Here is a 54,051-nt window from a genome sequence, read left to right on the forward strand (position 1 = left end):
CGTGAAAGTCACATGATCCACCAACCACGGCGGAACCAATCCTAACGCGAGAGAAAACAGCTCTTCAGGGACCATCAGCTAACTCCAATTCAGGGCACGACCGCTCCACAGCATTCTACCCCCTACCCACTCAATCTGACGAAGAGCCATTTAGATCCGCTGCAACAGGAGAAAAGGCGTCCTAACCGTGAAGAACCACTATACAACTAACTTGACAGATGCTGCCATGAAGGGTTTGCTTAGATAATGACTTTATCGGACAAGGAAAAACTCTGGAAGACTGGAAAGGTGTTTGGCGAAAATTGCCAACACTTCGGGTTTGGGACGACGCTTGGTAGGTCGGGCATCGGTGCCCTAACCAAAAACGGTCCAGTCGGTCCAGATTGCCAAGGGCCGTCGCCAGACACCAACCCCAATAACCGCTTTGCGGCGTGCTTCCCAATGGCTTCAAAAATCTGTGCGGAGTGCCAAGAATGTTGATTCATGCCCTTACTGAAATGCAATTCTATCCATCAACCCGTTGGCAGACTCCACCAGCATTTCATACAGCCATAGCATCGGCGCCCGCATCCTTTCGGCAGGGTGCGATTCTGCAATTTGAGGATGCTGATCATTTACCGTTGGGTAAAATGTCGCATGTAGCGCTGAAACAAGCTGTGGCCGTTGCCCTAAAAAACGGTTTTCGCAATCCGTGGCCGTACACATGGGTGCAGGTATCCAAGACAGACCCGGAAAACGCCACGGTGTGGACTTTAGTCGGCACCAAACTGATAGCCGTCCTGCACACGCCTGTAAACACTGGGGTGCTCCATTCCACCCCGGACGGTTCCTGGCCCGTGTACGAACGCGTGCCGGTAACTACGATGAAGGGCACATTTCCTGCTCCGCTGACACCCTATCAGCAGCGGTTATATCGCGCGGCCAAAAGCGCGGGTTTTGCACTGAAGGGTACCAATATCGATCATTGGCATGGTGCACTGGTCCAGTGGCGTCCCTATGATGACCCTGGTATCAAATGGGTAAGCTACTTCGACAGGGGCCGTGCCCTGCATTATTTCCCGCGCACAGGATACGGCTGGCCGCAAAGTGCGGGCTGCGTGGAAATGCCGGATAAAGCGGCTCATCAAACATTTAGTACTATCCACTATGGTTCAGTCGTTACGGTGAGCAAAGGGTTGCGGCAGGCTGAGCAAGTTCCGGGTTCCAACCTATCGAAAAAAGTGCACAAAAAGTGGCCGGCCTGAGATCATGAGGGACTGATGGAGAAATGTGTCGCGTGCAAGAACGGATTCACACGAGGGTCCTGTCTATGTGCCGTTTTGAGAAGTTCACTCGTATCGTCCAGGGTAGCGCTCGGCCTCTGGGCTTAACGTAGAAGTGGGCGGTTTATCAGCATCATTTTTTGCCATATTTCAGCATCATGTTTTTACCACGCGACTTCGTTGAGAATGAATATTCAACCGACTGATAGATTGAATCAATTTACGGAATAGGGGTCCGGTCATGGGTAAACCATTTTAACGCTGTTTTCTGCTAAAACTGATAAATCTCAGACACTGTTTGACAACATCACGGAGCGCACAATTAATTTTCACATCGGCAAGGCCATGGCCAAGCTAAATGCCGTCAACAAGACCGCTGCCGTTCTTCGAGCGGCCATGCTGGGTCTCCTGTAATTCTACTTGACTTGACCAACTATACCGTCTCATGGCTTCCTCACTCATGGTTTTTCCTACGCTGGTTCTCTACCACCTGGAGGCAATATTGGAAGATTCCGCCTAATATTGGAATTTCCCAGTATCCTTACTTCTGGAATCATGCATTAGTTGAGTTATTTCAGCACCAAACGAAACGGCTATGTGAAAAACGTCGGAAAGCCCCATTGCAATCAATCACACTGAAAGCGCAAAAAAACTGCATTTAATACAGAATAAGAACATAAAACGCAAAAAAACAGCAAAAAAGACGGTATAATATTGGAAAGACAGGAACGCATAACAAAAAGGTGAGCCATGCAAGAAATCCTCCAGTATTACCGCAGGAATACGACTGAATACGTACCACAAAACATCGCGACCACCCCGGAAATTAACGCACTCATTGAGAGAGATGCGGTTGTTGCCGTAGGAGTGTCAGGCGGCAAGGACTCACAAGCCTGCGCAATCGCCGTCAGCCGTTACCTGGATACCATCGGGCACCAAGGACCCAGAGTCCTCATCCATGCCGATCTCGGCCGCGTCGAATGGAAAGATAGCTTACCCACATGCGAACGCCTTGCAGAACAGCTCGGATGGGAACTCATGGTTGTGCGCCGGAAAGCGGGTGACATGATGGATCGCTGGCTGGGCCGCTGGCGAAATAACGTGACACGTTACGAAAACCTGGAGTGCGTCAAACTCATCCTGCCTTGGAGCACGCCCTCCATGCGATTCTGCACGTCAGAATTGAAAGTGGCCGTTATTACCTCAGCGCTGAAAAAACGGTTCCCAGGGCGGGACATCATTAACGCCGCCGGAATCCGCCGGGAAGAAAGCGCACAGCGCCGCAAAATGCCGGTATCGACCAGTCAGCCGAAACTGGAAAGGAAAGGGTACGCGGGCCTGAACTGGAACCCGATCATCGAATGGAATCTGGAAGACGTGATTACGGCCATCAAATCCGCAAGACTCGAACTGCACGAAGGTTATACCCGTTACCAGATGAGCCGGATCAGTTGCGCCTACTGCATCATGTCCTCAGAAGAAGACCTGCAATCATCCACTGCCTGCCCGGACAACGTGGCCATTTATCGGGAAATGGTGGATCTGGAAATCACGTCCACCTACGCTTTCCAAGGTTCGCGCTGGCTGGCAGACGTGGCCCCGCAGTTGCTCAGTGCAAAAACCCGGTCAGACGCAAAGGAAGCAAAGGAGAAAGCAGTAATACGCCAGCGCCTTGAGTCGGAAATACCGGATAGCTTAATGTATGTGAAGGGCTGGCCAACATCTGTTCCAGACCATCACGAGGCCAATATATTGGCGCGAATCCGCCGCGAGATAGCCAACCTGATCCAAATGGATGCACAATATCTGACCGCTGATGCTGTCCAGACGCGCTATCAGGAACTTATCGCGCAAAACAGCGCCAAAAACTGCAGGAAAAAGGAATCCCATGTATCCAAAGTTGAGCCTCTCGCGTTCTCGTGGTGAAACAAAACCACAAGAGCAATCCCCCGAACTGAAACCTTTGGTCATCATTACCGTCGGCGTCACCGCAGCAGGAAAAACAACCTGGGCAAAGAACCTGCAAAACGAACACCCGAATCTGAATGTCGCCATCATACCGACAGCGGAGATCAGCAGCAGAGATCAACAAGCGTGGATCAGGAAGCTCCAGGCAGCAGCAACCAGCAAGAACGTCATCATTCTGGACGGGAGCAATCTGGATGACACGCAGCTGCGCCACGATCTGGACACATTGAAAACGCTGGGTCTGACGGATATTGCCATCGAATATTTTGAACCGGATAGCCTTTTCGTGCTCCTGAGTAGAAACAAAGGCATGGGCGGCGAGAAAATACGGACGGAACTACAAAAAATAAGAAACCGTGAGCACTATCTGGAAATAGCGGAATCATACGACTGAACAGGAATAAAATTGAAGGGATTTAAAATAGCAATAAGTGCAAACGAAGCATTGTTCGACTTTGATTCAACGTGGAAAAGGGTGGCCGAAGAATATCTGGAAAGAGAACTGCAAATCAAAAGCCATCACTACAATCTTATGGCACGTTACCAGATGACCGACGCCGAGTATCACAGTTGTTGGCAGATTTTCAATGAACGTGATGCTTGGCGGGATTGCCCCGTTTTTCCAGAGGCTCTCGAACAGGTGTTGCAGTGGCAGCGGGACGGCCATGCGCTGGCCGTGATTTCAACAGACAACCAGCACACCCACGAACTAAGACGTGCCGCGATGGACGCTCTGGGCCTCGATAACATCACACTCATCACGGTCGGCGCCAGAGGCAGTAAATTCAAGATACTCAAGACCATAAAGCCAAAGGTTTATGTAGACGAGATCTGGAAGCATTGCCGGGAAGCGGTCGATGCAGGGGTCCCTCATGTGTTCCGTGTTGCGGGCGGCCACGACGGAGGTGAGGGCACAATGCAAGATATTCAGATCATACGGAATATCCGGGAGATTGAAAATGACGCATGTTTTACTGATTGATGGCAATAATATTGGCTACGCCTCCATGTATGTGCCCGCCCTCGCGCAATTACGTCACAATGGTCAGCAAACAGGCGGCATCATGGGCTTGGTCCAGTCTGTAATCCGGATCACGGCCATGTTTCCCGAAGCCATACCGGTAGTGCTCTGGGATGGACACGCCGCCTGGCGCAAGGAAATCTGTCCGGAATACAAAGACAATCGCAAATCTACCCCCGAAAAGGTGGCCGTTGCCGAGAGCTGGCATCAACAGCAACCTTGGGCCGCAACGCTCCTCGTGATGATGGGTGTCACCCAGATCAGATCTGCAGACGATGAGGCTGATGATCTCGCTGGCCAGATATGCACCAGACTCGGGGACCATCAAAATATAGAAAATATAACCATGATTTCAGGGGATACAGACTGGTGGCAAGCCCTTTCTGAAAGAGTCAGCTGGTTTACCCCTATCACCGATAAGGCCATGACACTGGACGCGCTCAAAACAGAGGCAGCAAAAGATGGCCCTTTTGAGGATCCAGACGAGTACCTGTTAGCGAAGTGTGTGGCTGGCGACCCCTCAGACAACATTCCCGGCGTTGCCGGCGTAGGCATCAAGACCGCCGTAAAGCTGCTACGGCAACACGGCGACCTGCAAGGCATCGCCCGCGCTGTAGAGACAGGAATAGCGAAAGACAAGAAATCTGCAGCCATTCGGGAGTCCATGGAGTTGATTGAGCGCAATCGCAAGATCATGGATTGGCGCAGGGCTCCGGCGATCAACCCCTACCAGGTGGGGCTCATACGCGAAAACGCGGACCCGGAAGGTTGCATCAAACTATGCCAGCACCTGGGGCTCACCCGACTCGAAAAACGCCTGTCTTCAGAAGGCGAATGGGCGGGGATTATTGCAAAGCAGTCAGAATCCGCTTTAGCAAATACCATTGAGGTTTGTGAAATAAGAAACTATTAAAAATAAAAAGTCAGGAACAACGATTTAATCCACAAAAAGAAAGAGCCATACACAGTTTCGAGATTACAATCCCTTGTGATATAAAAAAACGTAGGACGAAACTACGCAACTGGAAAAAAGGAGAAAAAATGGCAGGACTAAGTGCAGAATTGTTGGACAAGGTAAAAGAGTGCCTGGATGATTCTGAACAAACCGCACAGGAAATAGCCGAGAAAAGCGGGCTGAGCGTACAGGTAGTCAGGCAGGCCGTTTCGATTTTAAACGCCAAGGGTTACGCAATGACAATCTCAGGGAAACCTATGAGATACCGCCGAACAACGCCCATCAACCATGAAAGGCAGATAAGGGAAGATTATCAAGGTGGCCCACAGCCTTACTTGAGGCCGGGAAGCTACACACCACCGGAGCAGAGAGTTTACAACTACAATCGACGGAAAGACTAAGGAGTAAAATCATGCAGGCAATAACACGTTGTAAAAATGAAGAAAAAATGAAGGCTGATATGAAGGATAGGAAAGAATATTATGAAAGCTGCAAAGATTGGGCTGCTGGGATGATGGCAAAAGAAGGATTCTCAAAAGAGGATTGCAAGAATGAACTGCTTTCACTCGCTGAAACTGAAAAAGAAAAAGCTTATAATAGCCCATATGAATCAAAAGAAATGACGGCATTGGTTGGATTTGTGGCAATACTTGTTGCTTTAGCCCTTGGAATTTTTGCAAAAAGAATACCAAATAACGATATAATATGGTATGTTTTAATATGCATTGGATCACCTCTTTTAGTTCTATTTGTTTGGTTGAGAATATATTTACCAATAGAAATTAAGAAAAAAATTGATACAAAGGAAAGAATATTTAATTTAGAAAAAGCAGCAGAGTACATTGAAAAAAACATACCTTAATTTTTAGCGCACAAGACAGGTAACCATTCAGGCGCGGCATCTTCGTCGCGCCACAAGAATTATTTAAGCAATAAAAAAACAAGTTCCGCTTCCGCCACATGGTAAAATAGGTTTCTCAGTACAACAGCAGGAGAAAAACTTACCATGATCAACCACCCCTACTCAGTAAAAAACATCAAAAGAGTCCGTGGCACCGAAGGATATGGATTCACGGCTACATTGTATTTCGGGAATAAACGGTTAGGAACCGTGATGGACCACGCCAACGGCGCACCCCTGTTTTTTGAAGTGGAAAGAGAAGCAAAACAGGCGTTGGAACTTTACGCCAAGGGCTTGCCCGACAAGATATGTGATTTCAACGATCCGCAAACGGGACAGCCAGCCGTTGTGAAGTACACCGCCGAGCTACTTGTTGACCAGTTGGTGAATCAGGCACAATCGCTGAAGCAGGTCAAAAACATCCTGAAAAAAGGCAGTACGATAGCCATTATCGACAACCGAAAAGTATATAAAATCGAATACATGGGTCCGGTTGGCTTGAAAATCATAGCGAATTACAAAAAAGAGAACCCAGAAGCCATTGTCCTGAATGGGCTTTCCGATGAAGAAATTATGGCGACCATGGAAGCGCATGGATGCGTATAACCTATATCATCAGGGAGCTTCCGGCCTCAAATATTAGGTAAAATCCACTGAATATCATGGAAAGATCATTTTTTATGATATATTATTCACCGTGTTCATAAGGGCACTTTCACATAAGAGGACCTAGCAAATGAAGAAAACTGCATTATTTTCAATCGCTGCGCTACTCGCTGGATTTTCGGGCGTAGCTTTCGCCAACACCGCTATCATGAACGCCAACAATGAAATGGGCATCGCCGCCACCGGAACCTTGATGAATTACCAAGAGCACGTCACTCCGGGGCCAGCCGATACCGAGTCAGGCTGGATGCCGGGATTTGGCGTCAAGTATTCCCTGATGCAGAACATCATGGGTGTGAACAATGCTTACGTGGCCATCCACTTTAATCGTTCTTCTGGAGGCATCAACTATAAAGGCGCACTTCAGACTGCTCATGGCGATATTCCTACCAAGACCACGGACGATGCCACCATCTATGACGTGACCGGACGGGTCGGTATGGGCATGTCCTTATCCAGCAACATGATGCTGACGCCTTTTGTTGTGGGTGGTTATCAGCACTGGAATCGCAACCTTCAAGGCCCAGGTGCCTATACGGAAGACTACGGTGCGGGCCTGGTCGGGTTGGGCGCCAAGTTTCAGTATGCGCCGACGGCCAATCTGGTTATTTCCGCAACACCTGAATTTATGGCCGTAGTGGGCGGTAGCGCACAGCCGCATATCTCCGGGGTCAGTTCAGCCAAGTTCGGGACCAGCGGCGAAGAAAAGCTGAGCGTCGGCGCCGATTATCGGGTCAGTGGCCATGTCCACCTGTATGGCGGGCTCAGTTACACACATTTTAACTACACGGGCGGCCCCCTCTTCGCGGATGGTCAGCACATCGGTTACGAGCCACTCAGCTCGACCAACCTTTTCGGCATGCAACTGGGCGTAGCGTATAACTTCTAAAAACGCCCAATAACGATTGTTTGCGGCAGCTTGAACACCAGCACGTTTGTGTTGGTGTTTTTTTGCGGCACAATACCCGCAGATGCCATTGAAATAAACGCATAGGTCAGTTAATATCAGGGCTCTTACCACCCAGTTTTCATATGAAAACAGACCGCTATATGGGTAATAGCGACGCAAAACACAGTCAAACATCCATCAGGATGCCATAAGACTGTTGAATCGATTGTGGTAAATCCTCATCTGAGGCACGACCACGCCATCTTCTCAAGCGCAAACCTCCAGACAGTTACCGCCCGGACAGGCCGTAACCACTCTTTCTATGCGCTCAAAACAAAAGGAGTGTTTATGAAATTCAAAAAAGCATTACACGAAATCATGTTCATACTGCCGATTGTCGGATCTCCCTACATCGGCGTACTGGCACTTCGCGCAGCGGGCGTACCTGAATCGTTCTGCGACCAATATCCCTACACCGTAGGATCAGTAGGCGTCGCGGCTGCTCTTCTCATTCTCACGGGGGTAACCATTTTTACCCGCCTAAAATCAAGGAGCTTCAAATGAAAGACTACATGATTGCAGCCAGCATTTTACTGGGCGCCGCCCTCTTGGTCCTGATTTCCGCCGCAACCGGCGGGATCATTTTGCACCAGGCAGGCGTCAGCCTGGCAACCTGCTACAGCAACCCTTTCACTGCACTTGCGGTCGGTTTTCCCATTGTCCTCGCAACCTGCGCGGCATTGACCGTGACCGCATTTTTTAGCAACCGCCATGTAGCGGTTTTTCTGAAGAAAATCTATGCCGGAATCCCGGTATGACCATGCCATTTTTACGCGAATTTTCGTGTAAAATGTACTTTGAAACCCACGTAAAAGGAGTCACAAAATGTCAGTAAACAGAGTAATCGTTCTCGGCCACCTGGGCCGGGACCCGGAGATGCGCTACCAACCCAGTGGCGCGGCTATCGCCAATTTCAGCATCGCCACCACGGAAACCTTCAAGGACCGTGAAGGCAACAAACAGGAGCGGACCGAATGGCACCGCATCGTCCTGTTTGGGCGTACCGCTGAAATCGCCGGAGAATACTTGCGCAAGGGTAGCATGGCCTATGTGGAAGGCCGGCTGCAAACCCGTAAATGGGAAGACAAGGACGGTCAGGATCGCTACACGACCGAAATCATCGGTGACCGCATGCAACTGATCGGATCACGCAATAGCGGCTCTGATCGAGGCGACCGGGAAAACAGTGGTGAAGATAATCGTAGTCACCAACGGGCGCCCTCATCGGCCTCGCATCAAAATAACCGCAATGGGGGTGCTGGACCAGCATCAACACCACAGCCTAAAATGGAAGATTTCGACGACGATGATATTCCATTTGCCAGTTATTTCCCATTAGAAACAACGACTATTGATGTCTTAACGCCTCGCCTTAAGAAAGTTAAATTCTAAGGCGGACATCATAACGGCGGGGCATTGTGCACCGCCTTTTTAATAAGGAGTAAAAGATGAAAAACATCAAAATGATGCCCACTTCTCAAATGGCGCTTTACTGGGCAGCGCACTACAAAATCGCCGCCCAGAATCGGGCATTCATGGAAATGGTCACCGACCCGGTAAATCCGATAACAGATCACGATCTGGAAGCCCTCATCGCTAAACGTCCGGAGGTATATGGGCGTTTTTCCAACTTCATCGGAAAGTTGGGAGGGACCCTCCAATGACTCGTGAAGAACTGGAAAAACAGCGCAGCCGCGTTGTGACCGCCACCATCAACAATCTCTTTCTGGAGTTTGTTGAAGACGGTCTGACTCGGGAAGAGCTGGAGGAAAACATCCGAAAGAACCCTAGAACATGGGGGCGATTCTCGGAGTTCATGGACCAGCTACCCTCCAAACATCACTAATCTCAAACAGCCGCTTCCATAGCGGCTTTTTCATAAGGAGTTATCATGAATTTTCAAAGCATGAGCGATGCCGAGCTACTGGAAACCATTAGCCCGGAGATCGTCAGCAGCACCAATCTTGCGGAATTATTTGGTTACTGCCCGCATTACCAGACCGAAATTGACGGCGTAAGCGATCAGATTGGCGAATATGTCATTCATCCCAAGATTGCCGCCATTCGTGAACTGATGAAGCGCGTGCTCAGCAGCTCCATAAATTTGGGGCTCAAACTCGACAGCGCAAAAGCAGTGAAAGAACTTTTAATCCACCACCTGGGTGGGAAAGAGCGAGAGCACTTCGTCTGCCTGTGGCTGGATAACCATCACAACCTCATCAAAATGGATGTTCCGTTCAAGGGTACCTTGACTACATGCACCGTACACATCCGGGAAATCGCCAAAGACGCCCTGAAATACAACGCAGCAGCGGTCATTTTTGGGCATTCGCACCCTTCTTCATGCCCAGAACCATCAGGTACTGACGTGAAGCTGACCAAACGGATCCGGGAAGCACTCAGTCCCTTTGACGTGCGCGTCCTGGATCACATTGTTGTGGGCGGTAACAAAGCTTGTTCAATGGCCGAAAATGGCCTCATATAAAGGAGAACCTCATGAAATTACTAATACACATGGACGGCGGATTGATTCAAGGAATCTTTGCCGATGAAGCATCTGACGTCGAAGTCATCGTCGCAGATTACGACGTAACAGGAACCCAACAAACCATTCATACCGATCCCGATGGCGATCAGGTAGTCCTCTGGAAAGAGGAACCCGTTATCGGGACAACCTACGCCGAGCAAATGTTCAAGCTCTTTGAATCGGTGAAATGAATCTCTGAGCAATCAGCCAAAGCCGCCATCTGGCGGCTCCATGAAAAAGGAGTAAATACATGGCAAAAGTCATGACATTCAAGGTTCTTTATACGGACCAGGAAACAGAAAACAGAATCATCCGGGAGCTGAAAAGCATCGAGGATATTTTGGATCTCACTGTAGAGGGCATCAACATGACCAATTCGTCATTGGATGACTCTATAGCCAACGAAACCTACCAGAAAGGTGATGCTTTTCACTTTTGGGTAATTTGTGACAACAACCAGGAACGATACTGGTCCGACAAATACGGATGGACGGACATCAGCCGGGCAACACGCTACGCATCAACGGGTGCTCCGCATACCGGACAGCCGTTCATCACCTCACCAAATGCCTGCTACATGCTGGACCCAGCGCGGTTCTAGCAACAATCAAGGTCGTGCATGGTGCGCGGCCTCTTCAAAAAGGAGCAAAAAACAATGGATGCAGTTAACGTCATCCGTTCCGCTCAGATCGAGGGGAACAAAATCTTTATCACCGAACAACTCGGTCGCGATCTGTATAACCAGGTCGCCAGATTGCTGGCAAAGTACAATGCGAAATGGGACCGCCGCGCAAAAGCGCACGTCATTCCAGCAGAGTACCTGCAGGAGTTTCGTGCAGCCATAACCAATGGCTTCACGGAAAGAAAGCAGAGCGTCCAGCAGCAGATCGGGTTCTTCCAAACATCGGAGCGCCTGGCCGACGAGCTCTGTCTCGAAGGCAATGGAGTTCTCGGATGTCGGGTTCTCGAACCCAACGGGGGACATGGCCGAATCATTCAGGCCGCGTTAAACCGATGCGCTGCCGAAGTAGTAACGGTAGAGATTTATCCACCCAATGTAGACGTGCTCAGGGACGTTTTCCTGGGCAACGAGGATGTCACCATTTGTCCGGGTGATTTTCTGGAAAAGAATCTGGATGACCTGGGCGGGGAGCTGTTCGACGTGGTACTCGCCAATCCACCTTTTGCCAAAGGGCAGGATGTGGACCACATCATGCACGCGGTCCAATTTGTCAAAAAGGGCGGGCACATCAGTGCAATCATGGGCGCTGGCGTCCAACACAACACCACTAAAAAGTTCCGTCAGTTCAGAGACTTTGTGGCGACACAAAAGGGCTTTATCGAGCCTCTGCCTTCCCAATCATTCAAAGCTGAAGGAACCATGATAGAGACGGTACAGGTGTATTTACCGCTCTGATCCATCCCGGGTGGGCAACCACCCTTTCACACAAGGAGCAAAACTATGAACATCATGAACATGGTGAATGATTTGGTAATCATCGACGTATGCTTGCCAGACTATTTTCAGGGTAGCTCAGATCCATTCTTAGCGATACCTTTGTCACCCAATATGACGCAAGAGGATCTGAAGACCGCCGTGCGCAATGCGGTACAGGACGATGCGTTTGAAGATTTTGGGTGGCCTGATATGGACTATGAAGAACTGATCCAGATGATCAACAAACGTCTGTCAAAATACCTGCTGACCCGATCACGCGACATTCCCGAAGATACGGATAACGTTGATTCTGTATATGCTTATATAAGAATGGTTTTTCAAGGGACGGTCACAGACGATTTTTGAATAAACATCCATCAGGGCGGGCAACCACCCTTTCAACTCAAGGAGTACCCATGAATACAGAAGATATTTTTGCCGAGATTGAGAAAGCCAACCGGGCTTACCGGAGTGGCGAACCGATCATCGACGATCACGAATACGACCAAAAAATCGAGGCGCTGCGGGAAACCCATCCCGATCACCCGTTTCTGAACCAGGTCGAACCGGAACCGGAAGACCTTTTCCCAGGCGAAAAGGTTCGCCACGTAACACCCATGCTTTCTACCAAAAAGTCTTACAGCGTGGGCGAGGTGGCGAGCTACATCGACAACGTGCTGAAAGCGGCGCTGGATCTGGGAATCAGCCCCAATGAAGTACTGTTCAAGGCAACACCCAAGCTGGACGGTCTATCCGGCCGCTACGACGGTGCTGGGCACCTCTACACACGAGGAAACGGCACAGAAGGTCAGGATATTTCCAATGCACTGGCCAAGGGGCTTGCCATCGACGGTGAGGAGATCTCCGGAGATGGTGAAATCGTGGTAGACGAGCAGTTTTTTAAAGAAAATCTGTACGGCAAAACCTTTAATGGCCGCGTACTCAAACACCCGCGCAATTTCATGGTGGGTTTCATCCGTGCCGATGTTCTGGGAGAGCATCATCATCTGGCAGTCGCCGCTAAAGCAGCCCGATTTGTCCCCTATACGGAGATTGACCGGGTAACGGGCGACAGCACATTCATCCTCGAACATCTGGAAGACATTTCAGAAAATTTGAGAAAAATGTGTGCTTATCGGACAGATGGCATAGTCATCGAAGCGATGGACCCGCGCATCAAGGCATTGATGGGAGCAACGGATAGCCATCATCGCTGGCAAATCGCCTATAAGCAGAAAGGCGAGACGGCCAACGTCGTCGTCAATGAGGTTACCTGGCAGGTGGGCCGTACTGGCCGTGTTACACCGGTGATAGAAATAGATCCGGTGGAACTCTCTGGCGCCTTAATTCGACGTGTGACGGCACACAATGTAGCTATCGTCCGGGAAAAAGGTATCGGTTCTGGCGCCAAAATACGCATCATCCGGTCCGGTGAAGTCATTCCGGCCATAGATGCAGTCATTGAGCCGGCAGCAATGATCGACATTCCCACTCGCTGCCCCTGCTGCAACGGGCCACTCGAAGAGGGGCCTGTAACGCTCGTTTGTACGGCAGGGGTGAAATGCCCCGCTCAGGTGGCAGGGGCCATGGAGCATTTTTGCCAGACCATGGAAATCGAGGGTTTCGGGCCAAAAGTGGTTGAAAAACTGGTAGCCAACGATGGTATCCGGTATTTCAGCGATGTTTTTGCATTGGGTCTGGAAGAATTGATTGTCCTGGGCATTAGCCCCGGTGTAGCCAAGAATCTGGCAAAAGCAGTCATCAACCGCTTGGAAACGCCGATCGATGACTGGCGCGTACTGGCGGCATTCGGCTTCCGCAATCTCGGTCGCGGAGACTCAAAAAAACTGTTACGGCATACCAAAATAGGTGGGCTGAATTTCATCACGCCAGAATTCCTCATTGGCATTGATGATTTTGGTCCGCTCACCTCTGGCCAGATTGCCGAAGATATCCGGTCAAATCTGCAGGAAATCAATCGAGTGGTGGGATACCTGAAGATAGTGCACACCATGGACCAGGCAGGCCAAAAGCCATTGCAGGGTGAAAAAATGGTGTTTACCGGAACCTTCCAATCGGCAGACCGGAAAAATCTGGAAAAGGCAGCAGAGGATCTCGGAGCCAAAGTGCAATCTGGCGTCAATTCCGGAACCACATTACTGGTTATCGGGGACAAGCCCGGGGCCAAGAAAACGGCTGCGGCCGCCTCTTTAGGCACCAGAACGATGGACGAGCCTACCTACCTGAAATGGGTCGAAGAACAGGTTTAACGCCTGTATTCACTGATTTTCAGGAATCACCGCGATCTGGGGTATCCCCAAGAGTACCTGCTCCAGATCGCAAAACTATACACGACCATTGCAGTTAAAAAGGAAATGTCATGCAAAGCACAAAACTGGGATTTATTATTTCACTGACCGCCGAAAAGGATCAGGCGGCGGAATGGAAAGCGGCTTGCGAGGCTGCCAAGGCACAATGTCAGGACGTGACAGACCTGCAGAAAGCCATCCCCATCCTGCTGGAGATTCGCTTACGCTCCGATCAGATTCCCTGGCGGGCGGCCTGCGATGAAATGATTCAGGGCATCCAGGGGGAAGAATTTTTCACTAACCCGCGTTATCAGGCCATTCTTTCAGTCTGATATTCACCCATCCGACAGGAGGCCTCACGGCCTCCTTTTTTTGTGCCGATTTGTGTATTGCACAATACACAAATAGCAGCCATTCCTGCTAAAAGACCCGCCACACAGCAAAGAATTTGCTTAGAAAAATGGAAAAGATTAGAATAAAACCTCTTACCACCCGTCATCAAATGATGAAAACCGCAGCCTGGGTTTCTGCGACGCAATAACTAGCTCAAGCTAGTCCATCCCCATGGGGCATATTCACTGTCCCAGAAGGGAGCAGCTGCATGCCCCTTTTTCAAAAGGAGTAAGCATGAAAGAAAAGGCAAGACAATTTCTCGCCCTGAACGCCCACTTGGCCAACATCACAACCGGGTTTTCGTTCTCCTGCATTAGCAGTGAACAACCTATCGGCTTGCTTGGCCCCGTGGACTACAAACCATTCTCCGGCACCGTTTTCGCTTGCAATGCGGATTTTGTAGGCGTTCTGCGCGAGCACGAGGAGCACCTGGTAGCCATTGACCGCAACTGCCTGCCCAACAAGGGAGAAAAAATCCTCCCTGGGATGAGTATCTCGGTGACTCCATATTGTCGCCATACGTTTGACGGGCGGCGTCTGGATGAAGTCGAGGAAAAACTCTACAAGCATGACATCATCGTGACCCAAACCATTTTGATCCCGAAGGTCAGAATACCCATTCCGGAGGGGTACAAAGACCATTACGACCTCGCCGAGATGGTAGAGCAACTCGAAAACCTAAGCACAAGAGGAACACGTCATACGTGCACTCAGATGCTGGCGGACGCAGGCTTGGCCAACCCCAAAGCGCCGGAAATCATTGATGGCCCGGAAGGTTGCGAAGGACTCTGCATCCGCTTTAATGTCCACAACCAAAAAGCGCACGGGTTTTTTGAGATCAATCTTAACTATGCGCAAGATCTTTATTACGCAAGACTGGTTTCCGAAGAGGGCAAAGTCTTAGCCGAATCCGAAGAATTTTATCTCGATCAAATGCCGGAAATTATTGAGGACATGGTGGATGATGGAAGCTGGGCTATCGCTCAGGTGGAAATCCTCAACCGCGCCGCGTAATCACCCGTAATCACTGACAACAATGCCGCTAACGCAGCATTTTTTACAAGGAGATCATTATGTTTTTTTCAAAGAAAATCGGGAAAACCAAAAAAGAGATGCTGGCCTTCCTGATGGACCACTTTTTTTACAATGGGCAGTTTGCTCATAACGTAAAACTTCACCGTCTTGGGCTCACCAACGAGCAAGAGTCGAAAGCCTTTGAAATGCTCAATGTGCCCGGGTTCGTCGAACAGACATCCGAAGATCTAATCTGTGATTTTTCCGAAGATCATTCTGATTACACACTGGAATTTGACGGTCGGTCGGGAGGCCAATTAGTCCTCGCTCAGAGGGCTCTGGTCTCCACCGAGTATAAGTCATGGTGCCGGAGTTGCGGGCAACGTAACTACACAACAGCTATCGGAGAAGGTTTGAGCGAAGCGGAATCCATCATCGCCAGGAATGTACTTGGTAACGGCAGGAGCTGGTTTGCAAAAACCTATCTCGATCAGCCCGAAATCAAGGAAATACCTCTGTCGGACGCCGACAAGCTGAAACTGATCGAAAAATACAAGGGCATGGAGTGGGCGACATTCGGCAATAAATGTGGTCGCTGCGGCACTTCAGGAGAACGTGGGCGGGTGAATTACCTGTCCGAACCACTCCGCGAAGTAACCAGCAAGTTGATCGTTGATCGCTCGGAATTTACCCACATGGATAAGGCCCAGTTGCACCGATGGGCCATGCTGGTCAGTGATTTTGACCAGTGTTGCGATGGCATCCGCGAGAACCTCATCGACCGCATCGACAACTGCCAGGTCGTTGAACACACGCGCCAGGTGACGCAAACCTATCAGACGATAGAGTGCGCCAACCATCACGACGCTTAACAAACATCTGGCAGCGCATTGCTGCCTTTTCACAAAACCACAAAGCACGCGAAGTATGGGCGTGCTTTTTCACATTCAGGAGCATGAAAAATGTCAGTCACATATACCTGCAAGAGAATGGTCAACGCCTTTATGGGGTTGGATCATGAGCCGGTTTACCTGCTCTCGGAGACTACATACGAGAGCAATGTCTATCCACATACCCGACACACCAGTTTCTGCGGGATCGGCAAACTCCCCGCCATCATGGAGCGTATCTTCCATGATGCCGCTTGCACGGAAGGAGGGAGTTTGAACTCTCCAGACAGGGGAATGACCCCAGAACGCTACATCAAGTCGTATCTGAACGCCTTGAAAAAGCCGTTCGCATACGATGGTAACGCAGCTCTGGATTTAAGCGGTTGCTGGTATGCCAAGGAGCGCTTGGCGGCATTACAAGCGGATCTTGAGCAGGCAGGGCAGAAGGTGGCAACCGTGGCCAATTCCCTGCCTCTCGTCGAGAAACATCGTGCATCGTTCACGCTTCCATCAGCTTTCGGAGATGATGGTCTTGTGAGCTTTTTTGAGCCGGCAAGCAGTGAGCTGGCCTACCATCCGAAGCCCGCAAAGGATCTGCCGCCTACCGACTACCCGCCCTTCGCGAAAATCGAGGCAGATGGTTCGGAGTGGTACTTTCAGATTGACGCCCATGGAAACAGCATCTCGAATCCACAATGGCAGTACGCATTCATGGAAAAATTTGTGATGAGCCAATGGCAACGTGAATTGGAATTTCCTGGGGCCTACAAGGAATCCATCCCAACCTATCGAAAGATGTTGGATGAAGCCGGTTTCAACAACGCAGAAACCTTGTGCAGCGTGTCCTCTATCGAAGAAAAGTTTGCGGACGGAACCGAAGACTACAAAGCCTACAAGAGAAAAGATCAAGAAAAAATTGTCGCCCAATACGGTCGCCAGTTCCCCTTGTCCTCTGTAAAGCGAGAAGACCTGTATAGGGTCATGTCGTCTCGGGTTTTGAACTTCACGGTTCAGCCGTAACACGGAAACCAACTCAAACGGTCGCGTCAGCGGCCTTTTTTAACAAGGAGACATCATGGAAAGAGCATTTAGTATTGCCAACCCCGTCCCGTTTATCGGGGGGATCCTCAGCAAAGGGCAGGTTGTCCGTAGCATGATTCACGACGAATATGGCGTTGTCGTGAATATTGAGGGACCACAAGACCCACGGTCGTGCCAGTCACTCGCAGGTGGCGCCGTAAACATCGGCGGCACCGCAGAGATAGATGTGATCTGGGCGTCTGGGGGATTAAGCCCCAAGCTGCCAGAAAGCCTGCTGCGCACTTCCGTACAGTGGAATATATACGGCAACATTCTGCCCCAGGAATCCATTGATAAAGCATGGCAAATGCACCATGCTTTGGCGGCAGAAAACGCCAAAAAAGCACAGGCAGAGCAATTGGCCTTCGCTACGGCGGTAGAGCACCTGAAGGCAGAATATCCGAATCTGGATACCGAGGAACCCAAGCAAAGTAAACGCGCCGCAAAAAATCTCCGGGCACTCCTCAAGGAGCAGTTTCCGGGGATCAAGTTCAGCGTTCGCGTAGATAGTGCCAACGCCATGCACGTTGCCTGGGCCGACGGTCCTACATCGCAGCAGGTAAAAACCCTGACAAGCCGGTTCCTCATCGGTCAGTTCGACTCCTCACAGGATATCTATGAATACAAGCACTCGCCCTGGAATAGTTTGTTTGGGCATGTGAAGTATTCCGATACCCGACGCACCCTTTCGGAAAGCCTGATCGAAAAGGTGACAGAGGACCTCTGGCAGATACTCGCGGCGAACCTGGAAGGCATGAACAAGCCGGACCCGAAAGCCGCGTTATCGACGATGACCGAAGTACCCGGACTGGATTTCCCCGTTTCTGAGGGCGTCCAGGAGTTGGCAGCGCACTTCAACGCTGTCAGCAACCACTATGAAAGCAGCAATACCTTCTGCAGATTGGCCTTTCTGGTCACAGAAGCGTTGGAACTGAACCCATAAGCCATCCGGCTTTTCCCGTAGCGGCCGCGTCAGCGGCCATTTTCCAAAAGGAGTAAACATGAGTCACCAAGCAGAAAAATTCGTTCAGCATGGCCCATTCGTCAAGATGGAAGCCTTTGGAACCGCCACGCTGAAATTCTGGGTCACGGAAAACCCGAATACCCTGGTGGACCGTTATGCCGTGGTATTCGATGCGCCGACAAATCATGAGCGGAGCGACGATTTAATGGCAGTTTGCATGAATCGTCTAGGGCACCTGTTCCATGACGAGGTAGAGCAGGGCTGGTTGGGAGAAGTCATTAAGAACTCCGTCCAGCCGCGTCAAGGAAACGGATATTTCATCATCGACTTTGACGCACTGCCGGAAGCCTGCAAAAAAGCCGTCCGACAGGAAATTGAGGTCATCCTCTATGGGGATGAAAAGACCAGTCGGGCTCCGCTACGGTATCGAGTGACCTATAACGATCACTTTTTCTACTGCTTCGCTGAAAGCCAAACCCATGCGGCAGAGATTGCCATGGACAGAAAGGATATTGCCGAAAACAATATTATCCTGGCCGTGGATTTGGCCGATTTTGCCGAATTTTAAACGACTTTCAGGCCGCGCATTGCGGCCTATTTTATAAGGAGTCCTTATGTCTTACTTTGCAGAGGCGAATTTTTTCCTGCGGATGCTTCAAAAAGGAGAAATGAATCGCCAGAAAGCACAAAACCGCATCAAGAAAATCCTCGCCATTGCGGCAAGGATCGAGTTGACCATGGGGATGCCTGCGGGAGACAGCCCAAGCACCTTGGCACCGGAGCTGCAGGATAGCTATTACGACGCTCTGGCAGACGAATTGGCAAAGGCGAATGCCCAGGCCGATATGCCGCCTGCGCGTTCGCCGCAGCGCCCGCCCATCGGAAAGGTCTCATGTTGGCTATGTTGTCCCCAAGGGCACGAAACCTTCGGACCCACGACGATGCGGCAAATGCCATGTAGTGCCTGTGGAACACTGCTACTTGTCCAATAAACACCCAATCACGGTGCGCAAGCACCATTTTCAAAAAGGAGCATTTATGAAAATTATCACTACGGTTGCCGTTCTGTTTACCCTGTCCGCCAGCCTGCCGGCCATCGCTGCCAGTCAATGCGAATTACTGCATGAGGCTTACGGCACCAAAATCTCGGTTTGTCGGAAGCAGCAGGCTAAAGACCAGCGCGTTGAAGCCCGGGATAAAATCGCCATGAGCGTTTTCCAGGGCCCTAACCCAACGTGCAAAACGATGGTCCAGGCCGGAGCCTACAAGACGCTCAGCGCCTGCGAAAAATCGCAGACAACGCAGAAAGCACGTAGTACGCTGAATAAGCAACTGGAAACGAGCATTTTCTAGTCGATAGGAGGGGGTTATACCCCCTCCTTTTTTTGTTTTTGTCTAGTGGTTTATGGGTTTTTTCTTTATATATCGACTTTTTTATAATAAAATCACAATTTAGTTAGAGGGGTAATCAATGACAGCGATCATCGTAACGACCGACGCTATAGTCGGTCATCAAGTCAAGGAAATCATGGGCGTGGCATTTGGAACCGCTGTACGGTCCCGTAATGTCGCTGGGAATTTCATGGCGGGGGTCGCCTCGGTCTTTGGCGGGAAGCAGAAAGGCAACATCAACCTTCTGAACAAAACCCGGGACGATGCCCTGCAGTCGTTATCGGAACAGGCGACATCCATGGGCGGCAACGCCGTACTCTCCATGCGCTTTGATTCCGGCGAATTCGACTCTGGCAACGGCCAGATCATGGATGAAGTGGTGGCCTACGGTACAGTGGTCAAAATCGAGCCAAAAAACGGCAGTACCAGCCAGTAATGCAGTGCGAAAAATGCCCCGATCTCTGTGCATCACGCAGCAGAATCGTTCAACCCGACTTCCCGGCCCAAAACCGATGCCGAATTATGGTCATTGGCGAGGCCCCGGGCGCCGATGAGGACCAGAACGGCAAGGGCTTTATGGGACGGGCAGGGCGCACACTGCACGCCTTGCTGCAAGCACACGGATTCTATCGCGGGGAGCATTACGGTTGCGCCAACGTGGTCCGCTGCCGGCCCTTGGCCAACCGCAAGCCGACGCAGCGCGAAATCAACAACTGTCTACCCTATCTGGCCCAAACCATCCGGGAAGCGCAACCAGAAGCGATTCTGACGGTGGGTGAAACACCGATACGCACGATCACGGGTGTGGCCGGACTCACACACAATATCCAGGCGCTGCAGACCCATCATCTGGACCCCATCAATGCCGGAATGATGAACCTGCCCGCACTGAAAGCCGTATGGCCCAGAAACACTATCCTGGTACCCATCCCCCACACCAGCCCGCTTGCCTGGAACCGCAATGCTCCCGACGGGCGGAAATGGCGAGAAGTCGGCGAAGAACAGATCCGCGTCCTCGCGAGCGCCATCAATAAAGGAAGAAAATGCAAAACATAAAAACCGTCATCAAAACCTCATGGGGCACCTGGAAGCAGGCAAAGCTGGGTTTTTCTATTATTGCTGTGCTACAGATAGCCGCTTCGGTATTGCAGATTTACATACAGGAGGGCATGCGCAACTTTAACGCGAACGGCGGGACTTTTCAGTTGGGGTATTTGCTGATTATTCTCTTTGCCCTTCTGGTACCGGCCACCAATGTGGCCACCAATGCGCTGGCGGTATGGGTGTTCGACCGGGATACGCATCCGGAAAAGCCCGCAGAGCCCAAGCTACAGGCGATCTTACATAAGATGGGGGATCACGGCGTACAGAAGACCATCGCCTTTTTCTTCATTTTTCAGACTATTATTGCCCTGGACTACCTGGTGATAGGTACATCTGGAACCATCGCGGTCAGCCTGGCCACCTTTGTCGTGACCGCACTTGAGCTTTTTCTGATCCCACTGGCGGTTGCAGGTGAAATGACGTGGGTAACCGCCCTGAAACTCTCCCCAAAAATACTGGTCAGAGAATGGCTACCCATTCTCATACTTTGGGTGCTTTCCATTGTTACCGTCGTATTGAGTGCCGTAACCTTCGGAATTTTGCTGATAGTAGCGGTCCCTATTTATGAAATCGCCCTCCTGGTAATAGCGAGACAATATGCAGACCAAAAAAACCCCTCAGTTCGGTAGAAGAAACCGACACAATAACGCCATAGAAATTGAGGCGGCCTGCCAGACACCGCCCGTTTATCACCAGCCTCAGTCACCCAGCTGGCACTACCCGCTGGACCTCAGAGTGGAAGCCGCTCCAAAAACGCGGGTAATCCCCACAGAAAGTCATCAACCCAAACCAGTCATTATCACCATCAAAAAGAGCAGGGCGCTCAGGCATGAGTGAAAAAACCTTTTTTATCTTGTGGTTTGCTGCTATTGGCGCATTGTTTGGTAGCTTCATCAATGCCATGGCTTACAGAACGATACACAAGGTATCCCCGGTAAAAACATCACGATGCGAACACTGCGGTCAAGCAATAAAGCCCTGGGATGAGATCCCGATTGTGAGCTGGTTTGTACTGCGGGGAAGATGCCGGCATTGCAAGAGTCGCATATCGGCAAGCATGCTCATCTCTGAAATAGGTATGGCCGCATTATATGCGTCTGGAATATTCCTGTTTTATCGCTACGTATGGGCGCTATCCATTTTTCTGGTGTTCGTCACCATCGCGGGATACCTCGCTATGACCGCTCTCAAAATCATGGGAAACCTGTCCCAAAAAACAGGTGTCTGAATTATGCACACAAAAGGAAATCCAATGTTAAAATTACCAAACGCGGTAAAAATCGGCGCACTCAGTCTTTCCCTCATCGTTTTAAGCGCTGTCATAGTGGAGGCTATAAACATCCATTATTTTGAAAACTATTTGATTATAAAAAACGATAACCGGAAAGGTGCAAACTGGATCGTAGACAATGAAATGAGGCTATGGGGAGGTGAATTTATATACAGAATAAATGGCAAAACAATTTTGGCCTCGGCCACGAGAGACAGAAACGGATATATGGTAAAGGCAATGTATAGGCAGAACGGGAAAACCAGTCAGCCTTTTTACGAGCAGAACGTGATTATAAATACCTGGTCACCTGGGCCAAATAACACAACCGCCAATGCACTCACCATAGGCTGGCGAGAATCCTTCGAGATGTCCTGGAAATTCCTTATACATCAACTGAGAGTTGAGTTTTAGAACGCGGATCTTTATCAACTTTATTACTCGCATACAACGAGAGCGTCTTAATGGGAAAGAAAAGGAAAAGCATCGGCAGAAGTGGACAACCAACCCCTTTCTTACAGAACTGGATTTACGGAGCGAAAGGTGCGGGAATGAAACGCCAAAACCGGAAAGCAGCCGCTTTGCGGTTGCTCAATGAATCTCGTCAGGCCGGGGTCGCTATTCGCAACGCGCAGAAAGAAGCAGAAATTCGGCGGTTAATGAAGGAAAAGGGGTTGACTGATGCCCAGGCAGCCATCGAGATCATGGATAGAATCAGTAGACAATAAAAACTAGGCTCCCACTCAATCTTACGACGATGTGGCGACAGTTAATCAAGCCAGCCCATTTCGCCATTGCGTTGAAAACGGTTCTCTAAATGGATTCCAAGCCGGTTTGAAACCAAGATTACGTCCGGAAATCGCGAAATCATTGATATCTATGAGCACGACAAACGGATTGTCTTTGAGTTGAGATGGTGTCATCATTATGTTTTCTCTCCCCAACAATTGACAAGCAAAATCCGCATAAGCATCTGCCAAGCTATCTCGACAAAAATTCATTAATAATGACATCATCAGTTTTGGGCTAAAGTGTAGCTCATATTCAGTAGTTACCCGCAAAGCCAATACGATGGCAATGGCTTCGTCATAATTCATCCATTGCTTAACTATCCCAATCTTTTCACCATCAACACGGCGATCAGTAGCGTCCGCCGTAGACTGAATAAGGATTTGAAATGCCTCTGTTGCTGTTAGGCATGAATCATGGGACATTTTCTTACTCCTATTACACAGTTGAATAATATAATTAAGCTGACTGATCACGAGTCTCACGGGTAATAAAGTTTGTTCCTGGGCACTAATGTTTACTCCTGAGCGTTGTCACTTCGAGGGCAGGAATGCCAGCCCATCGTTGCAAGATCGGGTAAAACCAGCGCGCCTGCATGATAATGATTATGTATTCCGATACCAGGAGCAAACTTTATTACCCGCATACAGTTGCCGCTTAAAAACTCATTTACTCCTTCCACGCAAGGCCACCAACAAATACGGATCCATATCGTTCTGCTTGAGCAACCAGTCACAATAATCATCTGGGAGATCAGCAATGGCGGTTCCTTTGTGCTTGCCAAATGGCATAACAATCGGGACACGAGCACGCTCTGACGCATCCCACAACCGCTCCCAAGTCCTCACTTTCGGCATGCGCTCCAAAATCTTGTGAAGGAGCATCTTGGTCATCAGCACATCATGATAAGCAGAGTGGGCGTTTTTAAGCAGTTCTTTGGCTTCCCCTTTGTCCAGTAGCCGATACATCATGGCGCCCAGGGAGTGACCCAAATCATCCGGCCAAAGCCGGCGCGAAAGAGCCAACGTGCAAATTCTGGGGATATCGGGCTTCCCAATGACGCTCCAGTCGTAATCAATGTTGTGCCCAACCAGAAAAGCCGTATCAGGAGGTAACGAAAAATCAGACGGTGGCGGGCAATCAGCCAGGTCCGCTTCGGTAATGTGATGCGTCGCCATGGCACTAAATGAAATCGCCTGGCTCGACTTGTAACGCTGCTCAAACTCTTTGGTCACATTCATGGCTGAATCAAGATTCTCGCCCATTGGTTCAGCACTTAACTGTATCCAGGCAATTTCTATAGGCTCAACAGGATCAGAAAATCCCGTTGTTTCCGTGTCTATAATGAGCGAATTAGCCATAATTTACCCTCCAGAATAATTAAAAAGTACCGATGATGCCCCATATTATACAGGATTGAGCGCTACCATTCTTCCAATCTTACCCAGAACAGCTTGCCGCGTCATTTGTTAACCTCAAGACACAAAGAATCAACTCTTCGATAAATTTCATGCTATATTAGAACCGTGGAAGACATCCACAACCGGACCAGCGGTGACACTGGAATGACAAGGACTTCATCATGAAAACCATCACTATGGATGAGTTTAAAGCGTTGGTGCGTCGCGACGACTGGCACCACGAACAAACAGCCGAAATCATAGATTCAATCGACATTGAAAATGAAGAATGGAACAATGATACGGAAGATTTAGACTGCAAACAAAAAACCCAAGTTTATGGCAGCGGATCCGTTGAATCACGCTTGGGTGATGTGGTCATTAGCTATCATGAAGGGTTCAACTACTACCAGTTCGATAGATCTTCGTTTTCAACAAGCCCGGAAGGATTAGACGATGTTTGGACGCTGGAAGGTGTTCGCGTAGTGGATGAAGATGGCGATCCTGTAACAGATCTGGAGTGGGACGATTTGCCCGCGAGATTTTCAGAAATCGACTACAGCTCCATAAAAAATGGAATTGACGAAATCATTGACATCGACACCGACACCGACATAGAAGGATCAGACATGAAAAAGTACCTACTCGAAGTTGATAACGCCCCGGATATTCGCTTCACCGGAGAATTGATCGCCAGCGCAGCCAGCACCGACAACAAAGCGATTGGACATAGCTACAGCGGCGAGTCCGGCCGATGGGCAGAACTAAGACTCTTCAAAACGGCAGGCGGAAAATATATCTGCTACCAGGTAGGCCGCACCACCTGGAATGGTGAAAAGGACCGTCATTCGGCTGCTATTTGCGAAAACCATCAAGAAATTATCGAATTTTTCGGGCATCGCTGGCTAGCGAAAGAACTCTATGACGACGCGGGAATTGATGACACGGTAGATGTAGAGTAATAAAAAAAGGGGCGTTAGCCCCTTTTCTTGCCGCCTGTTCGGCGGATAACTTATGCCCCTGAACCATCTAAGCCGCTTGTTCAGCGGATCACAGAGACATTCTAAAAGTTAGCAATTCCTTTCGTTTGAGTCAATATAATTTACCTATGAGTTTCCAATCAAACCGGACTCAATGTTCCTTGCCCTTCAGCCACATGCTCATAAAAAGCCAGCGTAGTGGCCAGACTCTGATGTCCCAACCAGCTTTTCACGACAGCCGCCGGACACCCGTTCCGAAACTGGCGAGTAGCAAAAGTATGCCGCAACACATGCGGCCCCATCCGATTTTTCGCGAAACCCAACTCCGCAAACAGGTGCGAGACGATGTAATAAACCCCGCTTACGGTGAAAGGCATGCCCAGGGCATCACAAAACAACCAGTTTACACGGTCGGGATCACATCGCTGTTGCCTGGCCAGAAACTCCGAACGCCCCTCCAGATACGCCAAAAGCTCCTGCTGGATGAGATCGCCCAGAGGCACTTCGCGCTCGCGGTCGCCTTTGCCGATGACCCGCACTACCGGACGCTGTGCTTCCAGTGATAAGTCATCGAGGGTGACATGAATCGCCTCGCTGACCCGCAGGCCGGTGAAGTAGAGCAAGCGTACCATCTGGTAGGCCCGCAAAGTGGTAAAGTGCATATCGTCCGGACGCGGAAACACACGGGTCTTTTCCAGGAGTTTTTGCTCTTCGGCCTCAAAAAGTGTGACGGGCAGTCGTTTGGCGCTGCGCTGCCGGCTACGACGCCGATCAAACAAAATGCCACGGGCGGGGTTTTCCACACAAAGTTCCGATTCAATGAGTGCGTCATAAAAACGCACAATCGCACATTGACAGAGATTGACGGTAGAAACCGACCAGCCGCGACTTTTGCGCATATTGTCCAGATAAGCGGCAACAAGCTTGGAAGTGGCATTCAAGGGAGATTGCTTCTTGGAACGCAACCAGCGCAGAAACCAGGAAACATGACGGGCATAGAGTTTTGCAGAAGCTTCGGAGACGTGTGGAAAGTAAGGAATCAGGCTTGACTCATCCCATTCTGAAAAATCCATACATCCTCCCAGGAGAAAAAGGCTATCCGGTCGCCCGGGGCTGCTAAAAATGCGCGAGACGCCAAGTTTCAGCGGTCGTGCGGCGTCATTATCGAGCCCTACTGGATAAAACTAAACCTTTCATCGAGTAGGGTGACATTATGGACCCATCCCCAAGCCCCTGCCAAGCCTGCCGGATGCGGTAGAGCGAAAATTATTTTCATGCAGTAGGGTTTTTGAGCGCTTCATTCCCGTGATATGATGGATTCTAACCCATTAAAGGAGAAATCCACATGAACGAATCTGAAACATTACCAACAGAAAGTAACGAAGATCCTCAAAATACATCAATCCCACACGCATTGGAAAAAACCAAAAAACTGCAGACGGTCCTCAGTGGTGAGGATTATATTGAGTATGTCGCCGCCAGCGCACGCGTGAGTAATGGACGGAAAATGACCAGCCGGGAGTTGGATGATGTATTGATGAAAAAAGCCATCAAATTGCTCATTGAGAAAATTAACCACATCCGTCACACCGAGCAGTCCACTTTTGTGGAAATCGATAAACTGTGAAAACAGCGGTCATTCAGTTCGATGGGCTTTTGGCGGACCTGAAACCAATGTGGGATCTCGCCCACATTGGTCCTGATTTTGAATACAAATCGGCAAACCCCATAAAAAGAGGGTGGATATGGTCAAAGCTCGAAGCGGAGCCGGAGTGCAGCCCGCATTACAATGAAGATGCGGTCATTTTTTGTGAAACACTCTGCAATATGGGTTACCGTCTCTTTGGGATAACCCACATTGAATCGCAACATGCAGACATATTGCAAAAACAGATGCCCAAAGGGCTCCGCGACACACTTCAGATAGTGCACGTCGCCAACCGTGATGTGGGTGGGACATTCAGCACAGAAGGCATACTCTATCCGGACCGCGCTATAGTCTATGATGACGAGGATATCAAAGAGTTGGCCAGTGCCAACGGATCTGCCATTTTCATAGTGAATCATGAGCAATTAGAAAGCGACACAGCACACCATATTTTTCTGAACGAACCGGTTGATGCGGCCTGGCGCGTGGCCACAACCGAAAGAAAAAAATTGCACGCGTTTGTCGAAGAAGTGCTAGGAGAATAAAAATGACCACGAAGAAACAAATTCTGCAGAGCCTCATACAAAACGCGACACCCGATGAACTCTCCCAGCTGGCCAATAAGGCTATGGGGATGGTCATAACCCAGCGCCCGTTAGACCAACGGCAGGGACATCAACTGGCTCGGGCGATAGGCACCTTATTGGCCTGGCTGAGAGATACACAAGCCATTTCCATTGAGGCGAAAGACATTGGAGAAATCGCCGAGTTCAACGAACTCTACGCACTCATCATAGACAAAAGAATTCCCATGAGCGCACGACAGCCGGGTATTGAGTACATTGAAAAGTACCTCAGTGACAGCAGCCAGGCGAAACGCGAACGCCATGAAATGGTTGAATCCCAACTCAAGGCCGGCCTAAAAATTATGGAAAGGCCGGAGGGTAAAAAGTTCTCGGAAGGATGGGCAGATGAAAGGGCAAAAGCCATTGAGTACAACGTGCTTTCCGAGCAAAACAATCAGGGTGAATCGGTCAGTGTGAGAGGGATGGAATTTTTACTGAGTCCCAGGACCAGGTTTGATACGCTGAATTAAGGGAAATAGATATCTAAATCAGGACGGCCACATCAGAGATGTCAGATCAATAAAAACCTCTATCACCTAAATCATAATCCAAAATGCCCCGCTCAACGCGCGTGGCAGCTTCCACTTTCGCTAACCATGATTTCCCTGATCGAGTCCACCGTACATACCCTTCAGTGGTAATAATATTACAACTATCTGAATCGATTATGTATCTCTTTTCATTATTAAACCAGACATCAGCATGGCCGATCCAAGAGTTATTATCTACATGGATTTCCAGTCGTTCCAAGACTACAAAATACCAATAGTCGTATCGAGGATAATGCTGCTTGAGGATGCTCAACGAATCAAACTTAAAAGATCGATGAGAAATTATATCTACTTTCTGGATTACTTCCGGGGCATCACCTAAAAAGCATGTGAGATCACCTTCACGTCCAGACCATTCACATCTGTCAAAGTCACAAATATGCAGGCGATGAATGTCCTCATTCCGCATCCAAGCCTCCAGAATGTCAAATTCTGCAAGTGTTTCATCAAGACAATTACCGCCGTTTTTAGGCATAGGGCGCATAATTATATCGAAATATGGATTTCTTTTGTTAGGTGACTTGATAAATAACCCCCTTTCCATGCTGAAAGCTTCTTACACAATAAACACATAGCCATTTCCGACGGTAGCTTCAATTTGCCGCCAGTTTTATTTGATTATCCATCGCTATTCATTGTACCCTCACCAAGCCGACCCGCTTCAGATGATACTTCGTCGTTACCGTTGTCATGATTTTATCCTCTTGATAAATAAAAGGCACTTGACTTACCGACTCTTTTTGCTTTTACCTCTGAAACCCAAATCCGATAAAAGCTGCTCACCGATCTTATGCAACGAATCCAAATCCGCACTGTTAGAAAGCGCGAACTGCACCGCCCCGACAGCATGGATGTAACCCATATCCGAGTCGAGTCGAGTCAATACTTTTTCAAAGAGACGGCGCTCGCGCTCGCGTTTTCGTCGCTGTTCCGGCGTTTCAGCAATCAGACGTTCCCGGCGTTCGCGAAGGGTTTTTAGCCGTTTTTCCATCCGTGCTTTTACAGCAGCTTCTTCTCGGGCAATACTCTGGATAATTTCTTCGCGGGTGCGCCGATTCTTTGGGGTACCCTTACCACCCTTATTGTCTACACCTTGAGCTGCAGGCGCAGCCGTAACAGCCGATGTAGCCTTGGGTTTGTCCGCCGTCTCCCTTCTTTTTTTTGCCCGCTCTGGGCGAAGGGGAGGGCGATGATCCACGATCTCGGTATCTGCCATCGCCAATCAGCCGTTAATTTTCTGACGCACCGGTTTACCCGGACGAAATTTAATCACCTTTTTTTCAGGAATGCTCAAGGGCTCGCCAGTCGCCGGGTTTCGGCCAGTCCTGGCTTTTCGGGTTTGCAGTATCAATGAACCCAAACCCGGGATAACCACTCGACCATCCCGCACCAAGATATCGAGAACCGCCGAAGAAAAATCGTCAATCAGCCTGTTCGCCTCAACCTTCAACATGCCAGGGCGTTGTTCAATAAGTGTTTTTACGATTTTAGCATTATTCATAAGGCTTCCTTTGGCTAATTTGCTAGCGTCTATACTACCTATTCCAGCAAAATAGTAAAAGAACACCACGGCATTCACCACAGAAGCAGGGCCAAAAGTCCGTCTGGGCATCCATTCGCTCAGCTTTTCCGTATATATGGGTCAAGAAACATAGAGGAGACATACAGAGGAAATGAAAAGGCTTTATCTTAAATTTCATATCTTTTTTATGCTAAATTATCCATACGGGAGTCACTAGACCAGAAGAGGTCAGCATCATGCTTTTCATCGCCATCGCAGCAGCCATAGCGCTACTGGTCATCATAAGGCTGTTTTTCGTTGTAATTAAATGGGAAATACGTTGGGATATCCGGATTTTTGAATTCGGTATACACTGTTTTTTACTTGGAATCATTGCCACTTTTATCGCCATGGTTTACTTTGGCTGGCTACTCATCTAATGAACCAAAGAAATCATACCCTTTCAGGAGGAAACATGCCGGAAGAAATCGCTGTAAATTTAAGTGACAGAAGGCAGGAACTGCTACATCAATATCAGCCCCACTATCAACCAGAAACCCAACGCGAAGAGCTCGATGACACCGGAATGGATATGCTCTTGGGTGCCATCAGTCGCCGCGAAGAGCACATCATTGAGGAAGTGATGCGCTCGCGGGCGAGAGCGGACCAGGCACTCCGACTCGCGGAGTTTGCAATTTCCAACCAACTGGATCAGCCCGCCATCAAAGCCATCGTCAGCCGCGCCGTTTCCGACAGTCGAAGCGATATCGAGAAGGTCTGGGAAAAAATCAGACACAGAACACACGAAGGCCGTGAGAAGCAAAGAATCTATCAATCCCTGATTCGGGAAATGCGCATCCATCAGGCAGAACTCGGCGCTTTCGGAAAAATACGCAGCTGGCAAGCCGCCAAATGGCGCAAAAAGGCCTTACTGCTTCAGGCCCTATCAAAAGTACAGGAAGAAGCCCTAACTACGCGTCAAAACAGTCTGAACTTATACGACGAAATCACGCGTTATCATGAACAAATGAACCATATCATTTCAGATTTTATCCGATTGATGGACCAGGCGCTCAAACCTCATCGGATATCCCTACTCTCCATTGTGCCAGTGGAGGACAGCTCCGTAGAAGGGGAAGTCGAATGAAAAAGACTCCCACGGATAAAACAGATAATGTAGTTGTTCAGGCGTTAGAAGTATGGTGGCTCAGGTCCGTAAAAGAAATCCGCAGACTTGAAGGGATGCTTCAGGAAGCCAGACAGCTTGAAGCGATGCTTCAGGAAGCCCGAGAATCACTAAATCAGGACACGGAAGATGAAGACCCCAATGCCAGTGAAAAAGCGGATGATTCAAGCCATTGCTGTGTTGATCTTTATCGCGCAACCGGCAGCAGCTCACGCTAAAACCGTTGATGCAGTCCTGCATGAAACAACCGGGTTCGTGATGGGTTATGGAGGGCCAGAAATGGCCCTTTTTCTAAATCCAAACAGCGTGAGAGGCCATTCGCTATACGAGGAAATGGTCCCCTACATGGCCCATTATGCGTGGCGCATGTATATCATTCCGGTTGGGTTTACCGCCCAGGGCCGCCTACTGGCTGCTGCAGAAATCGCAGCACCCAACGTCCAGGCCGCCATAGCCGAGGATGAAAGAAAATTTGACGTACTCGCCAAGCATGGCGGCTACCCCATCCAGGAAACTCAAAAGGACAACCCAAGAATACTGGCGATCGCCTCCATACGCGAAAAAGACAACGTGAGGGCACTCAAAACACTCGGAAAGGCCGTGACACCCTGCCTGGTATGGGAAGCCCACGGCCATTGGCACATTCGCTACAGACCAAACATCCAGACTGTCAAAAAAGCGGCGGAATCTCTGGAAAATAAAGGATAGTTGCATTATATGCAATCATAAATATGCAATTTTATATTATTTACACTGTATTTTTTAGGCATAAGTGCTAATATCGTGCATTATCAGCCTAGGAAATTTGCCGGAACGGATGTTTACATCACAGAGCAAACCGCAAAAACAGCCCTACGATCACCGCCACCATATCGAATTGATCGCCAAGGCAAGTGACCGGGCGGTTCTCGGATGCGAAATACTCTGCCGATCCGACCCCTTTCCGGAAACCTTACCCGACTGGATAAACTGGATAACGCACCTGGTTGAACTGGCCAACCAGACCGCTACACCGGGTTACTTTGCCTCTATCAATGTGGATGGATGGAACCTGCATCATCCACAAATCATGAACATCCTCCAGAAGCTTACCGGGGATGTGGTCGTTGAATGGACAGAGCGGCCTGACAAGCACAGTACGCGAAAAACTGCTTTAAAGCTGCGCGAACTACAAGCGAAAACCGGGGTTCGCCTTTCTATAGATGATGTCGGTGCTGGAATCGACGGCATCCAGAGGATACTGCTTGTCGAGCCGGATTTTATCAAAATTGACGGACAGATCATTCAGGAAGCCACCATCAATCAAAACCCGATGGCTTTTGCCGCGATTGACAGCCTGTTGAACCTGGCGCAGAAGGCAGGCGCGTTAGCGGTTGCAGAATGGATAGAAAGTGAAATCGAGTGGGAAGTCTGTAAAAAATGTGGCATAGATTTGGTTCAGGGATACCATGTGCAGAAATCATGCAATATCCAGAATATCTAGCCCATACCGCAGAAAATATTGGCCTGCGATTCATTTACCACTGGGTTTTTGATGCCCTTCGCCTGATGGCCGCCAATCCGGGCAAAGTCATCACGGCAACGACCCTCGCCGCTGTGGCCATATTCTCGTCCTCAGCGACCGCTGGCTTTCTGCTTTCACTCCCTGTTTTTTTAATGGGGCTCCGTTACAAGAACCCGCTACGCGGAAGGGTCCTGAATACCGTCATTATCATACTGTCCTTGGCCACCATCTCCATCGTTGCAGCGCAACCGGGGATCTGGCCAGCTACCATCAAACCCATCGTTATTGCCGCCTTATGGGCACCACTCGGTTTGACCCCGCTGTTCCCCCTGTTCATCCTCCCGGGCATAGCCAACGGCGTCACCTTTCGCCAGAGCCTGAAAAATGGCTTCCAGTTTTTCAAAACAGGCTATTGCGATCCCAAGCATCCCAACGCAAACAACATCGAAAGTGCTCAAAAAAGATTGGGCATCGTTCTGCTATACACCTGGATGGTCATGCTTGTCGCGATTGATTTGATTCTGGCCCTGGCGCATGTCAGGGGATCCAGCGTTGTGGCCTTTTCGGATCTGCCCTTAATCATTGCCGCACCTTATCTGGTCACGGTCATCCGGCAATCCATTCCAATGGCCGAGGATAATCAGTAAGCATGCTCTCAGACCTCATCAAAAGGACCGGCTCTCTTCTCGCAAAAGTCTCGTCCGCACCAGGGAATATCAAAGCTGCACAAAAAGGCCACCACGGGACCAACATCAAAAAAGGGAAAAAAGTCATCAGAAAAATCTCCGAGATCACGGGAGATACACCGCAAGAAACCTTCGCGCGGCGTCTGGGCTATCTGCGCTCCATCGACCCGCTGGTCTTTGAAGAATTGGTGCTCGAAGCTTTTCAGCGTGACAATTACCCTATCCGCCGCAATCATAGATACTCTGGCGATGGCGGGCTCGACGGTAGGGTTTACATGGACTCTGGCTGGTGGGCTATCCAGTGTAAACGCTATCAGGGAGCCGTCCACAAGGCCCATATCGAACAATTCAGAGAGGACGCTATCCGCGAAGGCTGCATCGGCGGGGTGTTTCTGCATACAGGGAAAACACCCAAAAACGGCAAGCAACTATCGCAGGGTGTGACCATCATTTCAGGGTCAAGGCTGACGGACTGGCTGGCCGGGGAAAGGAAATTACGCTAACGACTTTTCCATGGAGAGCAAACCCAAAGTCAGCGTGCGCGGGAACGCCATACGCCAGCAAGACCGAACCCACATTTTTGTGCGTCAAGATGATGGAAAAGAAATAGCCATCATGGTGCCCCATCACCTCAACCATGTCCGGGCCGGTTCTCGTGTCTCGCTGATATTCGCAGGGAAGGTGGGCGATGACGGAAAATTCAAAACCATGGTCGAAGTACTGAATGAAGGCTAACGTCCCCAGAAGGAAGGTGCCAGATAACAAAAATAGCCACATTTGAGCACCTGAAAATTGACAAAAAACCATAGGGAAATTAGGATAAAGACTCTTACCACCCTTCATTTTTAATGAAAACTGCAGCCGGGGAATCTGCGACGCAATAGGAGACTGGTTTTTCAACCATCATAGTCTCAAATCTCTTAATGGTGCGTGAGCGCCTTTCAAAAAAGGAATAAATCATGAGCACGATATTTATCGTTGTTTTAGTTACGTCTTTTGCTCTCATCTGCGTGGGATTCTTTGTGGGGTACATCTCACGAGTGACACCCATAGACGTGCGGTCGCCTTTTATGCTGGTCGCCGTCATCTTCCCGACGGGCCTGGATACCATCCTACTGGTAAACACCCTCGCCCACGTCGGATTCCGACAAATTCTCGCTATATATGCACTCCCCATACTCTGCGCTATTGCCGGCATTGCGCTAGGCCGCGTTGACTGGAGTTAGGCATCGAATAACAGGCTCTTATGAGCCTGTTTTTTTTTCGTCTATGGCCCACAAAAATCAAATAAGCCCATGAGATCTGTTAAAATAACCACATAAAACGAATGGAGATTTCCATGAAAATTGAAAACAGAAGTTTCGATAAAACGAACTATGAAAACCTGAGAGAAGCAGGTCTAAGCGATTTACTTTCAATGATATATGCCTCTCGCGGGATCGGTTCAACAGAAGAAATCACCAGGACCATCAAAGACATTGAAGGCCTGGACTCCATGAAGGGCCTTAAAGCCGCTGTTGATCGGATTGCAAACGCCATGCAACTATCTGAAAACATTGGGATTAGTGGCGATTTTGATGTCGATGGCTGCGGCGGTGCCAGTGTATTAATAGAAAGCATTAAAAAAATGGGCGGAAAGCAACCCGAAATTTATATACCAGACCGCATAAAACAAGGATACGGACTTTCGCCTGCGCTCGTTGCGGAAATGCCGGAAGACACCGACCTGATTATTACCGTCGATAATGGAATCAGCAGCCATGCCGGAGTAGAAGCGGCCAATCAACGCGGCATCGACGTGATTATCACCGACCACCATTTACCCGGTGAAACATTGCCTAACGCCTATGCGATAGTGAATCCCAATCAGCCAGGGTGCAATTTCCCGTGGAAAGGGACCGCAGGGGTAGGAGTCGCCTTTTATGTTATAGGTGCGCTGCGTTCGGAGCTTTGCCGACGAGGATGGTTTGAACAGAAAGGCATCCCCAAGATGAGCCTGATGCCACTCCTTGATCTGGTAGCCATAGCCACCGTTGGCGACGTGGCACCCTTTGAACAAAATAACCGTATTTTTATTGCAGAAGGCATCAGCCTGATACGATCTGGTAACTGTCGGCCAGGTATCAAGGCCATCATGCAAGTCGCCAGGCGGAATCCGCAACATATCACGGCAACAGACATCGGCTTTACAATAACTCCCCGCATCAATGCAGCGGGTCGAATGGCCGACATGAAAAAAGGGGTCCAGCTCATGCTTGCGGAAAGCATGGATGAGGCCATGCCCATTGCCCAGGAGCTGGACGCGATGAATCGATCCAGGCAGGAAATCCAACAGGACATACAGGAAGAAGCCGATAGAATCCTGAATGATCAAGTCGGATTACTCGGAGACATTGGCTACACCATCGTTGTGCACAATCCTGAATGGCATGAAGGAATTATCGGTATTGTCGCAGGCAGAATACGGGAAACCTTCAATCGTCCCACAATCGTTCTGACCAAGGCAGACAACGGTGAGTACAAAGGTTCAGGGAGGTCCATTCCCGGCTTGAATCTCCGCGATGCCATAGCCGCGACAGATGCTCGCATACCTGGAGTTATAAAACGATTTGGCGGTCACGCAGCGGCAGCGGGAATCATGCTCGAAGGCACCGAAGAAGCCGTGCAGCGATTCATGGAGGCCTTTGAAGAAGTCGTCCGTGAACAGATCAGTGCCGAAGACCTGCTGGAAACCATTATCACCGACGGCCCACTCGTAGAGGATGACCTCACCATCGAAAACATCCGCGCAATAGAAGACGGTGGACCATGGGGAAGAGGGTTTGAACCACCGCTCTTTACCGGAAGATTACATCTTTATGAGGTCCAGGAAGTCGCTAAAAACGGTGTAAAATTTCAAACCCGAATTGGCAACAAACTGGTCAAAGGCATTTGGTTTAGACGCGGGAAAAGTGCGGAAGCGCCCGTTCCGAACGCTGGCGAGTCCATCGCCTGCACGTTTACACCCATGATCAATCGTTTTCGAGGAAACGAGAGCATTGAAATCATGGTATCACGGGTTTTCGATTAGACAGCCCATCCCAACCATCCTCCGCGAACCTCAATCGGCGGCGCAAACACGGGAGGTTCGCGCAGCAATGAAAATCGGGCATAGCGCGAATAAAGTCGTCGATCCTTCGCTCATGCAGGGGCGAAAATTGAAGGTTCGCGGGAACCTGGTTATTATTACTGGGATTGTGTGGCCTTAGAACGCCACGGTAATAGTAGCCATTGCAGGGGCTTTGTGCTTGCAACATCTTATTGAGATGATGGCGTTGAAGCGGATAGGCGTAATAGTAGCCATTGCAGGGGCGTAGTACCCGCAACGCAGATGGCGGATTTTTTTCATGCAGGATGAAAACATTATAGTGGCCATAGCAAGAACATAGCGAGAACCAAACAAGAGAGAATAAATGAAAAGTATATGGTCAAAATTAAAGCAACATATAGAAACGCGCGGAATGTTCTGGGTGGCAGCATTTGTTGGCCTGTGCTGGTTGTACTTTATTCATTTTATTAGCTTTAAGTATGCGGCAATAGCCGCATTACTCATAGTGGTTTTACTACTGGCGGTGATATCATATCGCATCCTCAAGATTTTTTTTATAACCAAGCGAAAACAAATGCATTCATAAGGACAACAGCGTGGGATCAACGCATATATCATCGTCACTCTATATCGCTATTGCTGCATACTATTTTTTCGTATTTGGCTATGCAGGTATCCTAACCAGAAATATCAATACATATCGATGGGGCGGTACCATGCCTATCTGGCTGAAGCCTCTGACCTGGTTCGGCATGTTACTGATCGGGCCATGTATGCTGATTGTGGCCTTACCATTACGCCTCCTGGGGATACGCATGCTTCCGGTATTCCCTTCGCGCACATAAAAATAAGGTATAAGCAAATAAAGCCCCGATCATTTGTTCATGCAGCGGCAAAAATTGAAGGTTCGTGGAAACCCGGTTATTATTACTAGGATTGTGTGGCCTTAGAACGCCACAGTCATAGTAGCCATTGCAGGGGCGTGGTGCTTGCAACGGCCGATGCCGGAGGGACAGACGGTCACGGGTCCGGTAATAGTAGCCATTGCAGGGGCGTGGTACTTGCAACGGTCATTCCTTGGCCTTTTAGCTCACCATCAAGGTGTGTGCATTTATCAACAACAGTCACCCTGTTAAAGTAGACATTCAGGAGCAACCAACCAACTCAATCAGGGACAAGCATGAGCACGCAGCAAACGATAATAAAACTGGCGAGCCGACCAGCCATTGAAAAAATTCAAGAAATGTTCATGATGGAACCCTCAGAGTTTATCCCCATAGCGAACGAAACAGCGGTACTTGCATCAAGTATCATGGATGAGGAAGGGGAATACCTCTACGCGGTTATCTGGCAAAAAGCAGAAAAAAGATACTGGCAACCATACATTCTGGTCATAGCCAAGGAACATCAGACTTTAGTTACCGTTGTCACCCTGACAAAAACTGAGGATTTGGGGGCTACGATCTATGTCGCCAAACACGATCTGAAAAACGGTGTGCCAAAGGCCTTACCGCGCCAATACATCAAAGCAGCGGCAGAGAAAAAGGGCATTGAAATACCACTATGGATTGATCAGGTGTTCTACCCGGAAGCAGCCGCACCCTCAGAAAGCCGGGGTGGTGAAGCCCCCAAGGTAGATGTTACGCTTTCCGTACAATATAAAAGCCAGTTCCGGCTGTTTACGGGCGGCAAAGGGATACCGGCTGCCAGGCCGGACAAGATCAGCGCCTGCATTCAACGCGCCATTGACCGTGCGAAAAAGAAAGAAACACCTGAAGATCCCATCACCCATATGACTGGACGAGTAAAGGTGAAATCCACAGGCGAGGTAATTATGGAAGAGGTTCTGTTGGGGGATGCAATAATTTAAGCCGGATACACATTGTCAAAACAAGGCGGGCTTGTGTATCTCATCGTTGATTCAAGGCGATATTCATGATAATTATTTATTATCGTGAATGATAAAGGGGCCTCCCCCATGCCTGAAACCAACGAAATCCATCCAGAATTTTCAGAAATAAGTCGTCGGATCAGGATTGTGAGCACACCCAACACCAGCCAGACCTATCTGAGTCGCATCAAGGGCTATTTGATCTGGTGCCGTAAAAACAAAATCGATCCGCAACAAGCCTTGCCAGAGGTTATCCTGGACTACCTGGCGCACCGGGAATGGAAAAAGTCCACCAAAACCACGACCATGGCCGCACTGGAAGCCCTGTACGAAGTGATGAGTGGAAACTGGGGTATCGCAGAGAATCCCGCTTATCTGGCCAGCCAGATAAACACGGAAAAGCGTCACCGCTTTGGCAGTCGAGGGCATATACGGACCCAGCTCCCATCCACGCTGGATCGCGAAGAAGAAGCGGCATTTATCGCGGCAACGCATCGTCAGGACCATGCTGGCTACGAAGGTATGCGCCCGGGCCAGTTAATGCGCTTCATCCTGGGCACAGGATTGCGCCGTGAAGAGGCCATAAGTCTGTGCGAGCGCGATATACGGCTGAAAGGTGAAGAACCTTATGTGCACGTCATTCGCGGCAAGGGGGACAAGGAACGCACCGTACCTCTCAATAAAAAACTCAGAGAAGAATTAACCGCGTTCGCAGACCTGCGGAGCGCATTTTTATCGGAAAACGGGCACGAACGTAAAACGCAAGCAGCCCTCCCCTTCTTCTGTGACAAAAAGGGAAACCCATACGAGGGCTCATCGGTTTACTACATCATGCGGCGCACGCTACGGCAAGCCGGCATTGAGAAATGGCAATCCGGGCCACACGTCCTGCGTCACACCTTCGCGACAAAACAGCTGCAGGAAGGGGTACCCACTTCGATTGTAAAGCTATGGATGGGGCACAAGGATGCCACCACCCTACTCAAAACCTACGAGCACGTCATCACGGCAGACCCACGACATACCCCCGTCTAAGGAATAGAAAACCTACATACGATTTTAGGATTTGACAAAACCACACCTTCAAAGGCGATAATACCCTTAAAATCAGGGGTATTTATGAAAAATAACGGTCAAAAAGATGAAAAAAAACAAAGAAAATACAATGTAATCAAAAAAGTCGCAGAAACATTACAGAAACATGGCCCATGCACGCTGTCCGGAATCAGCACACTCACCGGGTTAGACAATGAGACGATCAGCAAAAACCTATACAAAAATCGGAAAAATCCGGCAGGCTTTGACATTCGCACATCCGGAGCGGGGAGAAACAAGACTTTCTCGCTTCACGGGAACACCACGGATCAAAATGCGCCAATCATATATACCAGAAAGCTCCCGGAAAAAGACGAATACCAGGTCATTGCCCACGTCAAAAACAAGTCTGATATGGCTTGGATTTTCGAGGAGCTGGAGAAAATCCTCAAAAATAAACCCTGAAAAACAACAACCCCATGACCAAAGGCCAGGGGGTTGTTCGAGAACTGTAAGATCAGTCCAGATTACCGTTAATCATCATCGCATGTGGGCGAAGGTCCAGCTCAACGCCATCAAACGGCAGCAGCCCCGCCCGGAACATCGAAAGCTTTTCCTTAAAGCTTTCGTCTTCCGGAATACCCATGGCCGAGGCATCAACCGCAGAGACATCAACAACATTTTCTTCGTCTAACATACCAAACTCCTTATCAAAAAGGACCAAAGAGGTCCACGGATCAAGGGCAAAAAAGCCCATTCTAAAAGGCATAACGGAGCCTGTGGCCGTTTCTCATCCCTTGACATCCTCCTCGCTCTGAAGGACGAGGATTCTTTTCTGCCAGCAGCGGCCTGACTTCAGCCGCTTCGATTGCATTGCCTCTTTTGAGACAATGCAACTCCCCGTTACTCTGGAGAACAGACTACCCCGGCAAGCCCTGCCGTTGACGCAACCCCATGTGAGGTTGCTAGTCCTCTTGCGAGGATGTTCTGTGCCGCATTCACGTCGGCATGTGCTGCATGCCCACAGTGCAGGCAATGGAATACCGCCTGATCGGGGCGATTCCCGGCATCCACCACACCGCAAACCGAACAGGTCTGCGAGGTATAGGCCGGATTCACCAAAAATAGCATGCCACCGGTCCACTGGAGCTTGTAGTCCAGTATCCGTTTGAGCAGGCCCCATCCCTGGTCGAGAATGGATTTGTTCAATCCTGATTTCTGCCGGATATTGTGTCCGGGTTTATCCATGGTACCCTTTGCGGATGCCGTCATGTTCCGTACTTTCAGGTCTTCCAGCACTACCAGCGCGTGGTTTTTGCTGATGGCGGTGCTGACCTGATGAAGCACGTTTTTCCGTATTTCCGCGATACGCTGATGCAATCGCGTGATTTTGGCCTTCTGTTTCTTCCAGTTGGCCGAAAACTTCACTTTGTGCGCGAGCTTTCTTTGCTCCCGCGCTAGTTTCTTCTGCAAATCCCGATAAGCAGTTACTGGCAGAAACATGGTGCCATCGGACAACGTAAGCAGGTTTGCTACTCCCCGGTCGCCACCGACCGCCGTAGTGGAGGGATGCACGGGGTCCGGCACTTCTTTTTCAGTCTGTATGGCGACATACCAGTGACCGCCCGCCCGGCTGACGGTGGCATTGCGGATTTCGCCGCCAATGATGCAGGATTTGCGAAATTTCACCCAGCCAATACACGGCAGGAAGATTTTGGGGAGCACCTTACGGCCATCCCGATCAACAGGATTCAGATCAAAGTGAATATGACTTGGTTCCGGGTAGCGCATGCTGTCGTGGACGAACTTCTTTTTGAAATTCGGGAATTTTTTTACCGAGTTCTTATTGAATGCCTCTTTCAACGCCTGCGTCAGATATCTGAGGGTCTGCTGTTGCGGCATCGACGGGGATTCTGCGAGAAACCCAAAGGCTTCTGAATTGCGCCAGGACGTGAGTAGTTCGCACAGGCCGGCATAATTCAGGGTGCCGCAATGCTGATCGAGATAGCTCTTCTGCACGGCCAGCGCCCGGTTCCAGACGAAGCGCACGCAGCCGACCGCACGGGCCAGAAGATTGTCCTGCTCCGGAGTGGTTTCGAGACGGTAGCGCACGGCTTTGCGAATCAGCATGGTGTATAATTATACAGTTCCAGTCATTGGCTGGCAAAATTTATCGGTAGGCAGACGGCTTCGATGACGTTGAGCCGTCTTGCCGCCGCGCTATCCATCCCCGGCCTGAACGCCGGGGCTTTTCGCGCTTTTTGGTAAATGCACTTGTGCTACCATGAGAAGACACATCCAGCCAGAAGGCCGAAGACATGACAACGCAAGGAGAAAAGCCCATTTATGAATTCTGGGCAGCCGCCCAGGATTTGAGAAATCGAAAAAGCAAAAACTCACTAGAGGATCTGGAAAAACAGGTGCTTCTAGCCATCCTCGAAGACCGGCACGAGGACGTTGAGCTGCTCATGGAAAAACTCAAAAAGAGAAACCGATTTTCAGTGGCGAATTGAACGGGCCAGGATTTCCCGTTCTACCATCTGCAGTAGGGTCATCGCTTCACGCCGGACATCACTGCTGAATGTCGGGAGCACCGAATTGAGTAGAGCCTGCTTGGTTTCCAGTTCTTCAAGGGTAGCCTCTTCCAGAAACCGGTAAAAAGCCTTCATATCGTATAAAATCATGGCGATTCTCCAAAAGAAAGAGGAACGCCTATCCAAAAAGGACATGAGCGTCCCAGTGGACAAGAATTTTCACGAAGCCACAAACAAGCCAAACTTGCGGGCACTCGAAATGTTCCAAAGAGCCAGGCGCTAACAGAGCGTAAAGCGCGGGCATTCAGGGTAAAGCCAGACATCGGCCATATTGCGTCGCAGATTCCCAGGCTGCAATTTTCATCAAAGATGAAGGGTGGTAAGAGGCTATAGCGTACTCAGGCCGTGCGCTTTCTGTCAACCGCAGGTGCATTAGTGGCGAATTTAGCCATTTTTAGTGTTATTATTGGTATCATCTTTAAGAAGATAGTCCTTTATATAGGTGATCAACATGGAAGAGATAGACCTCAGCGAAAACCTGACCGACCCGGCCGATATAGCCGCCCGAAACGAGATGGCGCACCGCATCAGCCTCATCAAACAGAAACAGGCAGATCTGACGCCATACGAAGAACCGGACGAAGACGATCAGGGCAATAGATTTTGCCTCGAATGTGCCGACAAAATTCCGGAAGAACGCTTGCTGGCACTCCCTAGGGCCGTGCGCTGCGTCCCCTGCGCTGAACGGTTGGAAGCCATGCAAAGGAGCTTCCGCAGAGGCGGGGGATTACATGCCTAACCAAAGAAACTCTGCGAACGACCTATTTTTTGCAGCGATATACCAAAAAAAGCTGCAAGATATGGGGGTTTTCATGCAAAAACACCAGTCGCTCAAAAGCCTGAAATCGGCTACAGAAGATCTACTGGAAAGCGCAATAGATGAAAAGAGCGACCAGCATGCAGAGCCCATGCATTAACTATCCACAAAAATTGTGGATAACCCCCGTAAAAGGTAAAATTCAGGACGCAAAACAATGAGAAGAGAAAAGATTAAAAAAGTAGCACTCATCGCCGTGCTGACCGCCCTACCCCTGCAAGCCTTGGCGGCAACCACAGGAAACGACCCATCCGGGGCAAATGTCTCGGACCTTTTCAGCCTGAAAGTTCGCTGCGCGGAAAAGATGGAGGCCAATGGCGAAAACGTACACCAGGCCGGCCAGATTTGCGGTTGCTTTTTCAATCAATTACAAAAAAATAAAAACGAAATGCTTTACCTGCAAAACTGGCGTAAAGACCATCCCAAAACCCCCATAAATGGAAAGTTCGGGAATTTGGTGGACACCCAGGCCCAAGCCTGCATTTCCGCCGAACAGTCCATACAAAAAGACAGTAAAAAAATACAGAAAATCAATAAAGAAAACGCTATCACACAACAATTTAACACGATGCTGACTATGGAAATCAGCAAGATGCTGACCCGCACATTAGCCGAGGGCGCAAGACTGAAAACGCCCTGCTCGGCGCGGGTAACCTTTGCCACCAGTGGCGTCGTAACGAAAACAGGGGTGTCCCATGAAGATGAGGCCTGCCCGCAGTGGGTTTATATGCGATTGGATAACGCTTACGTCCCCATAAACCCCCTCTGGCAGAAAGTCGTCAAGTCGCCCCTCACTGTAACTGTGGAGATCTCACAATGAATCAGACAGGACACCACATTACCGCTGCAGCAATGGCCGCCGCAGGCGCCGCTGTTGCCCTCCCCAGCGCCAATATTTTGCAACTTTCCGTCGGCATCATTGCGGTATTGGCGGGCGCCTCAGCACCGGATTGGCTGGAAGGCCTGGGCCCTATCCGCATTTTGCCGCATCGTACATTTACACACATCCCCTGGGTCTGGGTAGTGCTCATCGTTGTCGGCACGTTGAACATTCACAGCTTATACGGGATAGCCCTGATGGGTTTTTCAGCCGCCGCCCTTTTGCACCTGCTCATGGACGCAATGAGCCCGATGGGGATACCGATATGGACCCCCTTTGAACGACGTAAAAGCCTGCACGCATACCGTGTAGGCGGCATCAGCGAAGCCATCACCATCCTGACAACCTCCGGGTTGTTCACCGGAATTGCCGTGCTGGCGTTCATATAAAAAAAGGAAAAGTCATGACAAAAACAAAAATCATCATCAATCTGGGCGACCCGCCAAGCATCAACGGGATCAACAGCATTCAGCGCAAAATCCGGCTCAAAAAATATGTGGCCACTACATTCCGGATCATATTGGAAATAGGAATGGCCTTATTTACATCAAAAATAGCCTTCAACATGGCCGATGGCGCAAACACCTTATGGAGCGGTTTATTGTGGATCTCCCTTGCCGCTGCTTATTACGCATCGACGCGAGAAAAGTTGATCGGATTCGTAAGAATGTGCGATCAGGACATCAGCATGCTCAATTACGTCAACATCGATCAGAAAATAAAAAGGCAGTGGACACAAAAAAGCATGGAAGCCATCTATTACATGGAAATGGTGCACCGCAAAGGACGTCCACTGACAAGGATTGAAGCAGAAATGCTGGAAAAACTCTGCAAACAAGAGGCGAAAAATGGTTAAAAAAATATCAATTTTCAGTATGATAACGCTGGTGGCTCTGGCAGGCTGCGCGCAAATGCCGCAATCCAGCAATAATCAGGTCAGCAAAAACCATCAGGAACTGAACGCGCTCAGGCAAAAACAAAAACAACTTTCACTGGCTACCTTGGCGGTTTCCATGAACCTTAATCATGTGCAGCACGTTATTTCTCGGCGGATACAAAACAACCAGCCATTGATCGCTGCGCCCCAGAAAGAAAAGGTGATAAAAAGCGTCGTCGTCACCATGGGAAACGGTCAAACCTCGCCTATTGGAAGCTGTAACCCGGAGAGCATCACCGTGAAAGCGGGAGACACCCTTTCGGGCATCGCAACAGCGACCAACACAACGGTAAACGAACTCGAATCCTGGAATGGGCTGCATAGCGGGAACATCGACGCGGGAGAAGTCCTCATCACCAGCCAATGTCCGGGGTCCCACTAATGCTCCTCCAGCAATGCATTCATAGTGCGGCGGCCAGGTACAGCCTTTCACCACAGAAAATTGAACGCCGTATCCATTCAAAAAAATCCGGGATTGGCATCATGGGCATCAATCCGGGGTGGCTCGTGTATTTCAAGGATTTCCATGTCAGCAAAGGCGAGTTGGCCAATAACGCCTGCTTGAACGTGCGGATCGGTGCCTGGGTCATGTCCGAAAAAGACAAGGCGGCAAAATCCGCTACGCCAGCAACAACGGCACTCCAGAAGCATCCGTCCAGTCATAACGCGGTACCAACCAAGCTTCCTGGATTAAACCGTATTCAGCGCTGCGCGATAGAGGCTTCCCGTTATTATGGCGTCCCTGCCCTTTTGACCCTATCGATTATCAAAACGGAAGGCGGGCAACCTGGCACCGTCAGCCCGGATGCAAACGGTTCATATGATATGGGGGTCATGCAAATCAACTCGATATGGTTACCAAAGCTGGCCAGCATGGGCGTCACCCGGCACGAGGTTATTCATGACGGATGCCAGAATGTCATGATCGGGACCTGGATTCTGGCCGGATACGTGCACCGCTATCTCGGCAAAACCGGGTTACAAAAGGCTTGGGAACATCCAGGCCGTTTCTGGCGCTCGGTCGGTGACTACAACTCGCACACACCCACATACAATAATGCGTATCAAACACGGGTAGCCAACAATTATCGGCTGATTTCCGAAAACATTGTGCACAAAAATATTTCTCGATAACGCGAACCGCAATCGGCGGCGCAAACACGGGAGGTTCGCGCAGCAATGAAATCACGGCATACCCAGGATAAAACCCTTGTTCTTCGGTTGTTCCAGGAGCAAAATTTGAAGGTTCGCGAAATACAATGTATTATCTTTGTGATTACGCGGTATTAGAACGCTGGAGTGATAGCAGCCATTGCAGAGGCTTTGTATTTGCAACTGTTTTCCGCGCACGGTGATCGCCAATCATTATTGTGATAGTAGCCATTGCAGAGGCATAGTATTTGCAACGACCCGTTGCGGGCAGTGCGGTAGCCTAATCACGTGGTAGCCGCCATTGTGAGGGCCTAATACTCGCAACTTCTTATAGCACAATCGCAAACATCGTAAGGCATCCATCCATGGCGCGACCCATCTAAGACATGCACCCAAACCAGCCACAACATATTATTCGGTTTGGTCGAAGTCAATCTTTCGCTTTATAATGACCGGATTGCAAGCCATTTCATCCAGAAAGACAGAAATAAATGCCCGTCAAAGTCACAAAAACCATAGAAATAGCCAACAAATTTCTTGAGCAAATCAGGCTGCCCAATGCAGAAATCGTCTCCAGCGATACAGAGTATGCAGACAGCTATGCCATCGTTGCACAATTCATAAGCAACCTTATAAAGAATAAAGAAAAAAATGACTATATTGCCGGCAGGATTGCAGGTGCCCTATCAAAAATTGGTCACGGCACAACGCCGCCATCCGCTGAAAAGGAAACCGCTACGGAATGGATTGCCTGGCTGAAAAGCCTGCCCGAGATCGCTGTCATTCTGGCGGAAAGAGAAAAAATCGCGGCCACCGCCAATCCTCTGCTCAAGTTTTTACTGCGGATTGCCGAGCTGCAGGACATGGAGGGGCTAAGCAAGAGCGAAGGGAAAAGAATTTACCCATTGGAAAGGTTGCGTAGCGGGCCACCAAACCCAATTCCGGGATGCACCGATGCCACCCTCGCCTTCGCGCTTCCGGGCAAAAAGCACGACACCTATGATGTGCTCCTGACGATCACTCTGAGTCAAAAAGAAAACGGGCCGTTCAGTGGCCGCCCAGGCCCCACAGATCACTCCATCATGGCCATCAACGACCAGCGGTTTTTCAATGATGACGGGGAACCGCTCGGAGAATATGAAGCCGAACAACTCACCACCAGCTCCGGCCGCGCTTGGCCAGCGGCAGCACTGGCAGACTGGGACGGCTTTATGGCTGAAATAGATCGCCGTTGCCAGGAAATGTTTGGCGGCGTTTTACATGAATTCCCCCAAATCGTATTTGGGAACAGCACAAAAAACCTCACCGCTTTTATCGTGGACCAGAAAAACATTCGACCCGGATTATGGGTAAATGCCTACAAGAATGTCATCGAAGGGATTATCAGTGCCCCGGCCATCGATGCGGTAATAAACGGACATCCCCAAAACAAAGAACGTAGCAGAGTGCGTATGAGCAACGCGCAGCACAACCACTTTATGGGACACATGGACACGCGGGATTCAACGGATGGGCAAAAACGCGAGGCCTACCCGTTGGACCGTTCACAGCGTCTGGCCGCAGTGACCGCCCTCACTCTGGGCATTGGCAATAAAGAGCGCATCCTCCCCGTCAACGGGCCGCCGGGGACGGGAAAAACCTCTTTCTTACGCGCAGTGCTCGCTTCCTTGTGGGTCAAGTCCGCGCTGAACCAGGATCCACATCCTCCTGTGGTTTACGGCACCGGATTCACCAACAAGTCCGTCAGTAACATGATTGAAGCTTTCAGCACCGTGCAAAATATGGATGGGAGCCAAATCAATGGCCGATGGCTTAAAGGATTGCCGAGCTATGGCTGGTTTCATCCCAGTGACCAGGCATCTAAAGAGCACCAGGATTACATGCAGTTGCGGTATTCGAGTCAAAACCATGACCCGTTACATCCCCAAGGGGCCGCACGGGACTTTGCCGACACACCGCTTGCTGAACAGACGGCTATTTATCAGGAACGCGGCCACCGTGCGCTAAATTTACCCATACTGAGCCCCGTCACGCAGATTGTCGAAACGCTCCACACCCGCATCCAAGAGCATTCGGACAGCCTGCTCAACACCCAAAAACATGCTGAAGAATGGATCAACAGAGAAATACCTTTGGTCTGGTCAGACGCTCACCACAAAGCCGGCATTCCCGCCGCACTGAACAAGAAAAGCCACGCCACAGCAAAAGAAATCGCAAAAATAGACCAAAGCATAAAAAACACCGAACGCGCCCTTGAGCTGGGCGACCTGTACGAACGGACAAGCCGTACATTACACACCCCTTGGCGCAGCAAGATCCCTGAGAAGATTCGACGATGGTGGTGGAAAAGCGGGATCGAGGACCTTTCCAGCGTAGAAGACGCGGCCAGAAAAGCATTTGCTGCCGTTTCCGTGGAATGGGCCGCCGAGCCTTCCCTCTTGCAATACAACCTTCAGAACCTGAACGCCTCCCTGAAAAACCTGGAAGCGCAACGGTCACGGCTCATAGCCCTCAACACAAAGGCCATAGAGCAAATAAAGACCATTCAAAATAGACGCACCCTGCGTCGGCACCTCTGGATGCGGCTCCGACAAGTCCTTTACCCTCAGCGCAACCCGGGCGAACTCGCCTCGATTCGCTATGTCGTCATGCTCAGTGATAAAGACCCTGAAAAAAGAAAACAGGCGACCGATATGCTCATTGCCAGAATGGAGGCCTATTGTGATTTGAAATATCGCATCCCCCTGTTTCATCTGGCCGCCAGATATTGGGAGGGACGCTGGCTGTTGTCCCAAAAAGACACAGAAAGCAAAACCAATGCGGATTACGTCCACGAACGCATGATGCTTGGCGTCATTATTGTGGCCACCACGCATAAGCTGCAGAGCCTGGGGCGGTTATCAACGGCTGACTATCTGATCATGGATGAGGCCGGCCAATGCGCTCCTGAAATTGCTGTGGGCACCCTCTCTTTGACCAACAGAGCCATCATGGTAGGCGATACCAGGCAACTACAACCGATCGACACGCTGACAGGAGCCGACACCGTGCGCCAGACTGCCCGTTTGGTCGGAATCATGCCGGACGATCTCCCTGATGCGCTCAATCCCCATGGCGGATCCGGTATGACGGTTGCGCAACGCGCTTGCGGGCTGGAGGATGGCACCGGAGAAGCGGGTATTACGCTGCTTTTTCATTATCGCTGCCACCCTCAAATCATTGAATATTGTAACCAGCTTCTCTATGCCGGCATGATTATCCCAGTTCGGAAAAACATCCCAAACCGCTCCGGGATACCGCCCATGTCCTGGGTCGATGTTGACGATGAGAAAGTCCTGACAAGCGACGACGAGCTGTCCTCATGGGGTTCCTCTAAAAACAAAGGACCGATGAAGGTTGGATCTTCCTGGAAAAATCCGTCTGAAATCGACGCTATCATCCATTGGGTCAAAGACAGCCACAAAGAACTCACAGAGGTTTATGGGAAGCCTCTGGATGAGGTGCTGGCGATCATCACGCCGCTAGCCGGCCAGGCAGAAAGCATCGAAAAAGCGGTAAAAACCCAACTGTCCGGGGTCATCGACGAGCCTACTCTGAAAAAGATGATTGTCGGTACCGTACACCGGCTACAGGGTGCAGAACGACCCATCGTAGTTTTCAGCCTGGTCCAGCACAACAGCCTCAGTCCAAACCTCTTTGCAGATCGTGATAGCGGATTCTTGATGAACGTCGCGGTATCCCGCGCGAAGGACAGCTTTATCATTTTCGCGCAAAGAAGCACATTGGCGCCAACCATCACCGATCAGTCGCACAAGCGTCCAGAACAGGTAGACACGCCCATAGGCAAGCTCGGGCGTTATTTAGGCGAAGAAGGTACGCGCCTGTATCCGCGCAGTCTGGTGGTGATTGAGGCACCCGGGAAAGCCCATGCCATACAACGTGCGCTCGGCGTAAAAGCGGCAGTCATTGCGACAAAAGGGAACCTCAAGGAATCCACCCCGGCAGCCTTCGGTGGATTGCTCTGGAATGAAATGCAAACCACATACATCCCTTTCGCCGAAGCCATGCAGCTGCATCAAGGGCTACTGGATGATCTGGTCATTGCCACAGACGATGATATAGCGGGCGAGTTAATCGGCCTGCATGTCGCAGAGACTGCAGCAGAAATATTGGGCAGTACCGTACCGGTTCGCCGGATGCGCTTTCACGATCTCACACCCCGCCACTTACAAGCCGCCTACCAGACCGCAGGCCGGAACTTTGATGTGAATATGCTGGCAGCGGCTTTGGTGCGGGAACTGGCGCGTCACCAGGATGAAGAAAAATTCAAAGAGCACTATTCCAATAAGCCCTATGTCAGCGCCCAACAACGGGATGCGTTGCTGACACTCGCCGAAATGAACGACCAAATAGAAAAAGGTCAGCAGATCTTCTTGCGGATGGAGCACGAAGATGGCAGCGTGTCCCAGGGATTTGTCGTCCCAGACACCAGTACAATGGCAGGACCCGTCACATTCACCAAAACCGACGCGGATAAAATAGCCGTGGCGCTGGCACCTGCTTTCGCACAAAACACGCCCCTACGACCGAGCGCGTTCAGGCAGGTGGAACAAACACCCAGACTGTATCCGCCCAGCACAACAGCCCGTATTTTGGCGCTCGCCGCCGACGAACTACACCTCACCCCATGGGAAACACAAGAACACCTGAATGCACTGTATCAGGAAGGCGCTAACCATGAATGAGCCTGATGATTTCAATCTTTGCAGCCTCGCCATGGAGTGCCAGCCAGCCGCGAGAGAGGCCGCGCAGCGGTTACAGAAGAAAGTATCCATAGAAGCCGAAGAACGGCTCAACGCGGGCTTTGTCGTTCCGGGGAGCGCGGTATGGGTAAGCCTGGCAAAGATTTTTGAGCAAACAGAGGAGATGCCCGGCAGCGGCAGTGCTCTCCGGATTGAAATTACCGATACGCAACGATTGGACCTGATCTGCCATTTCGCCAGTGCCATTCTGAATCTGGAAGAACAGATCCACATTACCTGGTCATCACACTGGTGTCAGTTCCGGGAGAATAGCCAAGCAGCCAAAACCATAGATCAGGCCATCGAGATACTGCACAGATACAACAAAGGCGGGCAGGAATCCTTGCTGGAGAAAATGAAAACTGATGTGCAAAGCATCTACGAGCAGGAGATATACGATCGATGAGCGGCGGGACAACCTACTCCAGAAGCGACGGTACCGATCTTTTGGAAGATACATGGGGTGCCATAAAGGATAGGGTGGATGCGGGCGAGATACTGGATCCCGCACACCGGAGCCAGTACGAGGCCGCGAGCAAAGAAAATCAACAGCGATATAACCGGTTAATAGCCAATGAAGAGATACCAAATGACATAGGTTGTGCGCGAGCGCCCTTCTCTCCCGCCCCAGCTGACTACCCGGGTGCCGTAGATCAAAGCCTTGGGCATCAGGAACCCGTCGTGCTGAATAACACCAACAGGCAATCAGTGGCTGATAGATTGGGCATCAGCACAACACAACTTGAAAGAGAACTGGCTAATTTTTCCGGTGAGGTAACCCTGTTTGAACTACCGGAGGGGACTACCATCTACAGAACCATCGGCCTCGTGGTCAACGAAAAATCAATGGAAAAAGGCGAAATCACCAACAAACTGCTCGGCCAATACTTTGAAGTAAGCAGCCCGGATAAATACGAAAGCATCATCGAGTTTTACCAAAAAACGGCTGTTAAAATAGAATGGAACGGTGATCAATACCATGTGGCATATACCATCAAAAAGCCCGTATATGCACTCGTTGGAACAGCCGGGATGCAACACATCGGCGACGGACGAGTGCTCCCAGGCGGAGCTGGGCAATACTACATTCAAGGCGTCACTGAAGAACACATCTACGAGGAAGTTTCGCGGAAAAATATGATCAAAACGCAATTTGGAAAGGGACGCTCATGAGTTCTCACCCCATGATTCAACCCGTAGACTGGAGCCAGCCTCCGGAGCAACTACGCAACGCCATGCCGGAGGATCGCCGGCAAATCTATCAAATCATCTGGAACTGCGCTCTGGCCGCAACCCTGGTAGCGCCGAGGCTTCGGCATGAGAGAGTCATTTACGCCCATGACGGAATTAAAATAGCCGTGCATGCGGTAATTCCTGCTCTGAATAAACGGGGATACTGGCGATTCAGGAAAGACATCCCAGCACTCCCATTCCCTGCCAGTAAGACATCGATTCCACGGGGAAAAACCTACATCAAGGAAGTATCCGTACTGTCCGTCAGCGGAATCACGATGGGGGCACTGATCACGGAGATCACCCGTAGAGGTATCAGCACTCCGGCATCTATCGCAAGACTTATGAGAAGCCTGATTGAAGGGGGATCATTTTCTGGCAACATATTATGGGATCAGTCCAAATTTTATCTGGCAATATCGTCGCCCGGAGCAGAAAGCCTGAAGGAATGGGGGAAGCGAGGCTTGTTAGGCAAGGCCCAGTCCACCACTCAACTCGTAAAGGCGATAGAGCATGGGGATAAGGGATATTACGAAGCCTGCGCGGAGATTTTCGAGAACGACAGAGAAAAAGAACTTCATGCTGCCGCATACATAGATAAAGTCTGCACCAAATGGAAAGGACTGGGCCGCGAAGAAGGGCTGAACGCCTTATCCCTGGAGGAGCAGGGATTGCCTATGCACGAGGGATTGCCGGCCTGGATAGATCCGGAAAAGCTACTACCGGGAAAACACCCGTTACGCGACCTGAAAAGAAGAATTGAGCAAGAAATGATAAGCGCACATCCGGCATGGAGAGCGTATGAAGACCAGAAAAAGGCGTCTTTCAGGTTAGAATGGTTGCAGAAGCATGCTGAGGAATATCAAGGGATACTCCCCGCAATGACGGATGGGCAATGGCGTATGAGTGCTCTGCGGTATTGGCTGACAGGGGCGAAAAGTTAATATAAAAACAAGAGGAAACTACCCTTTTCCATCAATACACACATCAAAAACCTGGCGGGCATCTTTCGGAGAAACCGAATACGTGTTCTCAATGTATCGCACCGCATTTGAGGCGCTATTGATAGGTAATCGCCGCAAAATGTTTCCACCAAACATCACGGGCGAACCAGATTGCAGGCGCATTTTCCCGTTGTCGCCGCTATAAGTAACGGAGGTATTGCCGGGAATCATGGGGCCATTGGAGAGCGAGACCGTACCAGATGCGGTTTCAGTGTCCAGCCTTTCAGCAACCGGTTTACCATTCTGCGCCGCGAAAACATGGCAACCATGCTTCTTGCCGACGAAAAGCATGTTATTCGGCTGCACATCCTGTATCTGGTAAAGCGGCATGATATTGCTATTCATCTTCGTCTGAACAAGCTCCCAGGCACCAAGCGCAGTGTTTTGGCCGCTGGTCTTGAACGGATAGGAAGCGTGATCGACACCGCTGCATCCGGCAAGCAATGTTGGAAAGATCAGCAATAAGGCGTACTTGTGAATTTTCTGCATGACATTTATTCCTCGTAAGATGGTATAATTCTGTATCAATTTCGCTAAAACGGCAAATCAAACAGAGGTTTTTACCTATGCAAAACATCAAAACGATGCCCGGCACCTCAACCATTCCAGCAGACCCGCCGAAAAACACGCTGGGATTACGCTTCACCGCAGAGCACTTCCCGGCTTCGGCCAGCTTCGCCATTTTTATGGAGACTGCCGCTTTTGGAACAAGCTCCATTAAGGATAATCCGGATTGGGGCGATCAGGTCACGGAAAAGCTGAACGGACCCCAGGAGCCTCATGCAGAGTTCGCCAGAAAGGTCAAAGAAGCCGCCAATAAATCATTCAACACCCCGCTGGGTCGCACCCTGGGCCTGCGCGCCTACAATATGTTCGGCGATCTTCTAACCGGCAATCCCAAAACCCTTTCCGCCATCCAGTCGGACCGACGTTACCTGGTTGTGGTTTCTGCGCCCCGGCATGGTGGCTCATACCTCACCAAAGAGCTTTACCGGGCGGTTGGCGTGGAATCCAAAGAAGTGCCGAACTATATCGCCCATGACGGCTATCCGGACGCTGCCCCGCACTGGTTTCGGGTGACCGATGGACAATCCGTGCCGGCAACCCGAAACACCATCCAGCAGACTGCCGAATGGCTGATTATGTCAGACTGGTATTTTCGTAACCTGAAGCCGACCGACGGACTAAAAACCATCGTAAAAAAAGGCACAAAAATGATCTACATGGCCGACTTTTTCCGGGAGACGTTCGGGACCCTGACAGAATGGGTCATTGCCGTGCGCCATCCGGTCGCATCGTGCATATCCACTTATGAAAAGTCTGGCGGCCTACCCGAAGACGGATTGTTTCCGGCCAAGCCACGGAGCGTCATTGAGCGTTGGGTCATGGACGCATGGAGCCGTGATGCGATACCACCGAGCCAAGTAGCCAAAAAGCCTTATTTCACGGCGTACCTGCATTACTGGTTACGCTATCATCAAATCATGATGGTCGGGGGCATGCTGCGCGGTAATCGACGGGCAACCATACTGGGTTACCATCCAGACACCATGGAATCCTTTATCGCCCAGCAGATAGAGCGATTCGCCGTAGCAGAAAACCCAAAACCGGAAACCTTTTTTGCATCCCAGAAAGCCCAAGAAA

74 protein-coding genes (1 of these 74 only partly in view) are annotated in these 54,051 nt (G+C 50.1%); 64 read left to right on the forward strand and 10 right to left on the reverse strand.

The window, feature by feature from the left end; genetic code table 11:
• Positions 1 to 473: 473 nt before the first annotated feature.
• The 35 genes from BLW97_RS14500 to BLW97_RS19505 all read left to right on the forward strand — a co-directional run bounded on the left by BLW97_RS14500 (position 474) and on the right by BLW97_RS19505 (position 22,831).
• On the forward strand, positions 474 to 1,244 hold the full coding sequence (locus tag BLW97_RS14500; RefSeq protein ID WP_075323708.1) for a L,D-transpeptidase family protein: 771 nt from the start codon (positions 474 to 476) through the stop codon (positions 1,242 to 1,244).
• Between the two features lie 324 nt (positions 1,245 to 1,568).
• Entirely contained in the window at positions 1,569 to 1,676 is a 108-nt protein-coding gene (locus tag BLW97_RS14505; RefSeq protein WP_278278529.1) for a LuxR C-terminal-related transcriptional regulator, read from the forward strand.
• Between the two features lie 336 nt (positions 1,677 to 2,012).
• The gene (locus BLW97_RS14510) at positions 2,013 to 3,188 is read left to right on the forward strand and encodes a phosphoadenosine phosphosulfate reductase domain-containing protein (RefSeq protein WP_075323709.1); all 1,176 of its coding nucleotides are present in this window, start codon (positions 2,013 to 2,015) and stop codon (positions 3,186 to 3,188) included.
• Positions 3,151 to 3,624: an ATP-binding protein gene (locus BLW97_RS14515; protein WP_075323710.1), complete on the forward strand. Its 474-nt coding sequence runs from the start codon at positions 3,151 to 3,153 to the stop codon at positions 3,622 to 3,624. The genes BLW97_RS14510 and BLW97_RS14515 overlap by 38 nt, the downstream gene beginning before the upstream one ends.
• Before the next feature lie 12 nt (positions 3,625 to 3,636).
• Positions 3,637 to 4,212, forward strand: coding sequence for a hypothetical protein (locus BLW97_RS14520; protein ID WP_075323711.1), 576 nt, complete (start codon positions 3,637 to 3,639; stop codon positions 4,210 to 4,212).
• Complete coding sequence (locus tag BLW97_RS14525) at positions 4,190 to 5,164, forward strand: 5'-3' exonuclease family protein (RefSeq protein ID WP_031571952.1); 975 nt, start codon at positions 4,190 to 4,192, stop codon at positions 5,162 to 5,164. The genes BLW97_RS14520 and BLW97_RS14525 overlap by 23 nt, the downstream gene beginning before the upstream one ends.
• A gap of 128 nt (positions 5,165 to 5,292) precedes the next feature.
• Positions 5,293 to 5,607 (forward strand): helix-turn-helix domain-containing protein, encoded by a 315-nt coding sequence (locus BLW97_RS14530; RefSeq protein WP_031571950.1) that lies wholly within the window; start codon positions 5,293 to 5,295, stop codon positions 5,605 to 5,607.
• An 11-nt stretch (positions 5,608 to 5,618) separates the two neighbouring features.
• On the forward strand, positions 5,619 to 6,068 hold the full coding sequence (locus BLW97_RS14535) for a hypothetical protein (protein WP_075323712.1): 450 nt from the start codon (positions 5,619 to 5,621) through the stop codon (positions 6,066 to 6,068).
• A 144-nt stretch (positions 6,069 to 6,212) separates the two neighbouring features.
• Positions 6,213 to 6,713 (forward strand): hypothetical protein, encoded by a 501-nt coding sequence (locus tag BLW97_RS14540; protein WP_031568659.1) that lies wholly within the window; start codon positions 6,213 to 6,215, stop codon positions 6,711 to 6,713.
• Positions 6,714 to 6,843: 130 nt separating this feature from the next.
• Positions 6,844 to 7,662, forward strand: coding sequence for a hypothetical protein (locus BLW97_RS14545; RefSeq protein ID WP_031568661.1), 819 nt, complete (start codon positions 6,844 to 6,846; stop codon positions 7,660 to 7,662).
• Positions 7,663 to 8,010: 348 nt separating this feature from the next.
• The gene (locus BLW97_RS14550; protein WP_031568662.1) at positions 8,011 to 8,226 is read left to right on the forward strand and encodes a hypothetical protein; all 216 of its coding nucleotides are present in this window, start codon (positions 8,011 to 8,013) and stop codon (positions 8,224 to 8,226) included.
• Positions 8,223 to 8,480, forward strand: coding sequence for a hypothetical protein (locus BLW97_RS14555; RefSeq protein WP_031568664.1), 258 nt, complete (start codon positions 8,223 to 8,225; stop codon positions 8,478 to 8,480). Before BLW97_RS14550 ends, BLW97_RS14555 begins: the two co-directional genes overlap by 4 nt.
• Positions 8,481 to 8,547: 67 nt before the next feature.
• Positions 8,548 to 9,114: a single-stranded DNA-binding protein gene (locus BLW97_RS14560; protein WP_031568667.1), complete on the forward strand. Its 567-nt coding sequence runs from the start codon at positions 8,548 to 8,550 to the stop codon at positions 9,112 to 9,114.
• Between the two features lie 56 nt (positions 9,115 to 9,170).
• Entirely contained in the window at positions 9,171 to 9,386 is a 216-nt protein-coding gene (locus tag BLW97_RS14565) for a hypothetical protein (protein WP_031574352.1), read from the forward strand.
• Positions 9,383 to 9,568, forward strand: coding sequence for a hypothetical protein (locus tag BLW97_RS14570; RefSeq protein WP_031574349.1), 186 nt, complete (start codon positions 9,383 to 9,385; stop codon positions 9,566 to 9,568). The genes BLW97_RS14565 and BLW97_RS14570 overlap by 4 nt, the downstream gene beginning before the upstream one ends.
• 45 nt (positions 9,569 to 9,613) lie before the next feature.
• Positions 9,614 to 10,207, forward strand: a complete 594-nt coding sequence (locus tag BLW97_RS14575) for a JAB domain-containing protein (protein ID WP_051690706.1) — start codon at positions 9,614 to 9,616, stop codon at positions 10,205 to 10,207.
• An 11-nt stretch (positions 10,208 to 10,218) separates the two neighbouring features.
• Complete coding sequence (locus tag BLW97_RS14580; RefSeq protein ID WP_031574345.1) at positions 10,219 to 10,440, forward strand: hypothetical protein; 222 nt, start codon at positions 10,219 to 10,221, stop codon at positions 10,438 to 10,440.
• A 59-nt stretch (positions 10,441 to 10,499) separates the two neighbouring features.
• Positions 10,500 to 10,850 carry a hypothetical protein gene (locus tag BLW97_RS14585; RefSeq protein ID WP_031574343.1) on the forward strand — a complete coding sequence of 117 codons (351 nt, stop codon included), beginning with the start codon at positions 10,500 to 10,502 and terminating at the stop codon, positions 10,848 to 10,850.
• 18 nt (positions 10,851 to 10,868) lie between these two features.
• Positions 10,869 to 11,666 (forward strand): RsmD family RNA methyltransferase, encoded by a 798-nt coding sequence (locus BLW97_RS14590; protein WP_143214927.1) that lies wholly within the window; start codon positions 10,869 to 10,871, stop codon positions 11,664 to 11,666.
• A 45-nt stretch (positions 11,667 to 11,711) separates the two neighbouring features.
• On the forward strand, positions 11,712 to 12,053 hold the full coding sequence (locus BLW97_RS14595) for a hypothetical protein (RefSeq protein WP_075323714.1): 342 nt from the start codon (positions 11,712 to 11,714) through the stop codon (positions 12,051 to 12,053).
• Between the two features lie 50 nt (positions 12,054 to 12,103).
• Positions 12,104 to 13,957: a BRCT domain-containing protein gene (locus BLW97_RS14600; protein ID WP_075323715.1), complete on the forward strand. Its 1,854-nt coding sequence runs from the start codon at positions 12,104 to 12,106 to the stop codon at positions 13,955 to 13,957.
• Between the two features lie 110 nt (positions 13,958 to 14,067).
• Positions 14,068 to 14,328: a hypothetical protein gene (locus tag BLW97_RS14605; RefSeq protein WP_075323716.1), complete on the forward strand. Its 261-nt coding sequence runs from the start codon at positions 14,068 to 14,070 to the stop codon at positions 14,326 to 14,328.
• Between the two features lie 295 nt (positions 14,329 to 14,623).
• Positions 14,624 to 15,403, forward strand: a complete 780-nt coding sequence (locus BLW97_RS14610) for a hypothetical protein (protein WP_075323718.1) — start codon at positions 14,624 to 14,626, stop codon at positions 15,401 to 15,403.
• Positions 15,404 to 15,462: 59 nt separating this feature from the next.
• Positions 15,463 to 16,275 (forward strand): hypothetical protein, encoded by an 813-nt coding sequence (locus BLW97_RS14615; protein WP_075323719.1) that lies wholly within the window; start codon positions 15,463 to 15,465, stop codon positions 16,273 to 16,275.
• 90 nt (positions 16,276 to 16,365) lie between these two features.
• Complete coding sequence (locus BLW97_RS14620; RefSeq protein ID WP_075323721.1) at positions 16,366 to 17,313, forward strand: hypothetical protein; 948 nt, start codon at positions 16,366 to 16,368, stop codon at positions 17,311 to 17,313.
• Positions 17,314 to 17,368: 55 nt separating this feature from the next.
• Positions 17,369 to 18,316, forward strand: a complete 948-nt coding sequence (locus BLW97_RS14625; protein WP_075323722.1) for an LPD29 domain-containing protein — start codon at positions 17,369 to 17,371, stop codon at positions 18,314 to 18,316.
• 58 nt (positions 18,317 to 18,374) lie between these two features.
• A complete protein-coding gene (locus BLW97_RS14630) occupies positions 18,375 to 18,905 on the forward strand; it encodes a hypothetical protein (protein ID WP_075323724.1) in 531 nt (176 codons plus the stop codon).
• A gap of 46 nt (positions 18,906 to 18,951) precedes the next feature.
• Positions 18,952 to 19,329: a hypothetical protein gene (locus BLW97_RS14635; RefSeq protein ID WP_031570942.1), complete on the forward strand. Its 378-nt coding sequence runs from the start codon at positions 18,952 to 18,954 to the stop codon at positions 19,327 to 19,329.
• 46 nt (positions 19,330 to 19,375) lie between these two features.
• Positions 19,376 to 19,690 carry a hypothetical protein gene (locus tag BLW97_RS14640; protein WP_075323725.1) on the forward strand — a complete coding sequence of 105 codons (315 nt, stop codon included), beginning with the start codon at positions 19,376 to 19,378 and terminating at the stop codon, positions 19,688 to 19,690.
• Between the two features lie 118 nt (positions 19,691 to 19,808).
• Positions 19,809 to 20,165 (forward strand): YbjQ family protein, encoded by a 357-nt coding sequence (locus tag BLW97_RS14645; protein ID WP_031570945.1) that lies wholly within the window; start codon positions 19,809 to 19,811, stop codon positions 20,163 to 20,165.
• Positions 20,166 to 20,251: 86 nt separating this feature from the next.
• The gene (locus tag BLW97_RS14650) at positions 20,252 to 20,785 is read left to right on the forward strand and encodes a uracil-DNA glycosylase (RefSeq protein ID WP_051690522.1); all 534 of its coding nucleotides are present in this window, start codon (positions 20,252 to 20,254) and stop codon (positions 20,783 to 20,785) included.
• On the forward strand, positions 20,773 to 21,462 hold the full coding sequence (locus BLW97_RS14655) for a DUF2189 domain-containing protein (protein ID WP_031570952.1): 690 nt from the start codon (positions 20,773 to 20,775) through the stop codon (positions 21,460 to 21,462). The genes BLW97_RS14650 and BLW97_RS14655 overlap by 13 nt, the downstream gene beginning before the upstream one ends.
• 200 nt (positions 21,463 to 21,662) lie before the next feature.
• Positions 21,663 to 22,061 (forward strand): prepilin peptidase, encoded by a 399-nt coding sequence (locus BLW97_RS14660; RefSeq protein WP_051690523.1) that lies wholly within the window; start codon positions 21,663 to 21,665, stop codon positions 22,059 to 22,061.
• Between the two features lie 3 nt (positions 22,062 to 22,064).
• Positions 22,065 to 22,517: a hypothetical protein gene (locus BLW97_RS14665; protein WP_143214928.1), complete on the forward strand. Its 453-nt coding sequence runs from the start codon at positions 22,065 to 22,067 to the stop codon at positions 22,515 to 22,517.
• A gap of 137 nt (positions 22,518 to 22,654) precedes the next feature.
• A complete protein-coding gene (locus BLW97_RS19505; protein ID WP_158025194.1) occupies positions 22,655 to 22,831 on the forward strand; it encodes a hypothetical protein in 177 nt (58 codons plus the stop codon).
• A gap of 45 nt (positions 22,832 to 22,876) precedes the next feature.
• Here BLW97_RS19505 and BLW97_RS14670 read toward each other — a convergent pair whose 3' ends face one another.
• On the reverse strand, positions 22,877 to 23,317 hold the full coding sequence (locus BLW97_RS14670; RefSeq protein WP_075323728.1) for a hypothetical protein: 441 nt from the start codon (positions 23,315 to 23,317) through the stop codon (positions 22,877 to 22,879).
• Positions 23,318 to 23,557: 240 nt separating this feature from the next.
• On the reverse strand, positions 23,558 to 24,253 hold the full coding sequence (locus BLW97_RS14675) for a putative quorum-sensing-regulated virulence factor (RefSeq protein ID WP_075323730.1): 696 nt from the start codon (positions 24,251 to 24,253) through the stop codon (positions 23,558 to 23,560).
• 221 nt (positions 24,254 to 24,474) lie between these two features.
• On the opposite strand from BLW97_RS14675, the gene BLW97_RS14680 reads away from it, so the two are divergent.
• Positions 24,475 to 25,254, forward strand: coding sequence for a hypothetical protein (locus BLW97_RS14680; RefSeq protein ID WP_075323731.1), 780 nt, complete (start codon positions 24,475 to 24,477; stop codon positions 25,252 to 25,254).
• 158 nt (positions 25,255 to 25,412) lie between these two features.
• On the opposite strand, the gene BLW97_RS14685 is transcribed toward BLW97_RS14680, so the two are convergent.
• Positions 25,413 to 26,345, reverse strand: a complete 933-nt coding sequence (locus BLW97_RS14685) for a tyrosine-type recombinase/integrase (protein WP_075323732.1) — start codon at positions 26,343 to 26,345, stop codon at positions 25,413 to 25,415.
• Positions 26,346 to 26,617: 272 nt separating this feature from the next.
• On the opposite strand from BLW97_RS14685, the gene BLW97_RS14690 reads away from it, so the two are divergent.
• Genes BLW97_RS14690 through BLW97_RS14700 form a run of 3 tightly spaced genes read left to right on the forward strand, consistent with a single transcriptional unit; the run spans position 26,618 to position 28,016 of the window.
• Positions 26,618 to 26,899, forward strand: a complete 282-nt coding sequence (locus BLW97_RS14690) for a hypothetical protein (RefSeq protein WP_075323734.1) — start codon at positions 26,618 to 26,620, stop codon at positions 26,897 to 26,899.
• Entirely contained in the window at positions 26,896 to 27,465 is a 570-nt protein-coding gene (locus BLW97_RS14695; protein WP_075323736.1) for a hypothetical protein, read from the forward strand. The genes BLW97_RS14690 and BLW97_RS14695 overlap by 4 nt, the downstream gene beginning before the upstream one ends.
• Before the next feature lie 2 nt (positions 27,466 to 27,467).
• Positions 27,468 to 28,016 (forward strand): hypothetical protein, encoded by a 549-nt coding sequence (locus tag BLW97_RS14700; RefSeq protein ID WP_075323737.1) that lies wholly within the window; start codon positions 27,468 to 27,470, stop codon positions 28,014 to 28,016.
• 46 nt (positions 28,017 to 28,062) lie between these two features.
• On the opposite strand, the gene BLW97_RS14705 is transcribed toward BLW97_RS14700, so the two are convergent.
• The 3 genes from BLW97_RS14705 to BLW97_RS14715 form a co-directional block, all read right to left on the reverse strand.
• Complete coding sequence (locus BLW97_RS14705; RefSeq protein WP_075323738.1) at positions 28,063 to 28,641, reverse strand: hypothetical protein; 579 nt, start codon at positions 28,639 to 28,641, stop codon at positions 28,063 to 28,065.
• A gap of 183 nt (positions 28,642 to 28,824) precedes the next feature.
• Positions 28,825 to 29,313, reverse strand: coding sequence for a hypothetical protein (locus BLW97_RS14710; RefSeq protein WP_075323740.1), 489 nt, complete (start codon positions 29,311 to 29,313; stop codon positions 28,825 to 28,827).
• 6 nt (positions 29,314 to 29,319) lie between these two features.
• Positions 29,320 to 29,709, reverse strand: coding sequence for an HU family DNA-binding protein (locus BLW97_RS14715; protein ID WP_077218477.1), 390 nt, complete (start codon positions 29,707 to 29,709; stop codon positions 29,320 to 29,322).
• Between the two features lie 146 nt (positions 29,710 to 29,855).
• On the opposite strand from BLW97_RS14715, the gene BLW97_RS14720 reads away from it, so the two are divergent.
• The 13 genes from BLW97_RS14720 (at position 29,856) to BLW97_RS14785 (ending at position 39,453) form a co-directional block, all read left to right on the forward strand.
• Positions 29,856 to 30,038 carry a hypothetical protein gene (locus tag BLW97_RS14720; protein ID WP_075323741.1) on the forward strand — a complete coding sequence of 61 codons (183 nt, stop codon included), beginning with the start codon at positions 29,856 to 29,858 and terminating at the stop codon, positions 30,036 to 30,038.
• A 35-nt stretch (positions 30,039 to 30,073) separates the two neighbouring features.
• The gene (locus BLW97_RS14725) at positions 30,074 to 30,745 is read left to right on the forward strand and encodes a hypothetical protein (protein ID WP_075323743.1); all 672 of its coding nucleotides are present in this window, start codon (positions 30,074 to 30,076) and stop codon (positions 30,743 to 30,745) included.
• On the forward strand, positions 30,742 to 31,002 hold the full coding sequence (locus tag BLW97_RS14730) for a hypothetical protein (protein ID WP_075323744.1): 261 nt from the start codon (positions 30,742 to 30,744) through the stop codon (positions 31,000 to 31,002). Before BLW97_RS14725 ends, BLW97_RS14730 begins: the two co-directional genes overlap by 4 nt.
• 61 nt (positions 31,003 to 31,063) lie before the next feature.
• Positions 31,064 to 31,492, forward strand: a complete 429-nt coding sequence (locus tag BLW97_RS14735; RefSeq protein WP_075323745.1) for a hypothetical protein — start codon at positions 31,064 to 31,066, stop codon at positions 31,490 to 31,492.
• A gap of 109 nt (positions 31,493 to 31,601) precedes the next feature.
• Positions 31,602 to 32,267 carry an EAL domain-containing protein gene (locus BLW97_RS14740; protein WP_075323746.1) on the forward strand — a complete coding sequence of 222 codons (666 nt, stop codon included), beginning with the start codon at positions 31,602 to 31,604 and terminating at the stop codon, positions 32,265 to 32,267.
• Positions 32,246 to 32,935: a hypothetical protein gene (locus BLW97_RS14745; protein WP_075323747.1), complete on the forward strand. Its 690-nt coding sequence runs from the start codon at positions 32,246 to 32,248 to the stop codon at positions 32,933 to 32,935. The genes BLW97_RS14740 and BLW97_RS14745 overlap by 22 nt, the downstream gene beginning before the upstream one ends.
• A 2-nt stretch (positions 32,936 to 32,937) precedes the next feature.
• On the forward strand, positions 32,938 to 33,477 hold the full coding sequence (locus BLW97_RS14750; RefSeq protein WP_075323748.1) for a restriction endonuclease: 540 nt from the start codon (positions 32,938 to 32,940) through the stop codon (positions 33,475 to 33,477).
• A 10-nt stretch (positions 33,478 to 33,487) separates the two neighbouring features.
• Positions 33,488 to 33,709, forward strand: coding sequence for a hypothetical protein (locus BLW97_RS14755; protein ID WP_075323749.1), 222 nt, complete (start codon positions 33,488 to 33,490; stop codon positions 33,707 to 33,709).
• A 224-nt stretch (positions 33,710 to 33,933) separates the two neighbouring features.
• Complete coding sequence (locus BLW97_RS14760; protein ID WP_031570819.1) at positions 33,934 to 34,200, forward strand: hypothetical protein; 267 nt, start codon at positions 33,934 to 33,936, stop codon at positions 34,198 to 34,200.
• A 113-nt stretch (positions 34,201 to 34,313) separates the two neighbouring features.
• Entirely contained in the window at positions 34,314 to 36,044 is a 1,731-nt protein-coding gene (gene recJ, locus BLW97_RS14765) for a single-stranded-DNA-specific exonuclease RecJ (protein WP_158025196.1), read from the forward strand.
• Between the two features lie 1,198 nt (positions 36,045 to 37,242).
• Positions 37,243 to 37,932: a hypothetical protein gene (locus BLW97_RS14775; RefSeq protein ID WP_075323752.1), complete on the forward strand. Its 690-nt coding sequence runs from the start codon at positions 37,243 to 37,245 to the stop codon at positions 37,930 to 37,932.
• 108 nt (positions 37,933 to 38,040) lie between these two features.
• Complete coding sequence (locus BLW97_RS14780) at positions 38,041 to 38,988, forward strand: tyrosine-type recombinase/integrase (RefSeq protein ID WP_075323753.1); 948 nt, start codon at positions 38,041 to 38,043, stop codon at positions 38,986 to 38,988.
• Positions 38,989 to 39,072: 84 nt separating this feature from the next.
• On the forward strand, positions 39,073 to 39,453 hold the full coding sequence (locus BLW97_RS14785; RefSeq protein ID WP_075323754.1) for a hypothetical protein: 381 nt from the start codon (positions 39,073 to 39,075) through the stop codon (positions 39,451 to 39,453).
• Between the two features lie 52 nt (positions 39,454 to 39,505).
• Here the strand turns inward: BLW97_RS14785 and BLW97_RS14790 are convergent, their stop codons facing one another.
• Positions 39,506 to 39,685 carry a hypothetical protein gene (locus tag BLW97_RS14790; RefSeq protein WP_031570834.1) on the reverse strand — a complete coding sequence of 60 codons (180 nt, stop codon included), beginning with the start codon at positions 39,683 to 39,685 and terminating at the stop codon, positions 39,506 to 39,508.
• Positions 39,686 to 39,891: 206 nt separating this feature from the next.
• Positions 39,892 to 41,118 (reverse strand): RNA-guided endonuclease InsQ/TnpB family protein, encoded by a 1,227-nt coding sequence (locus BLW97_RS14795; RefSeq protein WP_075323755.1) that lies wholly within the window; start codon positions 41,116 to 41,118, stop codon positions 39,892 to 39,894.
• Positions 41,119 to 41,306: 188 nt separating this feature from the next.
• Between BLW97_RS14795 and BLW97_RS14800 the strand changes: the two genes are divergently transcribed.
• Positions 41,307 to 41,501: a hypothetical protein gene (locus BLW97_RS14800; RefSeq protein WP_031574053.1), complete on the forward strand. Its 195-nt coding sequence runs from the start codon at positions 41,307 to 41,309 to the stop codon at positions 41,499 to 41,501.
• Here BLW97_RS14800 and BLW97_RS14805 read toward each other — a convergent pair.
• The gene (locus tag BLW97_RS14805) at positions 41,487 to 41,672 is read right to left on the reverse strand and encodes a hypothetical protein (RefSeq protein ID WP_031574056.1); all 186 of its coding nucleotides are present in this window, start codon (positions 41,670 to 41,672) and stop codon (positions 41,487 to 41,489) included. The genes BLW97_RS14800 and BLW97_RS14805 overlap by 15 nt on opposite strands.
• A gap of 361 nt (positions 41,673 to 42,033) precedes the next feature.
• On the opposite strand from BLW97_RS14805, the gene BLW97_RS14810 reads away from it, so the two are divergent.
• From BLW97_RS14810 to BLW97_RS14860, 10 genes are all read left to right on the forward strand, one after another.
• On the forward strand, positions 42,034 to 42,321 hold the full coding sequence (locus BLW97_RS14810; RefSeq protein ID WP_075323756.1) for a TraR/DksA C4-type zinc finger protein: 288 nt from the start codon (positions 42,034 to 42,036) through the stop codon (positions 42,319 to 42,321).
• Positions 42,322 to 42,556: 235 nt separating this feature from the next.
• The gene (locus BLW97_RS14820) at positions 42,557 to 43,219 is read left to right on the forward strand and encodes a hypothetical protein (protein WP_075323758.1); all 663 of its coding nucleotides are present in this window, start codon (positions 42,557 to 42,559) and stop codon (positions 43,217 to 43,219) included.
• Positions 43,216 to 43,668 carry a metal-dependent hydrolase gene (locus BLW97_RS14825; protein WP_075323759.1) on the forward strand — a complete coding sequence of 151 codons (453 nt, stop codon included), beginning with the start codon at positions 43,216 to 43,218 and terminating at the stop codon, positions 43,666 to 43,668. Before BLW97_RS14820 ends, BLW97_RS14825 begins: the two co-directional genes overlap by 4 nt.
• Positions 43,669 to 43,682: 14 nt before the next feature.
• Positions 43,683 to 44,135: a hypothetical protein gene (locus BLW97_RS14830; protein ID WP_075323760.1), complete on the forward strand. Its 453-nt coding sequence runs from the start codon at positions 43,683 to 43,685 to the stop codon at positions 44,133 to 44,135.
• Positions 44,128 to 44,598, forward strand: coding sequence for a LysM peptidoglycan-binding domain-containing protein (locus BLW97_RS14835; protein ID WP_075323761.1), 471 nt, complete (start codon positions 44,128 to 44,130; stop codon positions 44,596 to 44,598). The genes BLW97_RS14830 and BLW97_RS14835 overlap by 8 nt, the downstream gene beginning before the upstream one ends.
• A gap of 101 nt (positions 44,599 to 44,699) precedes the next feature.
• The gene (locus BLW97_RS14840; protein ID WP_242947842.1) at positions 44,700 to 45,350 is read left to right on the forward strand and encodes a transglycosylase SLT domain-containing protein; all 651 of its coding nucleotides are present in this window, start codon (positions 44,700 to 44,702) and stop codon (positions 45,348 to 45,350) included.
• Positions 45,351 to 45,859: 509 nt separating this feature from the next.
• Positions 45,860 to 50,113: an AAA domain-containing protein gene (locus BLW97_RS14845; RefSeq protein WP_075323763.1), complete on the forward strand. Its 4,254-nt coding sequence runs from the start codon at positions 45,860 to 45,862 to the stop codon at positions 50,111 to 50,113.
• Positions 50,106 to 50,576, forward strand: a complete 471-nt coding sequence (locus BLW97_RS14850) for a hypothetical protein (protein ID WP_075323764.1) — start codon at positions 50,106 to 50,108, stop codon at positions 50,574 to 50,576. Before BLW97_RS14845 ends, BLW97_RS14850 begins: the two co-directional genes overlap by 8 nt.
• The gene (locus BLW97_RS14855; protein WP_075323765.1) at positions 50,573 to 51,343 is read left to right on the forward strand and encodes a hypothetical protein; all 771 of its coding nucleotides are present in this window, start codon (positions 50,573 to 50,575) and stop codon (positions 51,341 to 51,343) included. Before BLW97_RS14850 ends, BLW97_RS14855 begins: the two co-directional genes overlap by 4 nt.
• Complete coding sequence (locus BLW97_RS14860) at positions 51,340 to 52,347, forward strand: hypothetical protein (protein WP_075323766.1); 1,008 nt, start codon at positions 51,340 to 51,342, stop codon at positions 52,345 to 52,347. Before BLW97_RS14855 ends, BLW97_RS14860 begins: the two co-directional genes overlap by 4 nt.
• 18 nt (positions 52,348 to 52,365) lie before the next feature.
• On the opposite strand, the gene BLW97_RS14865 is transcribed toward BLW97_RS14860, so the two are convergent.
• Positions 52,366 to 52,896 (reverse strand): hypothetical protein, encoded by a 531-nt coding sequence (locus tag BLW97_RS14865; RefSeq protein WP_075323767.1) that lies wholly within the window; start codon positions 52,894 to 52,896, stop codon positions 52,366 to 52,368.
• 77 nt (positions 52,897 to 52,973) lie between these two features.
• Between BLW97_RS14865 and BLW97_RS14870 the strand changes: the two genes are divergently transcribed.
• A protein-coding gene (locus BLW97_RS14870; protein ID WP_075323768.1) for a hypothetical protein crosses the window boundary here: on the forward strand, positions 52,974 to 54,051 show its 5' portion. It continues 107 nt past the right edge of the window; the window shows 1,078 of its 1,185 coding nt (coding positions 1–1,078); it begins with the start codon at positions 52,974 to 52,976; the stop codon falls past the right edge of the window.

Origin of the sequence: Acidithiobacillus albertensis, from assembly GCF_001931655.1 — a bacterium.
Classification (GTDB): domain Bacteria; phylum Pseudomonadota; class Gammaproteobacteria; order Acidithiobacillales; family Acidithiobacillaceae; genus Acidithiobacillus; species Acidithiobacillus thiooxidans.

Coding starts and splice junctions, on each gene's coding strand:
- BLW97_RS14500 (WP_075323708.1), top strand. CDS start 474: ATGTTGATTCATGCCCTTACTGAAATGCAATTCTATCCATCAACCCGT.
- BLW97_RS14510 (WP_075323709.1), top strand. CDS start 2,013: ATGCAAGAAATCCTCCAGTATTACCGCAGGAATACGACTGAATACGTA.
- BLW97_RS14515 (WP_075323710.1), top strand. CDS start 3,151: ATGTATCCAAAGTTGAGCCTCTCGCGTTCTCGTGGTGAAACAAAACCA.
- BLW97_RS14525 (WP_031571952.1), top strand. CDS start 4,190: ATGACGCATGTTTTACTGATTGATGGCAATAATATTGGCTACGCCTCC.
- BLW97_RS14530 (WP_031571950.1), top strand. CDS start 5,293: ATGGCAGGACTAAGTGCAGAATTGTTGGACAAGGTAAAAGAGTGCCTG.
- BLW97_RS14535 (WP_075323712.1), top strand. CDS start 5,619: ATGCAGGCAATAACACGTTGTAAAAATGAAGAAAAAATGAAGGCTGAT.
- BLW97_RS14540 (WP_031568659.1), top strand. CDS start 6,213: ATGATCAACCACCCCTACTCAGTAAAAAACATCAAAAGAGTCCGTGGC.
- BLW97_RS14545 (WP_031568661.1), top strand. CDS start 6,844: ATGAAGAAAACTGCATTATTTTCAATCGCTGCGCTACTCGCTGGATTT.
- BLW97_RS14550 (WP_031568662.1), top strand. CDS start 8,011: ATGAAATTCAAAAAAGCATTACACGAAATCATGTTCATACTGCCGATT.
- BLW97_RS14555 (WP_031568664.1), top strand. CDS start 8,223: ATGAAAGACTACATGATTGCAGCCAGCATTTTACTGGGCGCCGCCCTC.
- BLW97_RS14560 (WP_031568667.1), top strand. CDS start 8,548: ATGTCAGTAAACAGAGTAATCGTTCTCGGCCACCTGGGCCGGGACCCG.
- BLW97_RS14565 (WP_031574352.1), top strand. CDS start 9,171: ATGAAAAACATCAAAATGATGCCCACTTCTCAAATGGCGCTTTACTGG.
- BLW97_RS14570 (WP_031574349.1), top strand. CDS start 9,383: ATGACTCGTGAAGAACTGGAAAAACAGCGCAGCCGCGTTGTGACCGCC.
- BLW97_RS14575 (WP_051690706.1), top strand. CDS start 9,614: ATGAATTTTCAAAGCATGAGCGATGCCGAGCTACTGGAAACCATTAGC.
- BLW97_RS14580 (WP_031574345.1), top strand. CDS start 10,219: ATGAAATTACTAATACACATGGACGGCGGATTGATTCAAGGAATCTTT.
- BLW97_RS14585 (WP_031574343.1), top strand. CDS start 10,500: ATGGCAAAAGTCATGACATTCAAGGTTCTTTATACGGACCAGGAAACA.
- BLW97_RS14590 (WP_143214927.1), top strand. CDS start 10,869: ATGGTGCGCGGCCTCTTCAAAAAGGAGCAAAAAACAATGGATGCAGTT.
- BLW97_RS14595 (WP_075323714.1), top strand. CDS start 11,712: ATGAACATCATGAACATGGTGAATGATTTGGTAATCATCGACGTATGC.
- BLW97_RS14600 (WP_075323715.1), top strand. CDS start 12,104: ATGAATACAGAAGATATTTTTGCCGAGATTGAGAAAGCCAACCGGGCT.
- BLW97_RS14605 (WP_075323716.1), top strand. CDS start 14,068: ATGCAAAGCACAAAACTGGGATTTATTATTTCACTGACCGCCGAAAAG.
- BLW97_RS14610 (WP_075323718.1), top strand. CDS start 14,624: ATGAAAGAAAAGGCAAGACAATTTCTCGCCCTGAACGCCCACTTGGCC.
- BLW97_RS14615 (WP_075323719.1), top strand. CDS start 15,463: ATGTTTTTTTCAAAGAAAATCGGGAAAACCAAAAAAGAGATGCTGGCC.
- BLW97_RS14620 (WP_075323721.1), top strand. CDS start 16,366: ATGTCAGTCACATATACCTGCAAGAGAATGGTCAACGCCTTTATGGGG.
- BLW97_RS14625 (WP_075323722.1), top strand. CDS start 17,369: ATGGAAAGAGCATTTAGTATTGCCAACCCCGTCCCGTTTATCGGGGGG.
- BLW97_RS14630 (WP_075323724.1), top strand. CDS start 18,375: ATGAGTCACCAAGCAGAAAAATTCGTTCAGCATGGCCCATTCGTCAAG.
- BLW97_RS14635 (WP_031570942.1), top strand. CDS start 18,952: ATGTCTTACTTTGCAGAGGCGAATTTTTTCCTGCGGATGCTTCAAAAA.
- BLW97_RS14640 (WP_075323725.1), top strand. CDS start 19,376: ATGAAAATTATCACTACGGTTGCCGTTCTGTTTACCCTGTCCGCCAGC.
- BLW97_RS14645 (WP_031570945.1), top strand. CDS start 19,809: ATGACAGCGATCATCGTAACGACCGACGCTATAGTCGGTCATCAAGTC.
- BLW97_RS14650 (WP_051690522.1), top strand. CDS start 20,252: ATGGTCATTGGCGAGGCCCCGGGCGCCGATGAGGACCAGAACGGCAAG.
- BLW97_RS14655 (WP_031570952.1), top strand. CDS start 20,773: ATGCAAAACATAAAAACCGTCATCAAAACCTCATGGGGCACCTGGAAG.
- BLW97_RS14660 (WP_051690523.1), top strand. CDS start 21,663: ATGAGTGAAAAAACCTTTTTTATCTTGTGGTTTGCTGCTATTGGCGCA.
- BLW97_RS14665 (WP_143214928.1), top strand. CDS start 22,065: ATGCACACAAAAGGAAATCCAATGTTAAAATTACCAAACGCGGTAAAA.
- BLW97_RS19505 (WP_158025194.1), top strand. CDS start 22,655: ATGAAACGCCAAAACCGGAAAGCAGCCGCTTTGCGGTTGCTCAATGAA.
- BLW97_RS14670 (WP_075323728.1), bottom strand. CDS start 23,317: ATGTCCCATGATTCATGCCTAACAGCAACAGAGGCATTTCAAATCCTT.
- BLW97_RS14675 (WP_075323730.1), bottom strand. CDS start 24,253: ATGGCTAATTCGCTCATTATAGACACGGAAACAACGGGATTTTCTGAT.
- BLW97_RS14680 (WP_075323731.1), top strand. CDS start 24,475: ATGAAAACCATCACTATGGATGAGTTTAAAGCGTTGGTGCGTCGCGAC.
- BLW97_RS14685 (WP_075323732.1), bottom strand. CDS start 26,345: ATGGATTTTTCAGAATGGGATGAGTCAAGCCTGATTCCTTACTTTCCA.
- BLW97_RS14690 (WP_075323734.1), top strand. CDS start 26,618: ATGAACGAATCTGAAACATTACCAACAGAAAGTAACGAAGATCCTCAA.
- BLW97_RS14700 (WP_075323737.1), top strand. CDS start 27,468: ATGACCACGAAGAAACAAATTCTGCAGAGCCTCATACAAAACGCGACA.
- BLW97_RS14705 (WP_075323738.1), bottom strand. CDS start 28,641: ATGGAAAGGGGGTTATTTATCAAGTCACCTAACAAAAGAAATCCATAT.
- BLW97_RS14710 (WP_075323740.1), bottom strand. CDS start 29,313: ATGGCAGATACCGAGATCGTGGATCATCGCCCTCCCCTTCGCCCAGAG.
- BLW97_RS14715 (WP_077218477.1), bottom strand. CDS start 29,709: ATGCCCAGACGGACTTTTGGCCCTGCTTCTGTGGTGAATGCCGTGGTG.
- BLW97_RS14720 (WP_075323741.1), top strand. CDS start 29,856: ATGCTTTTCATCGCCATCGCAGCAGCCATAGCGCTACTGGTCATCATA.
- BLW97_RS14725 (WP_075323743.1), top strand. CDS start 30,074: ATGCCGGAAGAAATCGCTGTAAATTTAAGTGACAGAAGGCAGGAACTG.
- BLW97_RS14730 (WP_075323744.1), top strand. CDS start 30,742: ATGAAAAAGACTCCCACGGATAAAACAGATAATGTAGTTGTTCAGGCG.
- BLW97_RS14735 (WP_075323745.1), top strand. CDS start 31,064: ATGGCCCTTTTTCTAAATCCAAACAGCGTGAGAGGCCATTCGCTATAC.
- BLW97_RS14740 (WP_075323746.1), top strand. CDS start 31,602: ATGTTTACATCACAGAGCAAACCGCAAAAACAGCCCTACGATCACCGC.
- BLW97_RS14745 (WP_075323747.1), top strand. CDS start 32,246: ATGCAATATCCAGAATATCTAGCCCATACCGCAGAAAATATTGGCCTG.
- BLW97_RS14750 (WP_075323748.1), top strand. CDS start 32,938: ATGCTCTCAGACCTCATCAAAAGGACCGGCTCTCTTCTCGCAAAAGTC.
- BLW97_RS14755 (WP_075323749.1), top strand. CDS start 33,488: ATGGAGAGCAAACCCAAAGTCAGCGTGCGCGGGAACGCCATACGCCAG.
- BLW97_RS14760 (WP_031570819.1), top strand. CDS start 33,934: ATGAGCACGATATTTATCGTTGTTTTAGTTACGTCTTTTGCTCTCATC.
- recJ (WP_158025196.1), top strand. CDS start 34,314: ATGAAAATTGAAAACAGAAGTTTCGATAAAACGAACTATGAAAACCTG.
- BLW97_RS14775 (WP_075323752.1), top strand. CDS start 37,243: ATGAGCACGCAGCAAACGATAATAAAACTGGCGAGCCGACCAGCCATT.
- BLW97_RS14780 (WP_075323753.1), top strand. CDS start 38,041: ATGCCTGAAACCAACGAAATCCATCCAGAATTTTCAGAAATAAGTCGT.
- BLW97_RS14785 (WP_075323754.1), top strand. CDS start 39,073: ATGAAAAATAACGGTCAAAAAGATGAAAAAAAACAAAGAAAATACAAT.
- BLW97_RS14790 (WP_031570834.1), bottom strand. CDS start 39,685: ATGTTAGACGAAGAAAATGTTGTTGATGTCTCTGCGGTTGATGCCTCG.
- BLW97_RS14795 (WP_075323755.1), bottom strand. CDS start 41,118: ATGCTGATTCGCAAAGCCGTGCGCTACCGTCTCGAAACCACTCCGGAG.
- BLW97_RS14800 (WP_031574053.1), top strand. CDS start 41,307: ATGACAACGCAAGGAGAAAAGCCCATTTATGAATTCTGGGCAGCCGCC.
- BLW97_RS14805 (WP_031574056.1), bottom strand. CDS start 41,672: ATGATTTTATACGATATGAAGGCTTTTTACCGGTTTCTGGAAGAGGCT.
- BLW97_RS14810 (WP_075323756.1), top strand. CDS start 42,034: ATGGAAGAGATAGACCTCAGCGAAAACCTGACCGACCCGGCCGATATA.
- BLW97_RS14820 (WP_075323758.1), top strand. CDS start 42,557: ATGAGAAGAGAAAAGATTAAAAAAGTAGCACTCATCGCCGTGCTGACC.
- BLW97_RS14825 (WP_075323759.1), top strand. CDS start 43,216: ATGAATCAGACAGGACACCACATTACCGCTGCAGCAATGGCCGCCGCA.
- BLW97_RS14830 (WP_075323760.1), top strand. CDS start 43,683: ATGACAAAAACAAAAATCATCATCAATCTGGGCGACCCGCCAAGCATC.
- BLW97_RS14835 (WP_075323761.1), top strand. CDS start 44,128: ATGGTTAAAAAAATATCAATTTTCAGTATGATAACGCTGGTGGCTCTG.
- BLW97_RS14840 (WP_242947842.1), top strand. CDS start 44,700: ATGGGCATCAATCCGGGGTGGCTCGTGTATTTCAAGGATTTCCATGTC.
- BLW97_RS14845 (WP_075323763.1), top strand. CDS start 45,860: ATGCCCGTCAAAGTCACAAAAACCATAGAAATAGCCAACAAATTTCTT.
- BLW97_RS14850 (WP_075323764.1), top strand. CDS start 50,106: ATGAATGAGCCTGATGATTTCAATCTTTGCAGCCTCGCCATGGAGTGC.
- BLW97_RS14855 (WP_075323765.1), top strand. CDS start 50,573: ATGAGCGGCGGGACAACCTACTCCAGAAGCGACGGTACCGATCTTTTG.
- BLW97_RS14860 (WP_075323766.1), top strand. CDS start 51,340: ATGAGTTCTCACCCCATGATTCAACCCGTAGACTGGAGCCAGCCTCCG.
- BLW97_RS14865 (WP_075323767.1), bottom strand. CDS start 52,896: ATGCAGAAAATTCACAAGTACGCCTTATTGCTGATCTTTCCAACATTG.